The sequence below is a fragment of the Mumia sp. zg.B53 genome (assembly GCF_019550935.1).
Taxonomy (GTDB): Bacteria; Actinomycetota; Actinomycetes; order Propionibacteriales; family Nocardioidaceae; genus Mumia.
Window position 1 is genome coordinate 1,873,031 of record NZ_JAHWCK010000001.1, and the last position, 56,127, is coordinate 1,929,157.

The following is a 56,127-nucleotide window of genomic DNA, read 5'->3' on the forward strand; positions in this document are numbered from 1 at the left end:
CGCGCGATCACCGGGCTGAGCAGCTGGGACGCCGCGACGATCAGCGGCACGCCGACGAGGACCAGGAGCCCGAGCGCCACGTCCAGCCACAGGAGATAGATCGCCGACGCAGCGGTGGCGACGAGCGCCGACACCGCATACCCGAGCTGGCGTACGACGGTCGACACCGCCAACGCATCGCCGGTCGCGACGGACACCGTCTCGCCGGCCAGCAGGCCCGTGCGGGCGCCGTCGGGATCGAGGACGTGGTCGAAGATCTCCAGCCGCAGCGCGTGCTGCTCGCGCTGCACCGCTCCGAACCCGAGTCGCGCACCGAATCGGTACGACAGGCTCAGCACACCCATCAGCACGGTGAGCGCGATCGCTCCGACGACGAACGCGGTCAGGTCGCCCGGGGCGATCGCTCGATCGATGATGAGGCCGATCGCGACGGGGACCAGGGCCTCGCAGACCTGCCAGATGCTGAGCAGCGTGTAGGAGAGGACGAGGCGGCCACGGTGGCGCCGCAGCATCCGTCGGATCAGCCGAGCACCGGTCGGCGGCACCCCCGGGCTAGCCACGCCGGACCGGGACGACGGTAGGGAGGGCGTCGTACGGGTCGGAGAAGACGTGCGCCTCCAGGCCGAAGACCTTGGCGAGCAGCGCCGGGTCGACGACGTCGGACGGGGGACCCTGGGCGACGATGCGCCCATCGTCGACGACGACGAGGTGGTCGCTGTAGCGAGCCGCGAGGTTGAGGTCGTGCAGGACGACGACGATCGTTCGTCCGGTGTCTCGGCGCAGCCGCACCACGAGGTCGAGCACCTCCACGGCGTGCGCGAGGTCGAGGTGGGTGGTCGGTTCGTCCAGCAGGAGCACGTCGGTGTCCTGAGCCAGCGCCATCGCGATCCACGCGCGCTGGCGCTGGCCTCCCGACAGCTCGTCGAGCGGACGGTCGCCGAGGTCGTCGACGCCCGTGGCGGACATCGCCGCCGCCACGATGCTGTCGTCCTCGGCCGACCACTGCCTGTACCACGGCTGGTGCGGCTGTCGTCCTCGCGCGACCAGGTCGGCCACCGTCATGCCTTCGGGGGCGGTCGGGCTCTGGGGGAGCACCGCCAACCGACGCGCCAGGTGGCGAGGACGGATCGACGAGACCGGTGCGCCATCGAGCAGGACCCGGCCGCGCGTCGGGCGAAGCAGGCCGGCGAGGGTGCGCAGCAAGGTCGACTTGCCGCACCCGTTCGGCCCGATCACCGTCGTCACCTGCCCCGGGGGCACGTCGAAGGTGATCCCGTGGAGGACGTCACGGCTGCCGTACCCGGCGACCACGCCCTCGGCGCGCAGGGGGTTAGACACTGGATCTCCGTACGTAGCGGACGAGCAGGAACATGAGCGCCGGCGCCCCGATCACCGCGGTGAGGACGCCGACGGGAAGCTCGACGGGGAGGCGCTGGGCCGTCTGGTCGGCCACCAGGACGACGAGAGCGCCGACCATCCCGCTCGTCAACGGCGTCGGGCCTGCCGTCCCGAACACGCGCAGCGCCGCCTGGGGGGCGACGAACGCGACGAACCCGATCGGGCCGGCGACCGCGGTGGCCGCCGAGACCGCGACGACCGCCAACGCGATCGCGTACGCCTCGGACCGGGCGGTGCGGGTGCCGAGCGACGCAGCGACGTCGCGGCCGAGGCGCAGCGCGGACAGGTCCTGGGAGAGCACGGTGCTGCAGGCCGTCGCCACCGCGACCACGGTGAGCAGCATCCAGACGTCCTCGACCCGGACGCCTGCCAGCGACCCGGTGAGCCAGCGCGACGCGACGGCCGCGCTGTGCAGATCGGCACGCATCAACGCCCACGAGACGATCGCCAGCGCGATCGCGTTGACGCCGAGCCCGACGAGGATCAGCCGCATCCCGTCGAACCCGCCCCTCCAGGCGAGCGCCACGATGATCGCCGTGGTGAGCAGGCCGCCGACGACCGCGGCCGGCGCGACCAGCGTCGCGGAGGCGGTGCCCGTGACGCTCGTGACCAGCCAGGGTTGTGTGATCAGCAGGACGGCGGCCGCACTCGCCCCGGCCGTGACCCCGAGCAGGTCCGGCGTCGCGATCGGGTTGCGTGTGACCGACTGCGTGAGGGCACCGCTCAGGCCGAGCACGAAGCCCACCAGGATCGCGGTGACGGCGCGGACCAGCCGCCGGTCGACCACGACGAGGTGATCGACCGACGATCCGCGTCCCGTCAGCGCCGCCCAGACCCGGGACGCAGGCAGGTCGAGCGTGCCGGTGAGGACCGCCAGGACGGTGACCGCGAGAAGGGTGATGGTGACGATCGTGGTCCAGACGACGGCACGTCGGCGGACCAGGACGCCGAACGGCCCGATCCGGACACCCACACCCCGACGCGCGCTCACAGCGCTGTCCTGACGCGCGCTCACAGCGCGACCAACCTTCGACGCCGCGTGCACAGCGCTGTCCCGACGCGCGCTCACAGCGCGACCAACCTTCGACGCCGCGTGATCGCGATCAACAACGGCGCCCCCACGAGGACCACGACGACACCCGCCTGCAGCTCACCGGGCGGCGCCGCGACGCGACCCACGGTGTCGGCGGCGGTCAGCACGACGGCCCCGACCAGCCCCGCGTACGGGACGAGCCAGCGGTAGTCGTGGCCGCTGAGGAACCGCGCGGCGTGCGGCGCGACGAGCCCGACGAACGCGAGGGGACCGCACACCGCCGTCGCAGCCCCGGCCAGGAGGGTCACCGCCACGATGCCGACCACGCGGCTCCGCCGTACCCGCGTGCCGAGCGCCTGCGCGACGTCCTCGCCGAGCGTGAGGGCGTTGAGCGAGAAGGCGTTCGCCGTCGCCAGCACGAACCCGGCACAGACCACCACGAGCAGTGGACCGGCGAGCTCGAGGTCGCGGTTCGAGACGGCGCCCACCTCCCAGAAGCGCAGGACGTCGAGCGTCTGTCTGTCGAGCAGGATCAGCGCTGCAGTCAGCGCGCTCAGTAGTGCGGCCATCGTCGTCCCCAGCACCGCGAGCATCACCATCGCGCCCCTGCGGAGGCTGCCGAGCCCCAGCAGGAAGACGATCGTGGACACCGCGCCCGCGCCGATCAACGCCGCGACGGCCGTGGCCACCGAGGACTGGACGCCCAGCGCGAAGACGAGCACGGCCACACCGAACGTCGCGCCGGCGTTCACCCCGAAGAGCCCTGGCTCGGCGAGCGGGTTGCGGGTGTGGCCCTGCATCAGTGCGCCGGCCACGCCGAGGGCGGCTCCGGCCACCAGGGCGAGCAGGGTACGGGGCAGTCGCTGGGAGGTGATGACGGTGGCGTTGTCGGAGTCCACGCGGCCGAGGAGCGCCCCCAGGACCTCGCCGATCCCGATGCTGCGACTGCCGACCGCGAGGCTGAGGGCCGCCACCGCGACGGTCGCCGCGACCAGCGCCAGCATCACTGCCGTACGCCGTCCGACGTCCGACCCGGGAGTGAGCACGACCACATGCTTAGGTTAGCCTCACCAACACCTCGTCAGGAGGCGGGGCCGTGCTGGTCGACAGAAGGAGCAACATGCGCGTCAGGTCTTCCCTCAGGACAGCAGCCGCGATGGTGGCGGCTACCGCCCTGACCGTCTCGGGCTGTGGTGGCAGCGACGAGGAAGCCAGCGGGGACGAGGGCGAGACCCGGACGGTCGAGTCGACCTTCACCGGCAAGAAGGTCGAGATCCCGGTCGAGCCCAAGAGGGTCGTCGCGCTGTGGCGCACCGGCGCGATGCTCGCCGAGCTCGGCGTGAAGCCCGTCGGACAGCTCGAGGGCGAGCTGGTGGCCGAGGAGATCCCGGCCGAGCAGTTCGCCGAGGTCAAGGACACCCCGGCCGTCGGCAGCTTCGACGGGATCGACATCGAGAAGGTCATCGAAGCCGATCCCGACCTGATCATCGGCATGGACAACGGGGGACTCGGCGTCGACTACGGCGACCTCGAGGAGATCGCACCGACGGTGATCCTCGAGATCGCGGAGCCGACCGACGTCTGGGACAACTACCCCACCGTCGCCGACCTCGTCGGGAAGTCGTCCGACTACGACGCGCGTGAGAAGGAGCTCGACGCCACGCTCGCCGACGTGAAGACGCAGTACGGTGACGCGCTCGCCGACGCGAACGCGACGTCGCTCGGCTTCTCCGAGGGTGTCCTCTTCGTCGAGACCAGCAAGTCGCTGACGTACGAACGTCTCCAGGCCGCCGGGTTCGGCTACAACGCCGACTACACCGAGAACCCCGACCGCTACGTCACCGAGCTCGCGACCGAGAACCTGCCGAGTCTTGCCGAGTCCAAGGTCCTGCTCTACGACGCGAACCTCGACGGCTCGGTGAACCCGGAGAACCAGAAGCTGATCGCGATGCCCTCGTTCACCCGGTTGCCGGCTGCCCGCGCAGGGCACGCGTACCCGCTGACCTCGGGCACCATCTACACGTTCGAGGCGGCCCAGCGTCAGGCCGAGGACATCGAGAAGGCGGCTAAGGCCTATGCCGCGGCACGGTGACACCCCGACGCTCGCCGGCCCGACCCTGACGCTGCTGGACCACCCGATCGGGATCCAGGAGCTCGAGGTCCTTCGACGTGACCAGCTCACGCCACGGATGGTGCGCCTGGTTCTCGGCGGCGATCTCGCGCGGTGGGAGGCCCGGGCACCCGACGAGCACGTGAAGCTCGTGTTCCCCGACCCCGAGACCGGGATGACCCGTGCACCCGTGGCCGACGGCGACCACCTGCACTGGCCGAAGCCCTTCCCGCCGACGCGCGAGTACACCGTTCGCCGCTTCGATCGCGAGCGCGGCGAGGTCTGGATGGACTTCGTCGTCCACCCCGGCGGACTCGCCTCCGACTGGGCTGAGTCCGTCCAGCCCGGCGACCGGTTGTGGGTCGCCGGACCGCGAGCCGGCTACGTGGCGCCGCCCGCCTTCGCCTACCGAGTCGTGCTGGCCGACCACACGGCGCTGCCGGCCGCGGCCCGCATCGTGGAGGAGCTTCCGCACGGTGTCCGCGCACGGGTGGCGCTCCTCGTCCCCGACGCCGCCGAGGAGCAGGACCTCGTTGTCCGTGAGGGCGTCGAGGTCACCTGGCTGCACGAGGACGACCCGGAGGTGGCCGACCGGGGGTTCGAGCCGTTCCTCGCCGGGCTGGACCTTCCCGCCGACGAGCCCTGGACGTTGTGGGCCGGAGGCGAGGCCGGACTGCTCAAGCCGGTACGCCGCTGGGCGAAGGAGCACGGGTTGGTCAACGGCTCCACGGCCGACATCTCGGGCTACTGGAAGCGCGGTCGCTCCAACGCGGTCACGCCCCGCCGGAGGCTGGCGCACCGCGTGAAGCACGCCCTGCGAATCGACGACGACGCCTGAGACTGCGGGGCGTCAGGGCAGCCAGACGCCCCGCAGGCGGGAGATCTCGCGCATGCGTTGCTCCGCGATGCGGTCGGCCGCTGTGGACGGCGCGACGCTCTCGGCCTTCGCCCGGTGCAGGACGTCGAGCGTGGTCGCGTAGATCCGGGCCGCTCGTGCCCTGGCCCGGTCGAACGAGAAGCCCTCGAGCTCGTCGGCGACCTGGATCAGCCCGCCGGCGTTGACGAGGTAGTCCGGCGCGTACACGATGTCGCGCTGCGCGAGCAGCTCCTCGGTCCCGGCGTGGGCCAGCTGGTTGTTGGCGCCGCCGCAGACGAGCCGCGCACTGAGCGTCGCGACCGTCTCGTCGTCGAGGGCTCCTCCGAGCGCGCACGGGGCATAGACGTCGAGCGGCTCGCGGACCAGCGCTGCGGTGTCCGCCGCCACCCGCACGGACGGGTGCGCCGACCGTACGGCCTCGATGGCGGCCGGATCGACGTCGGTGACGACGACGTCTGCGCCGTCCTCGACGAGGTGAGCGACGAGGTGTCGGCCGACCTTGCCCACACCGGCGACGCCGACGCGGCGACCCGACAACGACGGCGTGTCCCACACGAACTCGGCACCCGCGCGCATGCCTTGGAAGACGCCGAAGGCGGTCAGCACGGACGAGTCGCCCGCTCCGCCGTGCTCGGTGGTCCGTCCGGTCACGTACGACGTCTCGCGGGCGATGACGTCCATGTCCTCGGGGTAGGTGCCCACGTCACAGGCCGTGTAGTAGCGGCCGTTGAGCGACTCGACGAACCGGCCGTACGCCCGGAGTCGCGCCTCGGACTTGTCACGGTGCGGGTCGCCGATGATCACGGCCTTGCCGCCGCCGAGATCGAGCCCGGCCAACGAGGCCTTGTACGCCATGGCCTTGGAGAGCGCGAGCACGTCGGCGAGCGCCGCCTGCTCATCGGCATACGGGTAGAAACGCGTGCCACCGAGTCCGGGTCCGAGCGCGGTCGAGGACAGCGCCACGATCGCGCGGAGCCCGCTCGCCTCGTCCTGGCAGAACACGACCTGCTCGTGGCCACCGCCGAAGGGGGACATCACCTGTGGACCGTCCACGCCAACCTCCTCGTGCTGTGCTCTCCACTCTAGGAGGGCGCGGAGTTGACGCCCGGGCGGGTGCGAAACGTCCCGATGTTGCCCGTTCGGTTACACCTCGGTACGGATTCGGCGACACCCCTCGGCATGGATGGGTGCATTTTGGCATCATTCAGCCATGGATTCGCACTCCCCCGATGCGGAACGCCTTCTCACGCCGTCCGAAGTTGCCGCGCTGTTCCGCGTGGTCCCGAAGACCGTGACCCGCTGGGCACAAGCAGGCAAGATCAGTTCAATCCGTACCCTAGGCGGACACCGCCGCTTCCGCGAGGCGGAGGTTCGGCGCCTCCTCGCCGAGGGGTTCGGTCCCGACGACGAGAGCCAAGCCAGCTAGCCGGGGCGGCCGGAGAGCCGCGCCACACCGTTGCGGCAGAGGGGTCGGGGGACCCGCTGCCGCAGGAGCGAGGAGAACCGACGTGTCTCAGCAACCCAGTTCCCGTGCACTGCTGCTCGCGAGCGGTATCGCCGGATTGGCCAGCGGAGGGCGATCGACGCTCGGCCCTGCCGTGACACGCCTGTCGAGCAAGCACTCGGCATGGTCACGCGGGTTGGTCCTGGCGGGCATCGCCAGCGAGCTGGTCGTCGACAAGCTGCCGCAGACACCGAGCAGGCTCCGGCTCGCTCCGTTGGCCGGCCGAGTCGCGGCGGGCGGACTCGCCGGATTCCAGATCGCACGCCTCGGCAAGGCTCCTGTAGTCGCGTCCACCGTGGCCGGCGCCGCGGCGGCGCTCGCCGGGTCGTACGCGGGCAACGCCTGGCGCCAGGCCTGGGCGCGGACCGGCAAGCCGGACCTGCCGGCGGCGCTCGCCGAGGACGCGGCGTCGATCGGGCTGGCGTACGCCGCGTCCCGCGTCGTCACTCCTTCCTGATCGCGAGGGCCGTCACAGGGCCGGGGATCAGGACGTCTCCTCGGCGGCAGTCGGCTCGGCGTCTCCCGCGAGCGGTGCCACGACGAGCGGGCATGCGGTGGTACGGATCAGCGCGCCCGTCACCGATCCGAGGGCGACCCCCCGAGGCAGAGGCCGGGTCCGGCGTCCGACGACGAGCACGTCGCTCTCGGCGCTCGCCCGTGCCAGTGCCGTCGCGGGCCGCTCGTACTCGACCACCACGTCGACCGTGACGTCGCCGTGGCGTTGGACCCAGGGCGCCACCGTCTCCTCCAGTCGGAGCCGTGCCGCCTCGCGCCACGACTGCTCGCTGGTCCGGGCGAAGATCACGTCGTCGTAGAACGTCGGCGCCCGCCAGGCATGCAGCACGGTGAGCCTCGCGCCGCGCACGTGCGCAAGATCGAACCCGAGGTCGAGGGCCTCCGCGGAGATGGCGGTCTCGTCGATCCCGACCACGATCCGGCCGCGCGCCTCGCCCGCGTGCCAGCCCGCCGGCACCATCGCGACGGGACATGCGGCTCGGGCAGCGACCCCGCTGATGATCGAGCCGGTGAAGACCCGGCCGAGCGCCGATATGTCACGTCGTCGGACGACGAGGAGCGAGGCATCCGACGACGCCCTCAGCAGCACGCCCACGGTCCCGCCCTCGGCGAGCAGGGTGAGGATCTCCACCCGGTCGCCGGCGATCTTGCTGAACCGGTCGAAGGTCTCGGCGAGAAGCTGGTTGGCGACCTCGCGCCGATCGTTCTCCGGGATCACCGGGCTGGCGGCGTGGTAGTCCGGGTTGTACGCGTGGACGAGGAGGATCGGCACGCCCCGTCGCTCGGCGGCGTCGACAGCGAAGCGGAGCACGTCGTCGTCCATGGTGCTCGCAGCGACGCCTACGACGACAGGCGCTGTGGTGGTGGTCATCGTCTCGTCCTCCCGAAGGTCGGCACCGGCGCGGATGTCACCGATGACGCCATCGTCCGCCCGGAAGGACTGCCCTGCCACCGCCACGAACGCTCAGCGCTCGCGCGCGGCCGCCTCCTGCAGGAACGGACGGGTCAACATCACGATCTCCTCGAGATGCGTCTCGAGCGCGAAGTGGCCGGCGTCGAGCAGATGGATCTCGGGATCTGGTCGATCCCGGGGCGGTCGAGACGAGCCTGGTCCTTCTCGCCCTCGTCGCGAACGGCGCGATGGTGATGGCACCCATCACGGGCTCCCCAGCCACGGCCGACGACGCGAAGGCCACTGCGCGGATCCTCGTCGAGGCAGCGGTGCGCGCACCCGGATAAACAGAGACCGCAGCTCGCTGGGCGAGATCTGCGGTCGTGGGTGGCCAGGGCCGGGGTCGAACCGGCGACCTTCCGCTTTTCAGGCGGACGCTCGTACCAACTGAGCTACCTGGCCGTCTGTCTCCTCGGGGCTCTCGCCTCAAGAAGCAGCCCGGGGTGACCCGGGCGCGCACCACTATACAAGGCGAGGCGCGGTCCGGATCACCCGGTCAGGTCACGCGACAGTGACCACGCTGGCCGCGTCGAGGCGGGGCAGGCGATCGCGGTAGGCGTCCTCGGCGGGATGACCGATGTTGACGATCACGAGCGACCTGAGACCGGTGCCGTCGAAGAACTCCTTGTCGACCCCCGCGGCGTCGAAGCCTGTCATCGGGCCGGCATAGAGGCCGGCGGCGCGCACGCCCACGATGAAGTAGCCGATCTGGAGGCCGGCGCTCAGCCTGGCCATCGACTCCCGCTGGTCGGCGACCGGCTCGAGCGCGTCGCGCATGCCGGGCGCGTGCGGGAAGATTTCGGGAAGGGTCTCGTGGAAGTCGACGTCGGCCGCGAGGATCGCGACCAGAGGCGCGGCGCCGGTCTTGGCTCGGTTGCCCTCCGACATGTGCGGCAGCAGGCGCTGGCGGGCCTCGCCGTCGGTCACCAGAGTGATCCGCAGCGGCTGGCAGTTCATCGCCGTCGGCCCGAACTTCACCAGGTCGTACACGGCGCGGATCTCGTCGACGGTGACGGGTTCGTCGGTGAAGGCGTTGGCAGTGCGGGCCTCGCGGAAGAGGAGGTCCTGCGCGGCTCGGGGCAGCGCGAGCTCGGGGAGGGTCACGGTCATGTGTCGTGAAACGAGTGGCATTTTCAGTTTCATCCTCAAACCAGTGTGGTTCGTGCCACCATCGGCTGAAGCGTGAGGAAGGTCAGATGCCACGACGTCGTACGGAGAGCGTGGGCGGGTCCGCAGGTCGGCCGCTCAGTGGTCAGGTGGCGGTCGTGACCGGCGGTTCGCGCGGTCTCGGGTTCGGGTTCGCCGACGCCCTCGGTCGGGCGGGTGCTCGCGTCGTCGTGGCGTCCCTGCCGGGCAGCGGTGTCCCCGAAGCCGTGAGCCGTCTGGCACAGAGCGGCGTCGAGGCCGTCGGCGTCGAGGCCGACGTCACCGATCTCGCCGCGGTCGAGGGCATCCGCGACCGAGCGCTGGAGTGGGGTGGCCTGGACGTCTGGGTCAACAACGCAGGTGTCTCAGGGATCTACGGTCCGACCCACCTGACGCCGGTCGACGTCTTCGACCGGATCGTCGACGTCAACATCCGTGCGGTCCACCACGGCACCCGGACGGCCGTGACCACGATGCTCGAACAGGGCCGCGGCCACGTGGTCAACGTGTGGGGCAAAGGCTCGACCAAGCCGGTGCCGTGGCAGAACGCCTACGCCACGTCGAAGGCGTGGAACCGTCAGTACACCCGGACGGTGCGCTCGGAGATCGTGGGCACCGGGGTGCGGGTGCACGGGTTCGACCCCGGTCTGGTGAGGACGGAGATGCTGAGCGAGGTGACCGTCACCCCGGGCATGGAGCAGCGAGTCGCCGCACTGCCCTGGGTCGTGGGCCTGTGGGGGCAGGTGCCGGAGCTGGCGGCGGCGCCGATCGTGCCGTTGGTGGTCGGGGACCGCGACGACCACGTCGACCTGACGGTCCCGACGATCCTCGGCCGAGGGCTGCGTTCTGTGCTGCGGGGCAACCTGCGCCGCAGCCGCCGCATGCCGATCACGGTCCGTACGCTCGCGGAATAACGACGAAGGGCCCGAACCTCACGGCTCGGACCCTTCCTGCTGGCGACCCTGACGAGACTCGAACTCGCGACCTCCGCCGTGACAGGGCGGCGCGCTAACCAACTGCGCTACAGGGCCATCTTCAGTTGTCACCGCTCAGCGGTGCGAGCACCACTTTAGCGGACGGTTCGGACGACTCCAAAACCGGGGTCGGACTCCCCGCACGCACCGCCTGAACTCCGAGCGATGGTGCCCCCAACGGGATTCGAACCCGTGCTACCGCCTTGAAAGGGCGACGTCCTAGGCCACTAGACGATGAGGGCGTACGCGCACGACGGCGCGGACGGTTCATCGTACGGGCAGCGTCCTCCGGCCGCCAAAGCCGGTGACGTCGACCTGGGGCCCTCAGGCAGACTGGACCCGTGATCGACATGTCGCCGGACCGCTTCGCCGAGCTCGTCGAGCGGGCGTTCGACGAGCTGCCACCGGACCTCACCGGGCTCCTCGAGAACGTCGTGCTCCTCATCGAGGACGACGCGCCCGACGACGACCCGACCCTGCTCGGCCTCTACGACGGCATCCCGGTCACCGAGCGGACCAGCGCATACGGCGGTGTCCTGCCCGACCGCATCACGATCTACCGGAACCCGACGCTCGCGATCTGCGACACCGAGCAGGACGTCGTCGAGGAGGTCGGCATCACGGTCGCGCACGAGATCGCGCACTACTTCGGGATCGACGACGACCGGCTGCACGAGCTGGGGTACGCGTGAGGATGTTCCGCCGCCGCGGCCGCCGTGGCGCGGCGGGACGGGACGTGCGTGTGATCCGCTGCGACGAGCGCTACACGTCGCGTCGCGACGGCATCACGACACGCCACAGCTTCTCGTACGGAGACCACTACGACGCCGACAACGTCGCGTTCGGACCGCTGCGTGCGGTGAACGAGGAGTGGCTCGAGCCCGGGGCCGGCTACGACAGCCACCGCCACAGCGACGTCGAGATCGTGACCTGGGTCCTGGCCGGCGCCCTCGCCCACGAGGACTCCACGGGTGCCCGCGGCGTGCTGCGACCGGGCGAGGTCCAGCACATCAGCGCTCGTGCCGGGGTCGAGCACACCGAGCGCAACCACTCGACGACCGAGCCGCTGCACTTCCTCCAGATGATGCTCGCCCCGTCCGACGCCGAGCTCGCCGACCCTCGTCCGGGACCGCCGGCGTACCGGCAGTGGGACCTCCAGGGGGCGCGAGGGTATCTCCTCGACGTGCTCTGGGTGCGTGACGGCGTGATGCTGCACGCGGCGCTGCTGGACGCCGGTGACGTCGTCGACCTGCCCGAGGACGGCCTCGTCCACCTGCACGTGACCCGTGGCCGGGTCGAGGTGGCCGGCGAGACGTTGGAGCACGGTGACGTGCTCCGGGCGACGGGCGAGGGGCCGCTGCGCGTGAAGGGGGTCACGCCGTCGGAGATACTGGCGTGGCACCTCCGTCCCAGCACCGACCCAGGAGCAGCGTGATGGCCACCGTCCTCGTACTCAACGGCCCCAACCTCGACCGGCTCGGGACGCGGGAGCCCGCCGTCTACGGCGACCGCACGTACGACGACCTCGTCGCGCTGTGCCACGCGGCGGGGGCCGAGCTCGACCTCACCGTCGACGTACGCCAGACCGCCAGCGAGGCCGAGATGATCGGGTGGTTGCACGACGCTGCCGACGCCGGCCACCCCGTCGTGATCAACGCCGGCGCCTGGACGCACACGTCGGTCGCGATCCGCGACGCGGCGGCGATGCTCACCGCCCCGATGGTCGAGGTGCACATCACGAACGTGCACGCCCGCGAGGAGTTCCGGCACCACTCGTACCTCTCCGCGGTCGCGAAGGGTGTCATCGTCGGGCTCGGGTTCGAGGGGTACGTCGCCGCGCTGCGGTTCCTCGCGTAGGCGCACTGCGCCGCCGGTGTCACCGGTCGGACGTTACCGACATTTACGTGGCGACCGTCCGTGGTCGTGCCTAGGGTGATCACCGTGAGCGATCTGGTCGGACAACATGCCCACGACGACGCGGTGCGCAGGCTCAGGGCCTCCTACGGCTCCATCCCCGACGGTTCGCCCGTCCGGCTGGCCAAGCGCACGACCAACCTCTTCCGACCTCGTGACGCCTCCGACGCACCCGGGCTCGACGTCAGCGGGCTCGGCGGGGTGATCAGCGTCGACATCGACGCCGCCACGGGAGTCGCAACCGCCGACGTACAGGGCATGTGCACCTACGAGGACCTCGTCGCGGTGACGCTCGCGCGCGGCTTCATGCCGTACGTCGTGCCGCAGCTGCGCACGATCACCCTCGGCGGTGCCGTCACCGGACTCGGGATCGAGGCGACGTCGTTCCGCCACGGACTCCCGCACGAGTCCGTGCTGGAGATGGACGTCTTCACCGGGGCGGGGGAGGTCGTCACGTGCAGCCGCGAGGAGCACAGCGACCTGTTCCTCGCCTTCCCCAACTCCTACGGCACGCTCGGCTACGCCACCCGCATCCGCATCCCGCTGGAGAAGGTCCCGGGCTGGGTCCGGCTCCGGCACCTCCGCTTCGACGACCCGACGTCGGCCGCGGCCGCGATCAGCCGCATCGTCGGCGAGCGCAGCCACGACGGCGTGCGTGTCGACGCGATAGACGGCACCGCGTTCAGCCCTGGCGAGATCTATCTGACGCTGGCCGAGATGACCGACGAGCCGCAGGCGGTCAGCGACTACACCGGGCAGCAGATCTACTACCGCTCGGTGCGTGAGCGCAGCAGCGACGCGCTCACGGCCCACGACTACCTGTGGCGGTGGGACACCGACTGGTTCTGGTGCAGCGGCGCGTTCGGTGCCCAGAACCCGACGCTGCGGCGCCTGTGGCCCCGCAATCGCCGGCGCAGCGACGTCTACCAGAAGATGGTCGGTCTCGACACGCGCTACGGCCTCGCGCACCGGCTCGACCGTCTCAAGCGCAACGGCGTCGAGAAGCGAGAGCGGGTCATCCAGGACATCGAGGTCCCCGTGGACCGGCTGGCGGAGTTCCTCGCGTGGTTCGACGCCGAGGTGGGGATGCGCCCGGTCTGGTTGTGCCCGCTGCGGCTCCGTGAGCCAGACGGCCCGGGCAGCGCGACCCGCTGGCCGCTCTATCCGCTCGAGCCCGGCACGACCTACGTCAACGTCGGGTTCTGGGGCACCGTCGCCGTGCCCGCGGACGCGCCGGCGGGCATGGTCAACCGTCGCGTCGAGGAGAAGGTCCACGCGCTCGGCGGTCACAAGTCGCTCTACTCGGAGGCGTTCTACGACGCCGAGACCTTCGCAGACCTCTACAACGTGCCCCATCTCACCGAGGTGAAGGCGGTGTACGACCCCAAGGACCGGTTGACCGGCCTGTACGAGAAAGCGGTGAAACGTCGATGACCACTCTTGCCAAGTCCTCGATCACACTGGGCGAGGCCGTGGAGCGCCTCGTGCCCGGCGAGCTCTCGTTCCGGTTCGAAGGCTACGACGACAGCAACGCGGGCCCGGCAGACGCGCCGATCACCGTCCGCATCGTCAACGAGCGGGGCCTGTCCTACATCATGAGCGCGCCCGGCGACCTCGGCTTCGCGCGCGCCTACGTCAGCGGTGACCTCGAGCTCGACGGTGTGCACCCGGGTGACCCGTACGACGCCCTGGTCCACCTGCAGAACAAGACGCGCCTGCGGGCACCGTCGGCCGCGGAGACGTTCCGCGTCGTCAAGGCGCTCGGCCTCTCGCACCTGGTCCCGCCGCCGGCGCCGCCCCAGGAGCACCTGCCCCGGTGGCGCCGAGCGGTCGAGGGCCTGCGGCACACCAAGAGCCGCGACGCGGCGGCGATCCACCACCACTACGACGTGTCCAACCGGTTCTACGAGCTGGTGCTCGGCCCGTCGATGACCTACACGTGCGCGGTGTTCCCCAAGCCCGACTCGACGCTCGAGGAGGCTCAGTTCGAGAAGTACGACCTGGTCTGCCGCAAGCTCGACCTCCGGCCGGGCCAGCGTCTGCTCGACATCGGCTGCGGGTGGGGCGGCATGGTGCGCCATGCGGCGAAGCACTACGGCGTGAAGGTCATCGGCGCGACCCTGTCGGAGCAGCAGGCGATCTGGGCGCAGCAGGCCATCGCCCGTGAAGGCCTCTCCGACCTCGCGGAGGTGCGGTTCTCCGACTATCGCGACGTGCCCGAGGGCGGCTTCGACGCGATCAGCTCGATCGGTCTCACCGAGCACATCGGCGTCCACAACTACGCCTCCTACTTCGGCTTCATCCGCGACCACCTCAAGGTCGGCGGGCGGATGCTCAACCACTGCATCACGCGACCGGACAACCGCACACGAGCGACGGCGGGGCAGTTCATCGACCGCTACGTCTTCCCCGACGGCGAGCTGACGGGGTCCGGCCGCATCATCACCGAGGTGCAAGATGCCGGGCTCGAGGTCCAGCACGAGGAGAACCTCCGGCTGCACTACGCGATGACCCTGCGCGAGTGGAACCACAACCTCCGCGACAACTGGGACGAGGCGGTCGCCGAGGTCGGTGTCGCGACCGCCAAGGTGTGGGGTCTCTACATGGCCGGATCCCGGCTCGGGTTCGACCGCAACTCGATCCAGCTGCACCACGTGCTCGCGACCAAGACCTCCCCGACCGGGCAGATCGACTTCCCGCTCCGGCCGACCTGGGGGAGCTGACCGGCACCCACGCCGTACGCAACGACATCGCGACCCCCGATGGTCGCGATGTCGATGCGTGTCAGCCGATCGGGTCATGCAGCGGGCACCACCTCCCGCGTCCGCTCAGGGCGGCGCAGCGAGCCCAGGCGCTTGTCCAGCAGCACGAGCGCCGCAGGGAGCAGGACCAGCCGGACGATCGTGGCGTCGACCAGGATCGCCACCGAGAGCCCGACGCCCATCTGCTTCATCTCCAGCATCGACAGCGTCGCGAACACCGCGAAGACCGACACCATCACGGCCGCCGCACTCGTGACGACGCTCGCGGTCTCGCGCACGCCGTACTCGACGGCGAGCCGTGTCGACAGTCCCCGCCGCATCCCTTCACGGACCCGGCTCATCACGAACACGTGGTAGTCCATCGAGAGTCCGATCAGGACCACGAAGCAGAAGAGCGGCACCCAGTCCACCACGAAGCCCGGTGACGTGAAGTCGAGCAGACCCTCGGCCCACGTGTTCTGGAAGACGAGCGTCATCACGCCGAAGGCAGCGCCCACCGACAACAGGTTGAGCCCCGTCGTGAGCAGTGCGACCGCCCCGCTGCGGAACACGACAGCCATCATCACCAGCGTCAGCAGGAGCACGAACCCGACCACGAGCGGCAAGGCGCCACGCTGGTTGTCCTGGCTGTCCATCGTGGCGGCCACGTCACCCCCGAGCGCCCACTCCACCCGGCCGAGGTCGTCGAAGGCTGCGGGACCGGCCGTGTCGCGGAGCTCAGAGACCGCGTCCTCGTTCGCCTGCTCTCCGTCGGCCCCGGCGGCGGTCAGTCGGAGGACCGAGGTCCGTCCGTCCGCGGACACCGCCACCGGCTCGGCGTCCGAGGCGAGCCCCTCCGCCTGGGCGCGAGTCGCGAGATCGTCGAGTGCCCGGCCGACCTCCGTGGCGTCCGCGTCGGAGCGCGCGACGATCTCGACGGAGGGGCGCTCCGCCGGGAAGTGCTCCTGCACCGTCTGGAACGTCGCCACGGCCGGCAGGTCCTGCGGCAGGGTGTCGATCGTCCCCTCGTGCAGCTTCATCCCCAGCGCCGGCGCGGACAGCGCGAGCAGCAGACCGACCGAGACCAGCAGGGAGGTCTTGGGGCGGGCGAGGACGGGACGGATGAGGCGCTTGCTGATCCCGCCTTCGCCGATACGGCGGTTCAGCCGCCACAGCAGGGGGATCCGTGGCCGGTCGACCCACCGGCCGAGCTTGGCCAGCAACGCCGGCAGGACCGTCACCGAGCCGACCATCGCGACAGCCACCACGAGGATGGCCCCGACCGCGAGTCCAGCGAAGACGGTGTCACGGGTCAGGAAGAGACCCGACATCGCGACGATCACCGCGACTCCGGCAACCACGACGGCACGACCCGAGGTCACAGCAGCGATCTCGATCGCGTCGATCGTGCCCGCACCCTTGCGACGCTCCTCACGCTCGCGCTTGAGGTAGAACAACGAGTAGTCCACGCCGACCGCCATCCCGATCATGAGGATCACGCTGGCGACGGTCCCCGAGTCGGGGATCAGGGCGGAGGCTACGGCGTACAGGCCCATCGCGGTCAGCACGCACGAGAACGCGAGTGCCACGGGGATCAGGGCAGCGGTCAGGGCGCCGAAGGCCACGATCATGATCAGCAGCGTGATCGGGAGGCTGCGTGCCTCGCCCGACCCGAGATCCTCGCCGACGCGCTCGTCGACCTGGGTGCCGATCGACTCCCCACCGGTCTGGGCGATGTCGAGCCCGGGGTTGGCTTCCGCGACCTCGGCGGTGGAGGCCTGCAACGACTCCACCGTCGCGTCGAGGTCGTCGACACCCTTCTCCAACGTCAGCGGCACGAGCATCGCGGAGCGGTCCTCGGACCACGTCGGTGGCCCGACGGCGTCGACGTGCGCGACGCCCTCGGCGCCGGCGCGCAGCGACTCGTACGCCTGATCGGCGGCCGTACGCTCCAGCGCCCCGCTCTCGGCGGTGACCAGGACGACCTCGCCCGGGGCGCTCTCCAGGTTCGCGTCGCGGATCATCTCCGCCGCGCGCCCCGACTCGCCGACGCCGTAGTCGTCGTCGGACATGCTCTGCGTCGGCACGACGGCCATCAGCGCCATCGCGCCGACGACCAGCGTCAACCAGAGGGTGAGCGCGCGCCACGGGTGGGTCGCGCTCCAACGGGCGACCCGCACGACCGGCGAGCGGCGTGTGGGGCTGCTTGCTCGCCTGTGCGGAAGAGGTGCGGTGGTCGTCATGATGGCCTCTCGGATCGTCCGGATCGTTCGTCGACGACGATTCCGCCTCGCGTGCTCCCGATCACGGGTGCGAGACCCCGGACCGTGGTGGTGCTAGGTCCACTGTCTGCGGCGCCCCTCTGACCGACAGTGGGAGCATGGCCACGACAGCGGACCCAGGAGTCACGATGAGCTTGCCCACGGGTGCCCCCGAGTCGTACGCCGGATCGCGGCGCACGTCACGGTTCGCGCTGACCGGGCTCGCCCTCGTCTACCTGGTGCTCGGGATCCCGACGCTGATCACGCTGATCGTGGTCACGGTCGCGATCCCGCTCGGCGTGTTGGGCATCGGGCTCGCGGCGCTCGCCGCGTTCGTACCGTTCCTGCGACAGCTCGCCAACGTGCACCGCTACTTCGCGACCCAGGTCCTCCGGACCTCGGTGCTCAGCCCGTACCACCAGCGCGAGTCGCACGGCGTCAACGTCGTCGTGAAGGACTGGGCGCGAGACCCCGCGCGCTGGCGTGACCTCGGCTGGTCGTACGCCTCGGTGACGGTGGGATGGGTCCTCTCGTGGGTCCCGGTGGTGCTGCTGCTGGGTGTGGTGTGGTTCCTGATCTTCCCCTTCATCTACGCGGTGACTCCCGCTGGCGTCTTCGACATGGACTGGCGTCTCGTGCAGGTCCACGACGTGGCGTCGTCCTTCGCGATGTGGGTGCCCGCTGCGCTGTGCGTCCTGGCCTGGTGGTTCGTCACGCCGCCGGTGAGCCGCCTGCGTGCGCGGATGGACCTCGCGCTTCTGTCGCCGACGCGCGCCGAGCTCGAGAAGAGGCTGGCCGAGGTGTCGGCGTCTCGTACGGAGACGATCGACCACTCCGCTGCCGAGCTGCGGCGCATCGAGCGCGACCTGCACGACGGTGCACAGGCGCGGCTGGTGTCGCTCGGGATGAGCCTGGGGCTGGCCGAGCAGCTGATGCGTACCGACCCGGAGGCGGCTTCCCGGCTGATCGAGGAGGCGCGGCTGACCACGACGTCGGCTCTCGGTGACCTGCGCTCGGTCGTCCGCGGGATCCACCCGCCGGTGCTGGCCGACCGCGGGCTCGTCGGAGCGGCGCAGGCGCTGATGCTCGATCTGGCGGTCCCGACGTCGTTCTCCGCGGTGGTGCCCGGAAGGGCGCCCGAGCCGGTGGAGTCGGCGATGTACTTCGCGATCGCCGAGGCGCTCGCGAACGTCGTCAAGCACTCCGGTGCCACCGCGGCTTCGGTGGACCTGGCGCACGACGGCGAGCGGCTGCGGACGGTCGTGGCCGACAACGGCCGAGGCGGTGCTGACCCGGCCGGCGGCACGGGGCTTGACGGAATCGCTCGCCGTTTGGCCGCCTTCGACGGCACCATGGTGGTCGAGAGCCCCGCCGGGGGACCCACCGTCGTCACCATGGAGCTGCCGTGCGCGTTGTCATCGCCGAAGACCTCGCCCTCCTCAGGGACGGCCTGACGCGCCTGCTCGAGGCCAACGACTTCACGGTCGTCGCCGCGGTCGACAACGCCCCGTCGCTGGCGAAGGCGCTGCGCGAGGTCGACGTGGACGTCGCGGTCGTGGACGTACGGATGCCTCCGACGTTCACCGACGAGGGGCTGCGGACGGCGATCGAGGCGCGTGCGGCGCGGCCGGGGCTGCCGGTGCTCGTGCTGTCGCAGTACGTCGAGCAGCTGTATGCGCGTGAGCTCCTGTCGTCGGGCGAGGGGGCCGTGGGCTATCTGCTGAAGGACCGGATCGCCGATGTCGAGAGGTTCGTCGACGCCGTCCGTCAGGTGGCCGGCGGCGGCACGGTGCTCGACCCGGAGGTCGTGTCGACCCTGCTGTCCAAGGCCGCCGCCAACCGGCCGGTGGACCGTCTGACCGACCGCGAGCGCGAGGTGCTGGGCCTGATGGCGGAGGGCCGCTCCAACGCGGCGATCGCGGCGCGCCTGTTCGTGACCGAGAAGGCGATCGCGAAGCACACCAACAGCATCTTCGCCAAGCTCGACCTCCCGGTCTCCGCCGACGACAACCGCCGCATCCTCGCCGTCCTCGCCTACCTGCAGGACTGACCGACCCCTCGGGCGGCCGCGGGTCACTCCCTCGCGCTCCCGGGTCACTCCCTGGCGCTCGCGGGTCACTGTCTGGCGCTCGCGGGTCACCATGGAGCCATGACTGGTGACACGCGAGCATGGTGGCTCGTCCCACTCCGTGTACGCGGGGCTGAGCGGCTGGAGGTCTGGTTCGAGGACCAGGCCAGTCGCGGTTGGGTCGCCGAGCACCTCGGATTCTTGAGCGCCGTACGCCTGGTGCTGCACCATCGCGTGGATCCGCCGCGCTACCGCTATGTCATCGACCCCCGTCGCTTCCCCGACGTGGTCGAAGACGACCTGCTCCGTGCGGCTGGCTGGGAGGAGGTCGGGACCCTGGGTGGCAAGGATGTCTGGCGTGCTCCGTACGAAGGTGCGCGGCCCGACCTGCTCGGACACTGACCCGCGGGCGCAAGACAGCGACCCGCGGGCGCAAGAGGTGACCCGCGGGCGCAAGAGGGTGACCCGCGGGCGCAAGAGGGTGACCCGCGAGCGCAAGAGAGTGACCCGTGGGCGGGTCAGGCGAGGTCGACGACCACGGGGGCGTGGTCGGACGCGCCCTTGCCCTTGCGCTCCTGCCGATCGATCGACGCGCCGGTGACCCGAGCCGCGAGCGCCGGGGAGCACAGGGCGAAGTCGATCCGCATGCCTTCGCGTCGGGGGAAGCGCAGCTGGGTGTAGTCCCAGTAGGTGTAGACGCCAGGGCCGGGCGTGTGCGGGCGGACGACGTCGGAGTAGCCCGCGTCCTCGATCGCGGCGAACGCCTCTCGCTCGAGCTTGGAGACGTGCGTGCTGCCCTCGAACTTGGCCATGTCCCACACGTCGTCGTCGTGGGGGGCGATGTTCCAGTCGCCGGTCAGGGCGATCTGAGCCTGCGGATCGTCCGCGAGCCAGCCGGCGGCGTCGTCGCGGAGCTGGCGGAGCCACTCGAGCTTGTAGACGTAGTGGGGATCATCGAGCTTGCGACCGTTGGGCACATAGAGCGACCACACGCGTACGCCGCCACAGACCGCGGAGATCGCGCGCGCCTCGGCGGCAGCGGGGTCACCCCACGTCGGCACGTCGGCGAAGCCGGTCTGCACGTCCTCGAGGCCGACGCGCGAGATGATCGCGACGCCGTTCCACTGCGACAGGCCGTGGTGCGCGACCTCGTAGCCGGCCGCCAGCAGCGGCAGCTCGGGGAACTGGTCGTCACGGCACTTGGTCTCCTGGATCGCCAGCACGTCCACGTCGCTGCGCTCGAGCCACGCAGTGACGCGGTCGATGCGCGAACGGATGGAGTTGACGTTCCACGTGGCGATCCGCATGAGGACGACCGTACCCGGCGGCGAGGACAGGCCGACGGCGGAGCCCCGCTCTGCATGCGTACGGATATGAGACCCTGTCGTTCGATTTGTCGTGGTCGGAACGTAGTATTTTGCGGAGGTACGGCACAGAGCGGGAGGATTTTCGGTGAGGGAACTGGCTGAGGGGTCGATGACCGCGCGGACCCTGAAGGTCCTCATCGTGGACGAACGCCCCCAGACCTCCACCGCCCACGAGGAGATGCTCCGCCGCGTGGTGCAGGAGCTCGAGCGGATCGACGTACGGACCGAGTTCGCGCCGAGCCCCGACGACGCCGTCCTCCGCATCGCCTCCGATGCCTCGCTCTGCGCGGTGATCGCCGACGCCGGCGGTGACTCCGACCAGCACGAGGCCCACGTCGACCCCGACCACCTGACCTCGTTCCTGGCCGGGGTCCGGGCACGCAACAGCGACCTTCCCGTGTTCGTGATGACAGGGACCCGCGGCGCCGACTCGCTCGACACCGCCGTCCTGCGCGAGGTCGACCAGCTGATCTATCTCCTCGACGACACCCCCTCGTGGATCGCCGGGCGCATCCGCAACGCCGCCGAGCGCTACCGGCAGGACGTCCTTCCTCCGATGTTCGGTGCGCTCGTCGCGTTCTCGCGCAAGCACGAGTACTCCTGGCACACCCCGGGGCACGAGGGCGGCGCCGCGTTCCTCCGCTCGCCCGCGGGCCGGGCGTTCTGGGAGTTCTTCGGCGAGCAGACGTTCCGTTCCGACCTCTCGGTGTCCGTCCACGAGCTGGGGTCGCTGCTCCACCACACCGGTCCGATCGGCGAGGCCGAGCGCCGGGCCGCCACGATCTTCGGCGCGGACATGACCTACTTCGTCACCAACGGCACCTCCACCTCCAACCGGGTCCTGCACCAGGCGTCGGTCGTGGCTGGCGACGTGATGGTCCTCGACCGCAACGCGCACAAGTCGATCGAGCAGGCCGCGACGCTCACCCACGGCGTGCCGGTCTATCTCACGACCACCCGCAACCACCTCGGCATCATCGGGCCCGTTCCGCCGAGCGAGCTCACCCGCGAGGCGGTCGCCGCCAAGCTGGCGGAGTCGCCCTTGGTCGCGGACGCGTCGGTGCGGCCGGCGATCGCGATGATCACCAACTCGACGTACGACGGCCTGCTCTACCACGTGCCGACCGTCGAGCAGACGCTCGGCGAGCACATCGACCGGCTCCACTTCGACGAGGCGTGGTACGGCTACGCGGCGTTCCACCCGATCTATGCCGAGCGCTTCGCGATGCACACCGGGGAGCGTGCCGCGGACGCGCCGACGACCTTCGCGACGCAGTCCACGCACAAGCTCCTGGCCGCACTGTCGCAGGCATCGTACCTGCACGTCCGCAACGGCCGCAACCCGGTGGACCACGACCTCTTCAACGAGGCCTACATGATGCACGCCTCCACGTCGCCGCTGTACGCGATCATCGCGTCGAACGACGTGTCCGCAGCGATGATGTCGGGTCGTGGCGGCCCGTTGCTGACCGGGATCTCGATCCAGGAGGCGGTCTCGTTCCGGCGTACGCTCGCGCGCGTCGCCGCCGAGACGCCGGAGGACGACTGGGCGCTGGTGCCGTGGCAGCCCGAGACGGTGACGTTGTCGGACGGGTCGAAGGTCCGCTTCGAGGACGCCGACGAGGAGTGGCTGTGCGGATCGGCGGAGCCGTGGCTGCTGCGTGCGGGCGAGGACTGGCACGGCTTCGACCTCCCCGACCGCTACGCGATGCTCGACCCGATCAAGGTCACCGTGGTGACGCCCGGTGTCCGACCCGACGGGACCATGGCGGACTTCGGGGTCCCGGCGCCGATCCTGGCGGCCTACCTCGAGCAGCAGGCGTCGATCGTGGTCGAGAAGACCCAGTCCTACTCGATCCTCCTGCTGTTCTCGATCGGAGTGACGCGCGGCAAGTGGGGCTCCCTCGTCACGACGCTGATGTCCTTCAAACGGGATCTCGACGCGAACCGGCCGCTGGAGCAGGTGCTGCCCGCGACGTACGCCCAGGACCCGCGCCGCTACGCCGGCATGGGATTGAGCGACCTGGCCAGGGAGCAGCACGCCACGATCGTCCAGACGGGGATGCTGTCGGTGCAGTCCGAGGCCTTCGGCACCCACCCGGATCCGGTGATGACGCCCGCGCAGGCGTACGCCCACGTGGTCCGCGGGACGGTGGACGCCGTCCCGCTCGACCAGCTGGCCGGACGGACGCTGGCCATCGGGCTCGTCCCGTACCCGCCCGGGATCCCGTTGGTGATGCCGGGTGAGTCTGCGGGCCACGACGACAGTCCGTTCCTCGCGTACCTGCGCGCGCTGGAGGAGTTCGACCGCCGCTTCCCCGGGTTCGAGCACGAGACGCACGGGATCGAGATCGTCGACGGACGGTACGTCGCTCGCTGCGTCCGCGCGTCCTGACCGTCGGCCGATGTCCCTGCCGCCCACTAGCGTGGGTGCATGACACTGAACCTGGCCATGATCACCGTCGACACGACCGATGCCCTCGCCCTCGGAGGCTGGTGGGCAGAGCAGCTCGGGGGAGAGATCGAAGCCGACAACGACGGCTCGTTCGTGGTCGTGGCGGCGCCCGGCAACCCCTCCCGGCTCGGCTTCCAGAAGGTCGAGCGCCCGACACCCGGCCAGAACAAGCTTCACCTCGACCTGGTCGCCGACGATGTCGACGCCGAGGTGGCGCGACTGGAGGCCGCCGGTGCGGAGAAGGTCGACACCCACACGATGGGTGACTTCGGCTGGGTGACGATGGCCGATCCGGACGGCAACTACTTCGACGTCGCGCGCTCGGAGGGCTGACGACTCGCCTCAGCCCTTGGCCGCGGGCTAGTCCTCGGAGAGGCGCTCGTCGACGAGCCGCTCGTCGGGCTCCTTGTCACCGGTGCGATACACGGCTCGGCCGAGCATGTGCGCGGCGACGGGGGCGGTGAGCAGCTGGAAGGCCGCGACGAGGACGAGCAGGCCGAGGTCGCTCCAGTGCTCCATCCGCAGCGCGATGCCGATCAGGATGAGGAGCAGGCCGAGCACCTGCGGCTTGGTGGCGGCGTGCATCCGGCTGAACAGGTTGTTGAAGCGGATGATGCCGATCGCGGCGATGAGTGCCATGAAGGCGCCGACGAGCAGGCAGAACGCCGAGGCAATGTCGCGGATCAGATCGAGGTTCATCGCGACACCGGCATCCCTCCGGCGAAACCGCCGCCGCTTCCGCCGCCGGTGCCGTCCGAACGCTCGGAGTCGTCAGATTCGTCGGGCTCGTCGCCGGTGGCGAATCGCGCGATGCTCACGGAGCCGACCATGCCGACGAGCGAGAGAACGACCAGGATCGGCAGCGTGTCGGTGTGACGGTTGTAGGCAGCCTCCACGCCGAGCCCTCCGACGAGGACGGCCACGAGCACGTCGAGCGCGACCGCACGGTTGGGCATCGACGGCCCGAGTGCGGCGCGGACGACGCAGAGCAGCGCGGCGAGCCCGAGCATGCCGCCGGCGATCCATGCGACCACGGTCATCCACGTCATGTCGGCTCAGCTCCGTTAGTCGTGGCACGGCGAATGTGGGCGGGCAGAGCCGGCGGCGGCTGCTCGATGCGGGCGATGTCCTCGGCGCTGCCCAGCGCCCGGACGACACGCTCCTCCTCGGCCCACACCCGCTGGCGTGCGGCCTCGACGTCGTCGAGGCTCAGGGTCTCGAGGACGTGGATCTGGATCGTCCAGTCCTCGCGGGCGATCTCGATGAGAAGGCTTCCGGGGACCAGCGACACGATCTCGGACGTGAGCATGAGCGCGAGCTCGCTGCGGGTACGCATCGGCACGACGAGGACGGAGTTGACCGGTTGGTGGCCGAACCGCAGCACGACCCCCGCGACCTGGATGCTCGACAGCACGAGATCTCGGAAGAACGCATAGATCAGCACGGCGAGGCGCCAGGGATGCACCCGGCCGGCGAAGTCGATGGGCGGCAGCGGGAACACCCGGATGATCGCCACGGAGATCGCGAGCCCGGCGAGGATGTTGCCGACGCTGAACTCGCCCCACAGCAGGACCCAGACGAGGGTCAACCACGAGATGACCGGCCACTCGAGCGCCATCCGGGCCTGCCGACGACGGGAGGTGTCAGGACTCACGGCGTCACCGCCGCCGCGTCGTCGGGGGTGCTGCCGTCGTCGAGGACCGTCTGGATGTATGGCGTCCGGTCCCGCAGCTCGGAGGCCGCGCGCTCGGTGATCCCGAAGAGTGGTCCGGCGACCAGCGTCAGCGCCGTCCCGAGCGCGACGAGCGTCAGGGTGGGCGCGACCATGGCGCGCGGGAGGGAGCGTACGGAGGTGACGGTGACGGTGTCACCCCACGGCTCGCCCGACTTCGTGCCCGTGCTGGGAACCCACTCGCCGACGTCGTCGGGCTCCTCGGCGCGGGGTCGCCAGAAGGCGCGGTTCCAGGTCTTGGCGATCGCGTACAGCGTGAGCAGGCTCGTCACGATGGACGCGGCGACCACCAGGTAGGCCAGCCAGCCGGCGCGGTCGACGCCTGCCTGCACGAGTGCGACCTTGCCGAGGAACCCGGAGAACGGCGGTATCCCCGAGAGGTTCATCGCGGGCAGGAAGAACATCAGCGCGAGCACCGGCGCCGCCTTGGCCAGCCCGCCGAGATGCTCGAGGGACGTCGAGCCTCCGCGGATCTCGATGAGACCGGTGACGAGGAAGAGCGTCGTCTGGATGGTGATGTGGTGGACGATGTAGAAGATCGCGCCGGCGAGCCCGAGGTCGGAGGCGATCGCGACTCCGAACACCATGTAGCCGATGTGGCTGACCAAGGTGAACGAGAGCATACGTTTGATGTCGGACTGGGCGATCGCGCCGAGGATGCCGATCAGCATCGTGAGCAGGGCCGCCCACAGCAGCAGGTCCGACAGCGGGCTGTCAGGGAAGAGCAGCGTCTGCACGCGCATGATCGCGTAGACGCCCACCTTGGTCAGCAGGCCGGCGAACACCGCCGTGACGGGAGCGGGAGCGGTCGGGTAGGAGTCGGGAAGCCACGCCGACAGTGGGAAGACCGCCGCCTTGATCGCGAACGCCGTGAGCAGCATCAGCTGCAGCACGATCCGCACGCCCTCCGGGACCTGCTGGAGCTTGACGGCGAGGTCGGCCATGTTGACGGTGCCCGTCGCCGCGTAGACCCCGGCGATGGCGATGAGGAAGAGCATCGACGACAGCACGGACACGACGACGTACGTGGTCCCGGCGCGCACTCGTGGACCCGTGCCCCCGAGCGTGATGAGCACGTAGCTGGCCGCCAGCAGCACCTCGAAGCCGACGTAGAGGTTGAAGAGGTCGCCGGAGAGGAACGCGTTGGAGACGCCTGCGACGAGGACCAGGTAGGTGGGGTAGAAGACGGAGAGCGGAGTCTCGCGCCCGAACTCGATGATGCCCTGACCGACGGAGTACGCGAGGACCGACAGCGTCACGATCGCCGAGACGAGCAGGAGCAGCGCCGACAACCGGTCCGCGACGAGGACGATGCCCATCCGTGCCGGCCAGCCCCCGACGTACACGACCTGCGGCCCGTCACGGTCGGCCGCCCACAGCAGCGTCGCGGCGATCACGACGATCGCCGAGAGGACGACGAAGCTGATCACCCGCTGCGCGCGGGCGTTCTGGCCGAGGGCGAGGCAGAGGCCGGCACCGAAGAGCGCCAGCACGACGGGCAGCGGGATGAGGAAGGACATCGCGGAGTCGGCGGTCATCGCTGCGCCCCCTCGGTGTCGGCGCCTTCCTCGTCCGGGTCGCCGGTGCCTTCCTCGTACGACTGCGACGCCTCGTCGAGGTCGGCCAACCGCATGATGAGACGGTCCTCCACGTCGTCCTGCACCTCGTCGTGGCCCTCGAGCTGCCACGACCTGTAGGCCATCGCGAGCAGGAATGCCGCCACTCCGAGCGTGATCACGATCGCCGTCAGCACCATGGCCTGCGGGAGCGGGTCGCTCATCGGAGAGGGGTCGCTCTCGTCGACGATCGGGGCCCGCCCGGGCGCCCCGGAGGCGACGATGAAGATCAGGTTGACGGCGTTGCCGACGAGCAGCGTGCCGACGACGATCCGGGTGAGGCTCCGCTCGAGGAGCAGGGTGACACCGCACGCGAAGGTCACTCCGATGACCACGATGAGGACGATGTTGACGGTCATCGGACACCCCCCGTCATCGGAGCGGTCTCGTTGTCGGCGTACGAACCGGGCAGCTCGGGGAGGTCGTCCTCCGCGTCCGCGTCGACGCCGCCGCCGAGGCTGCGCAGGACGTCGAGCATCAGACCGAACACGACGAGGTAGACGCCGATGTCGAAGAAGAGGGACGTCACCAGCTTGATGTCGCCGATCGCGAAGACGTGGAACTTGACGATCGCGCTCTGGAGCACCTGGCCACCGAAGAGGAGGGGAGCGAGCGCGGCGGCGGTCGCGGTCGAGAGTCCGAGCCCGAGGACGCGTCCGGCGTCGACGGGCGCCGCCTCGTCGAGCTCGAAGCGGCCGCCGGCGAGGTAGCGGACCATCAGCGCCAGCCCGGCCATGAGTCCACCGGCGAACCCACCACCAGGGCCGTTGTGGCCGGCGAACACGAGCCAGATCGAGAACAGGATGATCGTGTGGAACACCAGCCGGGTGACGATCTCGAAGATGACCGAGCGGCGCTCGTCCGACAGGGTCTTGCCGGCGCGCAGCCACCGTCCGGTGGACTCGTCCGACGGCAGCGGGTTGGCGGGGCTCTGTGCGCCACCGCGACCGGTGATGAGGAAGATCAGCGACGCTACGCCGGTCGCGGCGACCACGAGGACCGACAGCTCGCCCATCGTGTCCCAGGCGCGGATGTCGACGAGGGTGACGTTGACGATGTTCTTGCCGCCTCCGTAGGTCACCGCCTCCTCCGGGAACGTCACCGAGACCGGTTCGCCGACCCGCACTCCCGCCGCCGCGAGCGCGATCGCGGAGGCGAAGATCCCGGAGAGAGCGCCGATGCTGACACGCAGCCAGCGCGCGCGCGTGAAGGGACGGTCGGAGAAGTACGGCGCCATCCGCCGCAGCACCAGGACGAACACCACGAGCGTGACCGTCTCGACGAGCACCTGCGTCAGAGCGAGGTCCGGGGCGCCGTGCAGAAGGAAGAGCATCGCCGTGCAGTAGCCGGAGACCCCGGCGAGGAGGACCGCCTTGAGCCGACGGCGAGACCGGACCGTGAGCACCGCTGCCGTGGCCATCAGGACCGCGGCGACCGCCTGGGCCGCGGAGTCGAACCAGACGAGATCGTCGGTCCAGGTGCGGTTGAGGAGGAGCTGGCTGCCAGGCACGAGAAGCACGATCACCAGGATGGAGCCCAGGTAGAACGGCAGCGAGCCTCGCTGCGTACGGCCCGTGACCTCGACCGCCAGCCGGTCGGTGCCGCGCATGACGGCCTCGTACGCGCGTTCGGCCGACGGCATCCAGGCCGCGCGGGGGACGACGCTGGTGCGCTGCTGCCACACGAAGAGCGCGATACCTCCGAGCACGGCGACTGCCGAGAGCCCGAGCGCGGGGTTGAGGCCGTGCCACAGTGCGAGCTCGGCGTGGTGCTCGCCGGCGGGAAAGAGGTGGTCGTAGCCCGACCAGAGCTCGGTGAGGCGGTGTCCGAAGAACGCGAGGACGACGGAGGCGACGGCCAGCAGGGCGGTCGGCGCCGCGAAGCCCACTGGGACGCGTACGAGGTCGGCCGGCCGGTCCACGCCCGGCTTGTCGCCGAAGACGCCCCAGACGAACCGCAGGGAGTAGGCCATCGTCAGGAGGGAGCCGCCGATGAGTCCGGCGAGCACGACCGAGCCGGCGAACGGCCCGATGCCGGTGCCGTCCCCGGTCGCGACCACGTCGACGAACGCCGCGTAGATCGACTCCTTGGCGACGAAGCCGAGCATGGGCGGAATGCCCGCCATCGATGCCGCAGCGATCACGGTGAAGCCGAAGAGCCACGGCATCGCCGAGCGCAGCTGAGAGAGCTTGCGCAGGTCGCGGGTGTGCGCGGAGTGGTCGACGATGCCGACGACCATGAACAACGCTGCCTTGAAGAGGGCGTGGGCGACGACCATCGCGATTCCGGCGAGCGCCGCGGCGCGGGTGCCGAGTCCGACGACGGCGACCAGGAAGCCCAGCTGACTGACGGTGCCGTAGGCGAGGAGCAGCTTGACGTCGTGCTGCCCGAGCGCCCGGACACCGCCGACGATCATCGTCAGCACGCCGAGGGCGAGAAGGGTCGGCCGCCACAACGACGTGTCGGCGAAGGTCGGTGCCATCACGGCCACCAGGAAGACGCCGGCCTTGACCATCGCGGCCGCGTGCAGATAGGCGCTCACCGGGGTGGGGGCCGCCATCGCGCCGGGGAGCCAGAAGTGGAACGGGATGAGCGCGGACTTGCTGAGGGCGCCGGCGAGAACCAGCCCGATTGCGGTCGTCGTGGCTGCTCCCGAGGGAGCGAGGGTCATGATCTCGTCGATGCGGTAGGAGTCGGCGCTCTGGCCGAGCATGATGAAGCCGACGAGCATCGCCAGGCCGCCGAAGGTCGTGACCAGCAACGCGGTCATCGCGGCACGCCGGTTGGCCACGCGCTCGGGGTTGTGCCCGATGAGGATGTAGGAGAAGACGGTCGTGAGCTCCCAGAACACGTAGAGGAGCAGGACGTCCCGGGAGAGCACCAGGCCGAGCATCGAGCCGGCGAAGGCGGTGAACGCGCCGGAGAACCGCCACAGCGCCGGGTCGTACGCCTTGAAGTACCACGTGCAGTAGACGAGGACGAGCGCGCCGATGCCGGTGACCAGCAGGGCGAGGGTCCAGCTGAGGGTGTCGAGGCGCAGGGCGATCTCGAGCCCCATCGTCGGAACCCACTCGTAGGTCTCGGTGAGCGTCGTCGGGTCGGGTCCGGTGACCTCGGGGGCCTGGAAGAGGAGCCAGACGAACGTCCCCCCGGGCGCGAGGGCGAGAACCGGGAAGGCGTAGCGGTCCATCCTCTGGACGAGGGCAGGCGCCAACGCCGCGGCGACCAGGTGGACCAGGAGAACGACGAGCATCAGGACGAGATCAGCTCGCCGCGTTCTTCTTGACGACGCGGTTGTAGACCATGAGCGTCAGGACGGCGCCGATGATCGACCCGATCCACCCGGCGGGGCCGAAGCCCTTGTCGCGGTCCCAGAGAGGGATGAGCCCGAGGATGACGCCGAACACGACGGAACCGACCACGCCGAGCAGGAGCGTCTGGAGGAGAGACATGGAGTCTTTGCCGGGGACGATGGCCCGGGCCAGGAAGCCTGCGACCAGGCCGATCACCAAGAACCCGATGATGCTCACGATGAATCCCATCCGACCCGCCTCCTTTCGCCTCGGGGCCAATTCTAAGGGTCGGTCCCAGGTCCCGGCTCGGCGCGCCGCTCACAGAGATCTCACAGCGGCTCACCAGGCACGCCCAAGAGAGTCGGGTCACACTCGGGAGGGATGACCCCAGACGAGACCCCGGCGCGGCTCCTCGTCGTCGATGACGACGAGAGCATCCTGGACCTGCTCGCCTCCAGCCTGCGGTTCGCCGGCTTCACGGTGGACACCGCGACCGACGGCCAGAAGGCGCTCGAGATGGTGGCCGCCGACCCGACGATCGACCTCGTGGTGCTCGACGTGATGATGCCGCACGTCGACGGTTTCGAGGTCATCAGGCGGCTGCGGGCCGACCGGCGCGACGTCCCGGTGATCTTCCTCACCGCACGGGACACGCCCGCTGACCGCGTCAACGGCCTGACCGCAGGCGGCGACGACTACCTCGCCAAGCCGTTCAGCCTCGACGAGCTCGTGGCGCGGGTCCGCGCGGTGCTGCGCCGTACGCGCCGTCGGCAGACGCCGGACTCCCTGCTCCGGATGGCCGACCTCGAGATGGACACCGACAGCCACGAGGTCCGCAAGGGTGGGGAGCTCGTCGAGCTGTCCCCGACCGAGTTCAAGCTGCTGCGCTACCTGCTCATGAACCCGGGGCGTGTGCTCAGCAAGCAGCAGATCCTCGACCACGTCTGGAACTACGACTTCGGTGGTGACGGCAACGTGGTCGAGACCTACATCTCGTACCTGCGACGCAAGCTCGACACCACCGAGCCCCATCTGATCCACACGGTCCGCGGGGTGGGGTACGTCCTGCGGCGCCCGAGATGACGGCCGTCTCGGCCCGCGAGCGCGGCGCGCGCAACCCGTTCCGCTGGCGCGACCAGCCTCTGCGCGTCCAGCTCGTCGCCGTGGTGGTCGTGATGGTGCTGCTGGCACTGGCGCTCAGCGCGCTCGCGACGAACCTGGTGCTCGAGCGCTCCCTCACCGACCGCGTCGACCAACAGCTGACGAGCGAGGCGCGGCGGATGAGCGATGTCCGCGACCCCGGCGGACGGCCACCTCAGGGCGGCGTCGAACGGAACCTCCCGTCGCAGTTCTTCGTGGCTCGGTGGGACGCCGACGGAACGGTGACGGTCCTGGCCGACCCGCGTCTCGACACCGACGACTATCCGGACCTCGCCGATCCCGGTGACGTGACGACCGGTGAGCCCACGACGGTCGGGTCGCGGGGGAGCAAGGACCGGTGGCGGGTGCTGTACGAGGACACCGACGACGGCGGCTACGTGGCCGTGGCGATGGGGCTGGACGAGGTCACGGCGACGTTGAGGGAGCTGCGCTGGATCGAGGCCGCGATCGCAGGGGTCGTGCTCCTCGCGCTCGCCGTCGTCAGCTCGTGGGTCGTACGCCGCAGCCTGAGGCCGCTCGCCGAGGTCGAGGCGACCGCGCAGGCCATCGCCGCGGGAGACCTGGCCGCCCGGGTCGACACGGGACTCGACCCACGCACCGAGGTGGGCGCTCTTTCGGCGTCGCTGGACACCATGCTGGGCCACATCGAGGCAGCCGTACGCAGCCGCGAGGAGGAGGCACGGCGGGCCGAGGAGTCCGAGCGACGCATGCGACGCTTCGTCGCCGACGCGAGCCACGAGCTGCGGACGCCGCTCACCTCGATCCGCGGGTTCGCCGAGCTGTACGGCCAGGGCGCGGCGGCCGACCAGGCCACGACCGACCGCTTCATGAGCCGGATCCGTCAGGAGGCGGACCGGATGGGCGTGCTCGTCGAGGACCTGCTGCTGCTGGCGAGGCTCGACCAGGAACGGCCGTTGCGGCACGACCCGGTCGACCTGCGCGAGCTGGTGCGCGACGCGGCCGTCGACGCCCGGGCCGTGCAGCCCGACCGGGCCGTCGCCGGTCCCGCTCCCGGCCCGCCGGTGGTGGTCGAGGGCGACGAGGCCAGGCTCCGTCAGGTCGTCGGCAACCTCGTCAGCAACGTGCTCGTCCACACGCCTCCCGAGGCCGGCCTCCGCCTGGGCGCGGCGGTGGACGGTGACGACGGCGTCGTCACGGTGTCCGACGACGGGCCCGGACTGACCGCCGACCAGGCGGCGCACGTCTTCGACCGCTTCTACCGTGCCGACGAGACGCGCAGTCGCGCAGCCGGCGGCTCAGGGCTCGGCCTCGCCATCGTCTCCGCCCTGGTCGCGGGGCACGGCGGAACGGTCAGCCTCGACACCGCGCCGGGCGAGGGCGCGACGTTCACCGTCCGCATCCCGCTCGCTGGCTGAGCGCTCGTCCGCTCAGCGTTCGTCTCACAGGAACCTCCCAGGCTGGTCGCAGCCGATCGTGAGGTCGCGGCGCGATCGTCGAAGACATGAACGAGACCTCTCCCGTGATCGACATCGTCGTCCCGGTGCTGAACGAGGCCCACGTCCTCGAGCGGAGCGTCCGCAGGCTGCGCAACTACCTCGACGCGGAGGTGCCGTACGCCAGCCGGGTCGTGATCGCCGACAACGGCAGCACCGACGGTACGGCGGAGGTTGCCGAGCGCCTCGCGGCGACGGTCCACGACGTCGAACTCGTCCGGATCCCCGAGCGGGGTCGTGGACGGGCACTGGCCACGGTCTGGTCGCAGAGCCGCGCGACGGTGGTCGCGTACATGGACGTGGACCTGTCCACCGATCTCGGTGCGCTCATGCCGCTGGTCGCGCCGCTGCTGTCCGGCCACTCCGACGTGGCCATCGGGACGAGGCTCAGGCGCGGCGCGAGGGTCGTCCGCGGAGTCAAGCGCGAGGTGCTCTCGCGCGGCTACAACGTGATCCTCCGGACGGTTCTGGGCGCCCGTTTCAGCGACGCGCAGTGCGGCTTCAAGGCCGTGCGCACCGACGTGGCGCAGGCGCTGCTCCCGTACGTCGAGGACACCGGCTGGTTCTTCGACACCGAGCTGCTGGTCCTCGCCGAGCGCGCCGGTCTCCGGATCGCCGAGGTGCCGGTCGACTGGGTCGACGACTCCGACAGCAGGGTCGCGATCGGTTCCACCGTCCGCGACGACCTCCTCGGCGTCGGACGCATGGTCCGCGGCCTGACGACCGGTGCGCTCGATCTCGAACCGGTCCGCCGCCGCTTCGCCCGTCCGCCTGTCGGCACGCCGGTCGGGATCCGCATGATCCGGTTCGGCATCGTGGGCGTGATCAGCACGATCGCCTACGCGGTCCTCTTCCTGCTGGCACGCGAGATCACCACCGCGCAGGTCGCGAACCTCGTCGCCCTCGTCACCACGGCGATCGGCAACACGGCGCTCAACCGTCGCTTCACGTACGAGGTGGTCGGCGCGGTGGGGCTCGCTCGCCACCACCTCCAAGGTCTGGTCGCCTTCGCGTGCGGATGGGCGCTCACGGCGTCGGCCCTCGCGCTGACCGCAGGGCTGGCACACACCCCGCTGATGGAGGTCTGCGTGCTCACGCTCGCGAACGTCTGCGCGACCGTGCTGCGCTTCGTCCTCCTGGACCGCTGGGTCTTCGGCACCGGTCGCCGGGCCGAGGCGACGCACCCGTCCGACCTTCACCCCGACACGGCTCCCACCCCGGTGCGTCCGGGGAGCGCCGTCCTCACGAACGAGAGGAGCGTCGCATGAGCACGGTCGTCCGACGGGGCCGCTGGTGGACCCGCGACCGAGCGCTGCTGGTCCTGCTGCTCGTCGCGACCGCGGTGGCGTACTGCTGGAACCTCTCGGTCAACGGCTACGCCAACGAGTACTACTCGATGGCGGTGCAGGCGGCCTCCGAGAGCTGGAAGGCGTGGTTCTTCGGCGCGCTCGACGCCGCCGGTGGCATCACCGTCGACAAGACGCCGGCCTCGCTGTGGTTGATGGGGCTCTCGGTGCGCCTCCTCGGGTTCAGCTCGTTCAGCATGCTGCTCCCGCAGGCGCTGCTGGGCGTTGCGAGCGTCGCCGTCCTGTACGCGTCGGTGAAGCGCTGGTTCGGTGCCTCGGCGGCCCTGCTCGCCGGTGCCGTGCTGGCGACGACGCCGGTGGCGGCGCTGATGTTCCGGTTCAACAACCCCGACGCCCTGCTCGTCTTCCTGATGGTCGCCGCCGCCTGGGCGGTGACGCGGGCGATCGACGCCGACAAGGCGCTGCGCTGGCTGGTGCTCGCCGGTCTGCTGATCGGCTTCGCCTTCTTGACCAAGATGCTGCAGGCGTTCCTCGTCCTGCCGGGGCTCGCGCTCGCGTACGGCGTCGCGGGGTCGGCGCAGCTGCGCACCCGGCTGCTCCACCTCGTCGCCGCAGCAGGCTCGGTCGTCGTGGGTGCCGGGTGGTGGGTGCTCGCCGTCGAGCTCTGGCCCGCGGCCGCACGCCCGTACATCGGCGGGTCGACCACCAACAGCATCCTCGAGCTGACGCTGGGCTACAACGGCCTCGGCCGGCTCAACGGTGACGAAGCCGGCTCGGTCGGCTCCATGTGGGGCACGCCTGGCCTCGGGCGGCTGTTCAGCCCCGAGATGCAGACCCAGGCGAGCTGGCTGCTTCCGGCTGCGCTCGTGGCGCTGGTCGTCCTGCTGGCGGTGTCGTGGCGGGCGGCCCGGACCGATCGGACCCGCGCCTTCGCCACCGTGTGGGGCGGCTGGCTCCTCGTCACGGGGCTGACGTTCAGCCTCATGCAGGGCATCATCCACAGCTACTACACCGTGGCGCTCGCGCCGGCCGTCGCCGCGCTGGTCGGTGCCGGGACCGTCCTGCTGTGGCGGCGCCGTACCGAGCTGCTGCCGCGCACGGTTCTCGCCGGGGCTGTCCTCCTCACCGGTCTCTGGCAGTGGCGTCTGCTCGTCGACACCCCGACGTTCCTGCCGTGGCTGCGGTGGGTCGTCGTCGGAGCCGCGGTGCTCGGCGCGACGCTGCTCCTCGTCGGGTACGAGCTGACACTCACCCGGGACGCCACGCGGCGGCTCGCCCTCACCACGGCGGTCCTCGTCGCGGTGGCCTCTCTCGCGGCACCCGCCGCGTCGGCTGCCGCCACCATCGGCAGCGCGCACACCGGCTCGATCGTGGCAGCGGGGCCGTCGACCGTCGGCGGGCCTGGTGGCGGGCCTGGTGGTGTGCCGGGCGGTGCACCACCGGGCGGTGCACCACCGGGCGGTGCACCCGGTGCACCCGGTGGACCCGGCGGGGGCGGCGCGAGCTTCCTGGGTGGCGGGGGCACCTCAGGTGTCAGCGACGAGCTGGTCGAGCTCCTGCAGGACGGCGACTACCGGTGGGCCGCCGCGGCGCAGACCGCCAACGGCGCCGCGCCGCTCCAGCTCGCCTCCGGCGAACCGGTGCTCGCGATCGGCGGGTTCAACGGGACCGACAGCTTCCCGACGCTCGCCCAGTTCCAGGAGTGGGTCGCCGACGGACAGATCCACTACTACGTCGCAGGCACCGGCCACGGCGGTGGCGCGAACACGGAGATCGAGACGTGGGTGAGCGAGAACTTCGCCGCCCAGAACGTGGACGGGACGACCGTCTACGACCTCACCACCGGCCAGGACTGAACGAGTCGGTCCAGGCCTCATAGAGAACGAAGGAGAGAAGAACGATGAACGACGACACGCGTCGACTCGGCCCCGAGGAGCCCCAGGAGGGATCCACGGCCGCCGCGACCCCGACCTCGAAGCCCGCCGGGTGGAAGAAGCTGGACAACCGCACGCGCATCGGTGCGGTGATCGCCGCGGTTGCGCTGTGCGGCTTCGGATTCCTCGGCGGGATGGCCATCGGGAGCGCGTCCGCCGACGACGGTGGCCAGGCCGACCCGGGCGTCGCCAACGGCTACGGGATGCACCAGGACCGTGGTGACTTCCGCGGTGACGGCGGCCCCCAGGGCCACGGTCAGGACGGCACCGCTCCTGACGGCACCGCTCCTGACGGAGCCCGTCCTGACGGCACCGCTCCTGACGGCACCGCTCCTGACGGCACTCGCCCTGATGGAGAGGACGGCCCGGGGAAGGGAGGCTGCCTCGACGGGGACCGCGACAGCGGCGGCTCCCGTGGTGATCGGGGCGCGCCCCGCGGCACTGCTCCGGAGGGTGGCCCGACCGCTCCTGGTGGCGACGACGCCACTCCGGGGCCGGCCGACTCAGGCGCCTGACGGCTGGCGTTCAGCGGCGGCCCGCCCTGCGGCGGTGCCGCCGCTTCGCCGTGCGGACGGCCGCCCCGGTGTGGTGGCGGCCTCAGCCTGCCGACAGGCCGACCGCACGAACCGACCGACCTCGCGGGTGGCGTCGCGGGCCTCAGGCACCAGCCCCACGGCGACCTGGAAGACGTGGACCTGCTCCTCCCACAGCTGCAGCTCCACCTCCACGTCGGAGTCGGCGAGCCGGATCGCCATCAGCTGGGCGTCGGGGAGCACGAGCTCGTCCGACCCGACCTGGATGAGAGTGCGCGGGAGTCCACGCAGGTCGGCGTCGACCAAGGAGGATGCCGGCTTCAGCAGGTCCGACACCAGCGCGTTCTCGACCATGTCGACCAGCCGGAGGAACCCCCGCCACGTCGACTGCGAGAACAGCGCGCACGACGGGCGGCCGGGCTGGTCGAGCGTGCGTTCGGGGTCGAGATCGGTCACGGGTGACATCGCGACCAGGCCGGCGGGGGACTCCAGGCCCGATTCGAGGATGGCCAGCGCCACGGCGAAGGCGAGGTATCCGCCGGCCGAGTCCCCGGCGATCACGATCCGCTCGGGCGCGTAGCCCTGGTCGAGCAGCCAGGTGTAGCCGGCGAGCCCGTCCTCCACGGCGTGGCTGACTGGGTGCTTCGGCATCATCCGGTAGCCCACGTTGAGCACGGCGCCGCCGCTCGTGGCGGCGAGGCGGGCCGCCAGTCCGCGGTGGGTGTTGAGTCCGCCCACCAGGAAGGCGCCGCCGTGGAGGTAGAGGATCGCGTGCTCGTCGTCCTCGGCGCCGTCCGCCCGGATCAGCTCCGCGTCGCACCGCGGCAGCCGTACGTCCTCCACCGTCGTGTGCCGCGGGCTCGGCAGGAGCGCTGCGGCTCTCTCGAGAAGGCCCGTCGGCCACGGCGCACCCGGCGCGTGGGCCCACACCGAGAGCGCCGGCTTGACGGTGACCCGCAGGGCACTCGAGAGCAAGAGTGCGCGCTTGCTGCGGCGCGGCTTCTCGACCACCGTGAGGCCGTCCCGTCCCAGCGGGACCACCTGGCCGGCCGGGACGGTGTCGTGCGCGCTCATCGTGTCCTTCCCGGTGACGCACCTCGCCCGAGGATGTGCCGTACGTCACACGTGTGACGTCATGTTACTCGCGGGTTGGTTCGAGCGTCCGGCCGACCGGGTCGATCGGTGCCATCCTGGAGACGTGGCGACCTCGCGAGACGGAGAGACCTCGGCGACTCAGGCATCGGCCGACCGCCGAGGCACGGGCGCCGACGGCTGGAAGTCGTACGGCCAGCAGACCCTGCGCAACGTCCTCCTGGTGCTCGCGGTCGCGGTCCTGGCGGTCGCGGTCGGCTACGGTCTCGCCGCCTTCGTGCCGCGGTGGTGGGCGCAGTGGATCGGACGGCGGGTCGACGGCAGCCTTACCGCCGGCACGGTCTGGGGCCTCTTCCTCGGGATCGTGTTCACGTTGGTGCCCCTGCTCGTCGCCTGGCAGGCGATCACGCGGAGGTGGATCAAGGGCTACTGGAAGGCCGTCGTGATCGCGGTCGCCCTCGTGCTCGCGCTTCCCAACCTCATGACGCTCTCGATCGTGCTGGGCACCAGCAGCGGCGCCCACGCCGGCGAACGCATCCTGGACGTGGACGGTCCCGGGTTCCGCGCGGCGTCGTTGTGGGGTGCCATCATCGCCGCACTCGTGTTCGTCGGCCTGGCCTGGTTGACGCGCGAGAACCGAACGCGTGGCCGGCGCGTCCGCGACCTCAAGTCCGAGATCGACCACCGTGACGCGGCCGAGCGTGCCCGCGACGAGCGGACCTGATCCGGAGCGTCAGGCCCGCACGCGCGCCACGATCTCGTCGGCGACCAGCTCGGGCTGCTCCTCGGGCAGCCAGTGCGAGGCGCCCGCGACCGGGACGAAGCGGTACTCCGCGTGGATGTGCTCCCCGCACCGCCGGGCCCCTGCCGCTCCGAGGGCCCAGTCGTCGTCGCCCCACACGTAGGTGGTGGGCACCGTGACCGGAGGCGTCGCGCCGAGATCGCGCCCCATCGCGCGGTACCACGAGAGCGCGGCCGTGAGGGCCGCCGGCTCGCTCAGCACGCCGACGTACGTCGCGATGTGCTCCTCCGGCATGGCGTCGCCGAACATCGCACGCAACCGTCGCCCGTCGTCTTCCAGCAGCAGGTCCTCGGCCTTGCCGGGCTGCCGGAAGAGCCCGATGTAGGACGCGCGCTCCCGCTGGTCGTCGTCGTTCACCAGCGCCCACCCGTAGGCGGCGAGGTGAGGGACCGACAGGGCGACGAGGCTCCGCACCCGCTCCGGATGGTGCGCGGTGAGCGACCACGCCACCGCTGCTCCCCAGTCGTGGCCGACCACGTGCGCGGAGTCGTACCCAAGCTCGCCCATCAGGCCGATGACGTCGTCGACGAGGTGAGGGACGGCGTACGCCGCGACCTCTGAGGGCCTCGCGCCAGGGGAGTATCCCCGCTGGTCGGGGGCGATCAGGCGCAGGCCGGCCCGGGCGAGCCGTGGAGCGACCGAGCGCCACGAGTCGGCCGTCTGCGGGAAGCCGTGGAGCAGCACCACCGGCACACCGTCCTCGGGGCCCGTCAACGCGACGTCGAAGGTCAGTCCGCCGACCTCGACCGGACGCCGCTCTGCCCACAGGTCGCTCATGTCTCGCACACTACCGACGCGGCGCCGGTGGTGGAAGGTGACGGCTACGCCTCCGCGCCGCTGCTGGACGCCATGTCGATGCGCACGACTCCGGCCTGACCGACCCCTTCCGTCGCGTCGGTGGTCGGCGTACGGCCCGGCCTCTGGACGCGCCCGCGGATGTAGACTGAGGCAACTCCCAGGAGGTGGCCTGATGACCAACGGACCGCTCACGACGCTCGGCGCCGAAGAGACGCGGGAGCTGCTCGGGACGGCACGGGTTGGCCACATCGCGTACCACTCGCGTGGCAGCCTCGACATGACTCCCGTGAACTACCGGCTGCTCGGCGACACCATCTTCATCCGCACGGGCGAGGAGGGCACGCTGGCCGAGGGAGGGGTCGGGTCGCAGGGAGTCGCGTTCCTCGTGACGTACCTCGACCGCCTGTCGCAGACGGGCTGGAGCGTGAAGGTGCGGGGGCCGCTGTGGCGCGTCGACGAGGCCTCGATGCCGCCGGAGATGGAGCTGGACCCGTGGGTCGGCATCCACCAGTCGGTGCTGTTAGGGCTGGCGATCGAGGAGATGACGGGTCGTCGCGTGGGTTGAGCGTCGGGCGAGCCGCCTCGAACATGAGGTGCTCCTCAGGTTCCTGAGGCGGTGTGCGAATCTTGATCTGTGGCATCCACACCGAGCGTCTCCTACTCGATCACCGTCCGTCTCGAGGTCCCGGCCGGGGGATCCGCGGTCAGTGACCTCACCACCGTCGTCGAGAAGGCGGGCGGCGTCGTCACAGCACTGGACGTCACGGGCTCCCATACCGAGGTCCTCCGCATCGATCTCACGATCGCGACGTCGGACACCGACCATGCCGACCGGGTCGTCGCCGCCCTCGAGTCGATCGGTGACGCCGATGTCAAGAAGGTCTCCGACCGCACGTTCCTGATGCACCTCGGCGGAGTCATCGAGGTCGCCACGAAGCACCCGCTGCGGACCCGCGACGACCTCTCGATGATCTACACGCCCGGCGTCGCGCGGATCAGCGAGGCGATCGCCCGCGACAAGGAGGACGCACGGCGGCTCACGGTCAAGCGCAACGCGGTCGCGGTCGTGACCGACGGGTCCGCGGTGCTCGGCCTCGGCAACATCGGCCCGTACGCCGCGCTGCCGGTGATGGAGGGCAAGGCGGCGCTCTTCAAGACGTTCGCCGACATCGACGCCTGGCCGTTGTGCCTCGACACCCACGACGTGGACTCCATCGTCGAGACTGTCGCCGCGATCGCCCCCGGGTTCGCGGGAATCAATCTCGAGGACATCGCCGCGCCGAAGTGCTTCGAGATCGAGAACCGTCTGCGGGCGCGGCTCGACATCCCCGTCTTCCACGACGACCAGCACGGGACGGCGATCGTCGTGCTGGCGGCGCTGCGCAACGCGCTGCGCGTGGTCGACAAGGACCTCTCGCAGGTCCGCATCGTCATGTCGGGGGCGGGTGCCGCAGGGACGGCGATCCTCAAGCTCGTCCTGGAGGCCGGTGCCGAGGACGTGGTGGTGTGCGACATCGACGGCGTCGTGCACCGCGGGCGCCCCGGGCTCGTGGGACAGCTGGGCTGGATCAGCTCTCACACGAACCCTCGCGGGGTGACGGGCTCCCTCTGCGACGTCGTCGGCGGCGCCGACGTCTTCATCGGTGTCTCGGCGGCCGACGTCCTCTCCGTGCACGACGTCGAGTCGATGGCCGACGGCGCGATCGTGTTCGCGCTGGCCAACCCGAGGCCGGAGATCGACCCGGCCCTCGCGCGGGCGCACGCGACGGTCGTCGCCACCGGTCGGTCCGACTACCCCAACCAGATCAACAACGTGCTGGCGTTCCCCGGGGTGTTCCGCGGGCTCCTCGACGCGCAGAGCCATGGCATCGGCACCGACGTGCTGCTCGCGGCCTCGCAGGCGATCGCCGCGACCGTCTCCGACGACGAGCTCAACGCCAACTACATCATCCCGAGCGTGTTCCATCCCGAGGTCCACACCCGGGTCGCCGAGGCTGTGCGCGTGGCGGCTGTGCAGACCGCGGACTGAGCGGTTCCGCGCCGACCTCAGCGCAGACCGAGCCCCGGCTCGTGTGGGAGCGCCGGCCACGCCTTGCCGTCGGCGATCGCGGCGTCGATGCGCGCGGCCACGTCGGCGGGCCACGGCGCGGTACGGCGCTGCGCGAGGTCGACATGTCCCTCGACGAACTCGAAGGTGTTGGCCAGCGCGCCCGTGCCGGCGTTGAAGAGCGCCTGGACTCCATGCACGGTCTTGGCTGCGCGTGCGAGGAACAGGACGTACACCGCGACGTCCTGACCCACGAGCACCTCGTCCAGGTAGCGGACGCGGTGGTCGATGCTGAACACGCTCATGCCGCGCGCGGCCCGATAGCCGTCGTCGACACCGAGCGCCGCGAACGTGCGATCGGCAGCCCGTACGTGCAGGTCGAAGTAGTGGCGGATGTTGACGTGCCCGTTCTCGTCCTCGAACTCCGGCGGGACGGTGAGGGCGAGGGCGGGCTCGATACCGGCCATGTCCTCGACGCGCACTGAGGGGCTCATGCGCGGCGGGGGAACTGGGTGAAGTCGGGCGTGCGCTTCTCCTTGTACGCCTCGCGGCCCTCCTTGGCCTCGTCGTTGCCGTAGAAGAGCAGGTTGGTGTCGTGGGCGAGCTGCTGGATGCCGGCGTAGCCGTCCTCGGCCGCGTGGAAGCTGGCCTTCATCAGCCGCAGCGCGTACGGCGAGAGTGCGAGCATCTCGCGGCACCAGCGGACGGTCTCGGCCTCGAGGTCGGCGAGCGGCACGACCGTGTTGATCATGCCCATCTCAAGGGCCTGCTGGGCGTCGTACTGGCGGCACAGGAACCAGATCTCCTTGGCCTTCTTCATGCCGACCAGCTGCGAGAGCGAGCTCGCGCCGAAGCCGCCGTCGAACGAGCCGACCTTCGGGCCGACCTGGCCGAAGCGGGCGTTGTCGGCGGCGATGGTGAGGTCGGCGACGACGTGGAGCACGTGTCCGCCACCGATGGCCCACCCGGCCACCATCGCGACGATCGGCTTGGGGCACCGGCGCATCTGCACGTGCAGGTCGGTGACGTGGAAGCGGCCGGTCGCGCCGGCGTCGGACTTGTAGCCGGAGTCGCCGCGGACGCGCTGGTCACCTCCGGAGCAGAACGCCTTGTCGCCCGCGCCGGTGAGGATGATGACGCCGACCGACTCGTCCTCGCGGGCCACCGTCAGGGCGTCCGAGATCTCGATGATCGTCTGCGGCCGGAAGGCGTTGTGGACCTCGGGCCGGTTGATCGTGATCTTGGCGATGCCGTCGTCGGTGGTCTCGTACCGGATGTCGGTGTAGTCGCCGGCTGTGTTCCAGACGGTGGGGGTCGAGTCAGTCATGGCTCCATTCTCACCGACGCCCGACCGGCCTGGTCTCCGCCCGCGACAAGGAGCCGGGGACGCGATCCTTGACATTAGTTCACGACTCATACTAAACAGGGTGACGTGGCTCACAGCACCGTCGTCGGCGTCGACTCCTCGACCCAGTCCACCAAGGCCGTCCTCGTCGACGCCCACGACGGCGCGGTCCTCGCGGAACGTTCCGTGCCGCACCCGGCCGGGACCGCCGTCGACCCGCGCCGCTGGCTTGAGGCGTGCGACGACGCGGTCGGGGACTGGCTCGGGACGGCTGCCGCGGTGGCGGTCGCCGGCCAGCAGCACGGCATGGTCGCGCTCGACGCCGAGGGTGCACCCGTCCATGACGCCCTCCTGTGGAACGACACCCGGTCCGCCGAGGCTGCGACGGAGCTCGTGGCGGAGATGGGCGGCGCGCAGGCGTGCGCGGACGCCGTCGGCAGCGTGCTCGTCGCGTCGTTCACCGCCACCAAGCTGCGCTGGCTCCGTGACGAGCGGCCGGACGACGCTGCGCGGGTCGAGTCGGTGCTGCTGCCGCACGACTACGTCTCCTGGCACCTCACCAGGCGGCGTACGGAACCTTTCACCGACCGCGGAGACGCCTCGGGCACGGGCTACTTCGACGCGCGGACGAGCAGGTGGCGTCATGACCTCGCGGCGGCGGCGCTCGGGCACGACGTGGCCCTGCCGACAGTCGTCCCCGACGGAACGGCGGCGTACGAGGACGGGACCGTGGTGGCCGGGGGGACGGGCGACAACATGGGTGCCGCGCTCGGTCTCGGTCTCCTGCCCGGAGACGTCGTCGTCTCGATCGGCACGTCCGGCGTGGCGTCGGCGGTCACCGAGACTCCGGTCGGTGACGGCACCGGCGCGGTGACCGGGTTCGCGGACGCGACGGGCCGCTACCTCCCGATGGCGACCACGATGAACGCGGCCGGGATCCTCGACCTTCAGACGCGGCTCCTTGCCGTCGACCACGCCGAGCTCGCCCGGCTCGCGCTCGCTGCGCCGTCCGGCGCGCACGGCGTCACGCTCTCGCCGTACTACGGCGGAGAACGCACGCCCGACCGCCCGCGCGCGACAGGGCTCTGGGCCGGGCTGCGCCCGGACACGACCCGCGAGGACCTGGCACGCGCGGCGGTCGAGGCGCTGCTGTGCTCGCTCGCCGACGCCGTCGACCTCCTCTGCGCCCGCGTGGGTGGCGGTGACGGTCGGCTCCTGCTCGTCGGAGGCGCGGCGCGCAACCCCGCGGTCCAGGCGCTCGCCCCCGCGATCCTCGGCAGGCCGGTGCACGTCCTCGCTCCCGCGGAGTACGTCGCCCTCGGAGCCGCACGACAGGCGGCCTGGGCCCTCAGCGGTGCCGCGCAGCCGCCGGACTGGAAGCCCGGGACGACCGCCGTGCTCGAAGCAGACCCGACCCCCCATGTCCGCGAGACGTATGCCCTCCTGCGCGACCGAACGGCCGCGTGGACCTGACCGATCCCGACCGACCCGAGAGGCCATCATGACGATCCCGACACCCACCCCAGCGGACAAGTTCTCCTTCGGCCTGTGGACCGTCGCCTATCCGGGCCGCGACCCGTTCGGCGATCCCACCCGAGCCGAGATGGACCCGGTGCACGCCCTCGAGAAGCTGGCCGGACTCGGTGCGTACGGCGTGAACTTCCACGATGACGACCTGATCCCGTTCGGGTCCGACGACGACACCCGGTCACGCATCGTCGAGCGCTGGAAGAAGGGCCTGGCCGACACAGGGCTGGCGGTCACCACCGCCACCACCAACCTCTTCTCCCACCCGGTCTTCAAGGACGGCGCCTTCACCTCCAACGACCGCGACGTCCGTCGCTTCGCGATCCGCAAGGTGATGCGCAACATCGATCTCGCGGCCGAGCTCGGAGCCGAGGTCTACGTCTGCTGGGGCGGCCGCGAGGGTGCCGAGTCGGGCGCCTCCAAGGACGTCGCCGCAGCGCTCGATCGTTATCGCGAGGCGTTCAACCTGCTCGGCGAGTTCGTGCACGACCGCGGGTACGACCTGCGCTTCGCGATCGAGCCCAAGCCGAACGAGCCGCGCGGCGACATCCTCCTCCCGACCATCGGGCACGCGCTCGCGTTCATCGAGACGCTCGACCGGTCCGAGAACGTCGGTGTGAACCCGGAGGTGGGCCACGAGGAGATGGCGGGCATGAATGCCGCCCACGGCTACGCCCAGGCGATGTGGCACGGCAAGCTCTTTCACATCGACCTCAACGGTCAGCACGGGCCCCGCTACGACCAGGACCTGCGTTTCGGCGCGGGGAACGCCCGCGGGGCGTTCTGGGTCGTCGACGCGCTGGAGACCGGCGGATACGACGGGCCGGTGCACTTCGACTTCAAGACGCCACGGACCGAGGACGAGGACGGAGTCTGGGTCGCCGCGGCCGCATGCATGACGAACTACCTCGTGCTGCGTGACAAGGTCCGCGCCTTCCGCGCCGACCCCGACGTGCAGGAGGCCCTGGCGGCCGCGCGGCTGCCCGAGCTGGCGGTCCCGACCTTGGAGGAGGGCGAGGGCTGGCGCGAGCTCGAGCAGGCCGAGCTGGCCGACCCGGACGCGCTCGCCGTGCGTGGAGCAGCGTTCGAGCACCTCGACCAGCTCGCCCTCGAGCACCTCTACGGGATCCGAGGGTGACCCTCGTCGCGACCGAGGATCTGCGGAGGCAGAACACCGCGGCCGTGCTCCGCTCGCTGCGGCACGCCGGTGCCGCGACGCGGACCGAGCTGGCGCGCAGGACCGGGCTGGCCAAGGCGACGGTCGGGGCGATCGTGGGCGGGCTCGTCGACGGCGGCTACGTCAGCGAGTCCGAGGCCGTCTCGGTCTCCCGAGGGAGACCCGGTCGACCGGTCGCGCTGACCGGTTCCGCGATCGTCGGGCTCGGCCTCGAGGCGAACGTCGACTACGTGTCCGCCGTCGCCATCGACCTCGGCGGCGCCGTCCGTCTCGAGCGCACCGTCCCCGTCGGCACGAGCGACCCCTACGACGTCGTTGTCGCGCTCGCCCGCGAGGCGGCGTCGGAGCTCGGCGGCTCTGGGGCTCGGGTCGTCGGCGCGACGGTCGCCGTGCCCGGCCTGGTCGACCGGCGCGCCGGCGTCGTCGCGATGGCGCCGAACCTCGGGTGGCGCGGCCGCTCGGTCGCGGCCGACATGGCGGCGGTGACCGGGCTTCCCGTGGTGGTCGAGAACGACGCGAACTGTGCGGCCCTCGCCGAGGCGCGACGCGGGGCGACGGTCGGGCTGGGGCAGTCGGTGTACGTCACCGGCACCGTCGGCATCGGCGCGGGCGTGATCAGGGACGGTGCGATCGTACGGGGGACGTCGGGGTTCGCGGGCGAGGTCGGCCACATCCCGCTCGGCGACCCGACGGCACGCTGTGGCTGTGGCCGTCGGGGGTGCTGGGAGGCCTCGGTCGGGCTGCGCGCCGTGCTGTCGGCCACCGGCCTCGCCTTCGAGGGGACACCGCTCCAGGTGGCGGAGCTGATCTCGCGGCGTGCCGAGTCGGACGTGGGGACGGCCGCGGCGCTCGAAGGCGTGGGTGCGGTCCTCGGCAGGGGCGTGGCCGCCGTGGCGAACATCCTCGACCCCGATGCTGTGGTGCTCGGTGGTTACTTCGTCCCGCTCGCGCCGTACCTGCTCCCTGCTGCGGTGCGCGAGGTCGAGGAGCGCGTGACGGCAGCGCCGCATGCGTCTCTCGACCTTCTGCTGAGCGCGTTGGGGCTGCGTGCCGCCGCGACCGGTGCCGCGGAGGATGCGCTCACCGGTGTCTTCAGCGGCGCGACCGCGCTCTGACCCCAGCACCCGCGGGCGGGTGCCGGGTCAGGCGCTGGCTCGGCTGCGCTGCTCGACCAGCCCGTCGACCGACTGCGGTGACAGCACGTCCTCGAGCACCATCGCGGCTGCGCCCAGCACGGCCTCCCGCCCGTGCAGCGACGAGCTGACGATGCGCAGCTGGTGCGTGGCCAGCGGCAGGGAGCGCTGGTAGACGACCTCGCGGATCCCGGCGAGGAGATACTCCCCGGTCGCCGACAGGGAACCGCCCACCACGACCACGGCGGGATTGAGCAGGCTCACGCACGTGGCGAGGACGCTGCCGATCGCGCGCCCGGCCTCGCGGACGGCCCGCACCGCCTCCATCTCGCCGCGCTCGACGGCCGCGACCACGTCACGTGGGGTCTCGACCCCGATGTCGAGCTCGGCGAGCTGCTTGGCGATCGCAGGGCCGGCGGCGACTGCCTCGAGACATCCGAGGTTGCCGCAGCGGCAGCTGACGTCCTCACCCCTGCCGCTGACCTGGACGTGCCCCAGGTCGCCCGCGGTGCCCAGGGCGCCGCGGACGAGTCGACGGTTGGAGATGATGCCCGATCCGATGCCGGTGGCGACCTTGACGTAGAGGAGGTCGTCGGTCTCCGGCCAGTGAGCGGTGTGCTCGCCGAGCGCCATCACGTTGACGTCGTTGTCCACCCGGACACGGACGGGGAAGGCCGCGGCCAGGTAGCCGGGGATGTCGAAGCCGTGCCAGCCCGGCATGATCGGCGGGTTCGCGGGTCGGCCGGTCGAGTGCTCGACGGGGCCGGGGACGCCGACCCCGATGCCCGCGAGGGCGGACGACCTCATGCCGAGCGTCGAGAGCAGCTCGTTCGCGAGCTCGACGACCCTGTCGAGCACGACCGTGGGGCCTTCGGTGATGTCGCTGGTGACGGTGGCCTCACCCAGCACCGTGCCCGCGAGGTCCGACAGCGCGACCGTCGCGTGGCTGGCGCCGAGATCGACCGCCAGCACGGCGTACGAGTCGGTGTTCATGGCGAAGCGCGCCGGCGGACGCCCTCCGGTGGAGGCTGCCTCCCCGACGGGCATCAGGAGCCCAGCCGCGAGGAGGAGGTCGAGCCGCGCCGAGACGGTGGAGCGCGCCAACGAGGTGGCCTCCGCGATCTCGGCCTTCGTCCGTGCCTGCCCGTCGCGCATGAGCTGGAAGACCGCGCTGGCGGCAGACGCCGAGCCCGTCTGAGGCGCGAACGAATCCATGGGCCGTAGTCTCCCACGCCGACTTATGTAGTCAAGCCCGACAGAAGCCTGTCGGCAAAACCCTGACTTTTGGTTGACGGCCGTCATTAGGTGTGACTAGCATCACGCGCATGTCGCAGCCCCTGCTCCAGCTGACCGGGATCGTCAAGGAGTTCCCTGGCGTTCGCGCGTTGGACGGCGTCGACCTGGTGGTGCGTGCGGGAGAGGTCCACTGCCTCCTCGGGCAGAACGGCGCGGGCAAGTCCACGCTGATCAAGGTCCTGGCGGGTGCTTACACGCCCGACGAGGGCGAGATCGTGATGGACGGGGACGCCGTCACCTTCGGGGACCCGCAAGCCGCGCTCGCGGCTGGCATCGCGACGATCTATCAGGAGCTCGACCTCGTCGACGGCCTGAGCGTGGCCGACAACATCTTCCTCGGCCACGAGAAGACACGTCTCGGCTTCTCCCGCGTCGGTGACTCGCACCGGGCCGCACGCGACCTGCTGACCTCGCTCGGTCACCCCGAGATCCGGCCGTCCCGCGAGACAGGCAGCCTGTCGGCAGCAGGCAAGCAGATCGTGTCGATGGCACGCGCGCTCTCACGTCAGGCGCGGGTGATCGTCATGGACGAGCCGTCCGCTGTCCTCGACCCCGACGAGGTCGACGGGCTGTTCCGGGTCATCGAGGAGCTCCGTGCGTCCGGCCAGGCCATCATCTACATCTCCCACCGCCTCGAGGAGATCCGCCGCATCGGCGACCGGCTCACCGTGCTGAAGGACGGACGTACGGTCGCCTCCGACCTGCCGGCAGGCGAGACCCCGACCGCCGAGCTGATCACCCTGATGACCGGCCGCGACGTCTCGGCCGAGTTCCCCCGCCGTACGACGCCGTTGCCCGACGCCGACCCGCTGCTCGTCGTCGAAGGGCTCGGTCGCGAGGGTGAGTTCGAGGACGTCTCGTTCGAGGTCCGGCCCGGCGAGATCCTCGGCTTCGCCGGGCTCGTCGGTGCGGGGCGCAGCGAGATCGTCGAGACCGTGTACGGCGCACGGCGAGCTCAGCGTGGCTCGGTCACCGTCGACGGACGCCGCCTGCGTCCCGGGTCGGTCGATGTCGCGGTCGGTGCGGGCCTCGGGCTCTGTCCCGAGGAGCGCAAGTCGCAGGGGCTGGTGCTCGACGAGGCGGTCTACCGCAACATCTCCCTCGGCACCCTCCCGCGCTTCTCCCGGCTGGGGGTCACGCGTGAGTCCGCAGAGCGTACGGCGGCGCACGCTGCCGCGCGTTCGGTCGACCTGCGCCCCGATGACCCGGACCGCGTCACCAGGACGCTCTCGGGCGGCAACCAGCAGAAGGTCGTCCTCGCCCGGTGGCTGCTGCGATCGTGCCGCGTCCTCCTGCTGGACGAGCCGACCAGGGGTGTGGACGTCGGCGCACGCAGCGAGATCTACGGCTTGATCCGCCGGCTCGCCGACGACGGGGTCGCCGTGATCGTCGTCTCCAGCGACATCGACGAGGTCCTCGGGCTCTCGGACAGAGTCATGGTCGTGGCCGACGGCCGCATCGTGCACGCCGGTCCGGCGGACGATCTCGACGCCCACGCCGTGCTCGACCGCATCCTCTCCGGCAACGAACCGACCGGCAACGAACCGACCGGCAACGAACCGACCGGCAACGAATCGAAAGGTGACGCCGCGTGAGTACCTCATCGGTGACCGGGAGCACGCAGGAAACCGCGGCTGCTCCCGAGACGCGGACACGGTCCCTCGGGATCGCCCGCAACCTCGGCCTCGTGGTCGCCCTGGTCGCGCTCTGCGTCGTCGGCCTCGTCACGGCGGGCGACCGCTTCGCGAGCACCAACAACATCATCACCGTCCTCAGCCTCGCCTCCGCGATCGGCGTGGTCGCGATCGGGATGACCTTCGTCATCACCGGCGGAGGCATCGACCTCTCCGTGGGTGCGATCGTCGCCCTGGCCTCGGTGTGGGCGTCGACCACCGGCACCCAGGCGATGGCCGAGGACGTCGGCTGGATCGTCATCGTCACGACGGCGGTCGGCGTGGGCATCGCGTGCGGCGTCATCAACGGAGTGCTCATCGCCTACGGCAAGATCGTGCCATTCATCGCCACCCTCGCGATGCTGGCGAGCGCTCGAGGGCTCGCCGAGATCATCGCCGACCGCAAGACCCAGATCGTCCGCGACGAGGCGTTCCGCGACGCGCTCGGAGCCCGGCCGCTGGGTGTGCCGGTGATCGTCTACGTCTTCGCGGTGATCGTGGTGCTCGGCTGGTTCCTCCTCAACCGCACGACGTTCGGGCGCCGCACGTTCGCCGTGGGCGGCAACGTCGAGGCCGCACGCCTGGCCGGTATCAAGGTCCAGAGGCACACCGTCTATCTCTACGCCCTGCTCGGCGCCACCTGTGGCGTGTCCGCCGTGATGCTCATGTCACGGACGCAGACCGGGTCCTCCACCCACGGACTCATGTGGGAGCTCGACGCCATCGCGGCGGTCGTCATCGGAGGGACGCTCCTCAGCGGCGGCCGCGGCACGGTGGTCGGCACGCTGCTCGGCGTCCTCATCTTCACCACGCTCACCAACGTCTTCACGCTCAACAACCTGTCGACGTCCGTCCAGGCCGTCGCCAAGGGCGTGATCATCGTCGTCGCTGTGCTGCTCCAGCAGCGGCTGGCGAACCGCAGCACCTAACCCCACCGAGGAGACGGCATGTCCACCACCACCCCGCGCCGACGGCTGCTGGCGATCGCCGGCGTGTTCGCCGCAACGTCGCTGACCTTGACCGCTTGCACCAACAGCTCCGGCGACGACGACACCGAGAGCGTCGCCAACGCCGGAGCCGGCGACAACGCCGAGACCGGCGACACCGTGCGCATCGGTTTCTCGGCCCCCGCGGCCGACCACGGTTGGATGGGGGCGATCACCTCCGCAGCCGTGAAGCAGGCGGAGGCGTTCGACGACGTCGAGCTGATCAACGCCGAGGGCACCAACGACGTCAACCTGCAGATCTCCCAGGTCGAGACCTTCATCAACGACAAGGTCGACGCGATCGTCCTCCTTCCGTTCGACGGTGCGGCGATGACCGACGTTGCCACGCGGGCGATGGAGGCGGGGATCCCGGTGGTCAACGTCGACCGCGAGTTCGACTCGCCGAACGCAGCGCGTTCGACCGTTCTCGGCGACAACTACGGCATGGGGGTCTCGGCTGGTCGCTACATCTGCGAGGAGGCCGGCGGCAAGAAGGACGCGGTGGTCGCAGAGATCGCCGGCATCGACTCCCTGCCGTTGACCCAGGACCGTTCGCGCGGGTTCGCTGACGCGTTGAAGGACTGCGGTCTGAAGGTCTCCAATCGGGTCGCGGCGGAGTTCACCGTCGAGTCCGGTGAGCGCGCCGCCGCGAACCTGCTCCAGGCCGCACCCAAGATCGACTTCCTGTGGAACCACGACGACGACCAGGGCGTCGGCGTGCTGGCGGCGATCGACAACGCCGGGCGGGACGAGTTCGTCATGGTCGGCGGGGCCGGCTCGGCGAACGTGATGCGGTCGATCGAGGCTGACGATACGGTCCTCAAGGCGACCGTCATCTATCCGTCGACCCAGGGTGCCGACGGCATCAAGCTGGCACGACTCATCGCGCAGGGCCGCTCGATGTCGGACCTCGCCGAGGTGGAGGTGCCGCGCGTCATCCAGCTGGCGGCCCCGATCGTGACGAAGGACAACGTCGACGACTACATGGACTCGGCGTTCGAGTCCTGACCGACGGTGGTGCGCCCTGCGCCCTCGCCAGGGCGCACCACAGCTCCTCGCACCACCCCTCGGACGAAGGAACCCCATGACAGAAACGCCCCGTGAGCTTCGCGTCGGCCAGGTCGGCTACGCCTTCATGGGCGCCGCGCACTCGCAGGCCTGGCGCACCGCTCCGGCCTTCTTCGACCTCCCGCTCACGCCGCGTCTGCGCGCCCTGTGCGGGCGTGACGCGGCAGCCGCCCGGGCGGTCGCCGACCGCTTCGGATGGGAGTCGGTCGAGACCGACTGGCACGCGCTGGTCGAGCGCGACGACATCGACGTCGTCGACATCTGCACACCCGGCAGCACGCACGCCGAGATTGCCGTCGCGGCGCTCCGCGCCGGCAAGCACGTGCTGTGCGAGAAGCCGCTGGCCAACACCGTCGACGAGGCCGAGCTGATGGCGGGCGTCGCCGCGGAGGCCGCGCAGAACGGGGTGTTCGCGATGGTCGGCTTCACCTATCGCCGTACGCCGGCGTTGTCGCTCGCCCGGCGGCTCGTCGAGGAGGGGCGCCTGGGCACCATCCGCCACATCCGCGCGCAGTACCTCCAGGACTGGCTGGTCGACCCCGACAGCCCGCTCACCTGGCGGCTCGACAAGTCGCTCGCCGGCTCGGGCGCGCTCGGCGACATCGGTGCGCACATCGTCGACGCGGCCCAGTTCGTGACCGGGGCACGGATCAGCGCCGTCAGCGGGGTCCTTCAGACCTTCGTGGACACGCGTCCGGTCGCGGGTGACCACGGCACGCTGGGAGGCACCGGGAGCGCCGCGGCCGAACGCGGCCCCGTCACCGTCGACGACGCGACCGCGTTCACCGCCCGCTTCGACAACGGTGCGCTCGGCGTCTTCGAGGCGACCCGCTTCGCCACCGGCCGCAAGAACGCCTTCCGGATCGAGGTCAGCGGGTCCGGTGGAGCGCTCGCGTTCGACTTCGAGGAGATGAACGTCCTCCACCTGTACGACGCCTCCGACTCCGCCGAGACAGCCGGCTTCCGGAGGATCGTCGTCACCGAACCCACCCACCCGTACGTCGCCGCCTGGTGGCCGGCAGGTCACGGGCTCGGCTACGAGCACGGCTTCACCCATCAGGTCGTCGACCTCGTCAAGGCCATCGCCGCCGGTGAGCAGCCGCGGCCCTCGTTCGCCGACGGGCTCGCGGTGCAGCGTGTGCTGGCTGCCGTGGAGGCCAGCTCCGAGGACGACTCTCGTCAGCAGAAGGTTCCGCACGAAGGAGAGGCACCATGACGCGACCGATCACGCTCTTCACCGGCCAGTGGGCCGACCTGCCGTTCGAGGAGGTCGCCAGGCTGGCGTCGGGGTGGGGCTACGACGGCCTCGAGATCGCCTGCTGGGGCGATCACTTCGACCCGTGGGCGGCGGTGGAGGAGGACGGCTACGTCCAGGCCAAGCTCGACCTCCTCGACAAGTACGGGCTGAAGGTCTACGCGATCTCCAACCACCTCAAGGGCCAGGCGGTCTGCGACGACCCGATCGACCAGAGGCACCGGGACATGCTGCCCGACCGGATCTGGGGCGACGGCGATGCCGAAGGGGTCCGTCAGCGTGCGGCCGAGGAGATGAAGAACACCGCTCGCGCTGCGCGGATGCTCGGTGTCGACACGGTCGTCGGGTTCACCGGGTCGTCGATCTGGAAGTACGTCGCGATGTTCCCGCCTGCCTCGGCGGCGCTCGTCGACGCCGGGTACGACGACTTCGCGAACCGGTGGACCCCGATACTCGACGTGTTCGACGCCGAGGGTGTCCGCTTCGCCCACGAGGTGCACCCGAGCGAGATCGCGTACGACTACTGGACCACCGTCCGCACGCTCGAGGCGATCGGACACCGCGAGGCGTTCGGACTCAACTGGGACCCGTCGCACTTCGTCTGGCAGGACCTCGACCCGCTCGGGTTCCTGTGGGACTTCAAGGACCGGATCTATCACGTCGACTGCAAGGACGCGAAGAAGCAGGTCGGCAACGGACGCAACGGCCGTCTCGGATCGCACCTCCCGTGGGCCGATCCGCGGCGCGGCTGGGACTTCGTGTCGACCGGTCGCGGCGACGTCCCGTGGGAGGCGTGCTTCCGGATGCTCAACACGATCGGCTACGACGGCCCGGTCTCGATCGAGTGGGAGGACGCGGGCATGGATCGGCTCCTCGGGGCTCCGGAGGCCCTCGCGTTCGTCAAGCGCAACCTCTTCGACGCCCCCGAGGCCGCGTTCGACGCCGCGTTCAGCACTCGGGACTGAACGCGGTGTCGTCCGCACGTCGGCGCCGGGTCAGCGCCGTACGGTGATCCGTACCGGCTTCGAGCGGCTGGCCCGCGTCGTCGACGAGCCCTTGTAGGTGACGGTGATGCGGTGCTTGCCGGCCCTCTTCAGCCGAGGAAGGCGGACGACGCGCCGGCCGCTCGCACCGATCCTGACGACCTTGAGCCTGCGCTTCCCGTCTCGTACGACGAGTCGGCCGCCCAGCCTGCGGCCGTCAGCAGCCACCACGCGGACCCGAATCCGGGCGCGCTTGGTGCGAGAGATGCGGTGCTTGCCGATCACCCGCGCCTGCGTGCGGGTGGTGACCTTCGCCGGCGGCCGGACGACGGGCGGCCGCGGCGGAGCGGTCGAGGGAGCCAGCGCCGCGACGAAGGCCCGGGCGATCACCTGGTGACCGGTGTCGTTGGCGTGGATGTCGGTGTACGGGGTGCACATCCAGGTCCACTGGCAGACACGGGCGACGTTGAGTGGCACGTCTCCGAAGGGCGGCGGCAACGTGATCGTCCTGCCCTCGGCGGAGGAGAACGCCCCCGCGACGTCGGCGGTCACGAACCCGTGGGCGGCGTTGGCGCCGCTGATCGCCGCGTTGAGCTGGCTCGCGACGGACACGGAGATCGTCGCGAGGGGCTTGTTGCCGTTGACGTAGGCCGCGAGGAACGGGTTGTAGTAGGTCATGCCGACGTAGCGCGGCGTGCTGCCCCCGGCCTCGCGGAGCGCGGCATCGATGAGCGCGACGTTCGTCCCGACCCGCGTGATCCCCGTGGTGAGGCACTCGAGGGCGCCGGCGTCGATCGCGCCGCTGGAGGGCACGCACGGATGGATGTCGTTGGCTCCGATCCCGAGCGACACGTACGTCACCTTCCCGCGGTGCGCGGCGAGGAAGCTCGTCGCCGCCTCGAGCTGGCTGGTGGCGTCGTACCCGGAGTAGTCGCAGGGTGTGCTGCGCAGGTCTGGGAGGCCGTCGACGAACGACTTCGTCGTCTCGCCGCTGCATCCGAGTCTGATGTGCACGAGACCGGGCTCGCGAGCTACGAGGACCTCGTAGAGGCGGCTCGTGTACGCGACCGCCGGCTCGTCCGTCCCGGTGTCGGGCTGGTATCCGGTGGCCAGCGAGTCACCGAGCGAGACGTAGTAGGTGGGGGCAGGGTCAGCGGCGTCGGCCGGCGACCCGACCGCAGCGAGGCCGGCGACGGAGAGGGCCGCGACGAGCGGTACGACGACGGCTCTGCGGAGCATGGACATGACGTGGTCTCCCTCTGCCGGACAACGGAGGCAGCCTAGGCGCTCAGGGGCCTCGCCGCCGCTCGCGCAGGCGTTGCCCTCGGTCTAGGTTTGCTGACAGACCGGGACCATCGAGGGGGCCTCGTGGACGTCGACAGCCCGCTGCGCGCACTGGTGATCGAGGACGAGCCCGATGCGGCCGAGTTTGCTCGCATCGCCCTTCAGCGGTTCGCCGGCATGGAGGTGGTGGTCGCGGGCGACGCGGACGAGGCGCTCGCCGCGCTCCAGGTGGGATCGTTCGACGTGGTGGTGAGCGACATCGAGCTCCCCGGTCGCTCGGGTCTCGACATCCTGCCCATGGTGCGTGAGCTCGCCCCTGGCGTCCCCGTCATCATCCTCACCGCGCACGGCGTCGTCTCCTACGCCGTCGAGGCGCTGCGCAACGACGCGGACGAGTTCCTGGTCAAGCCGATCGCGCCCGCGGACCTCGCCTCACGAGCCCAGGAGCTCGCCTCCGAGAGCAGAGAGGCCCGGACTCGGTCACACATCACCGTGCTCGCCGTCGGCGCCCATCCCGACGACGTCGAGATCGGGGTCGGGGCCACGCTCGCCGCACACGCGGCCGCCGGGGACCAGGTCGTCATCCTCACGTTGTCTCGCGGTGGGGTGGGAGGGGACGCCGCCGTCCGTCGCAGGGAGGCCGCCGACGCCGCCGCCGTGATCGGTGCGCGCCTCGTCCACCTCCCGTTCGCGGACACCCGCATCGAGCCGGCCAGCGGGGTGACCGCCGCGATCGAGGAGGTCGTGGCGGACGTGGAGCCGCAGCGTGTCTACACCCACGGCCCCCACGACCGGCATCTCGACCACCGCGCGGTGTTCCAGGCCGTCGAGGTGGCGGCGCGGTCGGTGCCCGGCCTCTGGTGCTTCGAGAGCCCGTCGAGCACCGTCGACTTCAGACCGAATCGCTTCATCGACGTCGAGGGCTTCGTCGAGACCAAGCTGCGCATGCTGGCGGCGTACGCGTCGCAGAGCCACCGCGACTACATGGCGCCGGACCTCGTGCGTGCGACCGCTCGTTACTGGTCGCGCTTCAGCCCTGCCCGTGAGGTGGAGCCGCTGGAGACCGTGCGTGCCGCCGAGTTCGTCACCTCCGAACACGGTCAGGAGCACGGGTGAGCCCGTCCGCGAGCAGCCGGAAGTGGTTCGGGCGCCTCGGGCTCGAGCCGGTGACGGTCGCATCCCGCGAGCTGCCGTTCACCCTGCTCTACCTTGCCGTGCTGCTGGACGCCGCGCTGCAGCGTCGCCCGTTCGACGCCCCCCTCCTCGTCGTCATCTCGGCGACGCTGGTCCTGTCGACGCAGCTCGTCGCGGGTTA

The 56,127-nt window shown here is 70.7% G+C and carries 55 protein-coding genes and 3 tRNA genes (2 of these 58 only partly in view); 33 read left to right on the forward strand and 25 right to left on the reverse strand.

The window, feature by feature from the left end:
• The 4 genes from KV102_RS09060 to KV102_RS09075 form a co-directional block, all read right to left on the reverse strand.
• On the reverse strand, positions 1-560 hold the 5' end (the start) of the coding sequence (locus KV102_RS09060; protein WP_220345984.1) for an ABC transporter ATP-binding protein. The gene continues 1,138 nt to the left of window position 1, outside the view; 560 of the gene's 1,698 nt are visible here — the first part of the coding sequence; the start codon lies at positions 558-560; its stop codon lies beyond the left edge, outside the window.
• Positions 553-1,338, reverse strand: coding sequence for an ABC transporter ATP-binding protein (locus KV102_RS09065; RefSeq protein WP_220345985.1), 786 nt, complete (start codon positions 1,336-1,338; stop codon positions 553-555). Before KV102_RS09065 ends, KV102_RS09060 begins: the two co-directional genes overlap by 8 nt.
• Positions 1,331-2,389, reverse strand: coding sequence for an iron chelate uptake ABC transporter family permease subunit (locus tag KV102_RS09070; RefSeq protein ID WP_220345986.1), 1,059 nt, complete (start codon positions 2,387-2,389; stop codon positions 1,331-1,333). Before KV102_RS09070 ends, KV102_RS09065 begins: the two co-directional genes overlap by 8 nt.
• A 74-nt stretch (positions 2,390-2,463) precedes the next feature.
• Positions 2,464-3,477 carry an iron ABC transporter permease gene (locus KV102_RS09075; protein ID WP_308290279.1) on the reverse strand — a complete coding sequence of 338 codons (1,014 nt, stop codon included), beginning with the start codon at positions 3,475-3,477 and terminating at the stop codon, positions 2,464-2,466.
• A 74-nt stretch (positions 3,478-3,551) separates the two neighbouring features.
• Between KV102_RS09075 and KV102_RS09080 the strand changes: the two genes are divergently transcribed.
• Positions 3,552-4,523 (forward strand): ABC transporter substrate-binding protein, encoded by a 972-nt coding sequence (locus KV102_RS09080; RefSeq protein ID WP_220345987.1) that lies wholly within the window; start codon positions 3,552-3,554, stop codon positions 4,521-4,523.
• The gene (locus KV102_RS09085; protein WP_220343272.1) at positions 4,507-5,379 is read left to right on the forward strand and encodes a siderophore-interacting protein; all 873 of its coding nucleotides are present in this window, start codon (positions 4,507-4,509) and stop codon (positions 5,377-5,379) included. Before KV102_RS09080 ends, KV102_RS09085 begins: the two co-directional genes overlap by 17 nt.
• A gap of 12 nt (positions 5,380-5,391) precedes the next feature.
• On the opposite strand, the gene KV102_RS09090 is transcribed toward KV102_RS09085, so the two are convergent.
• On the reverse strand, positions 5,392-6,471 hold the full coding sequence (locus KV102_RS09090; RefSeq protein WP_308289449.1) for a Glu/Leu/Phe/Val dehydrogenase dimerization domain-containing protein: 1,080 nt from the start codon (positions 6,469-6,471) through the stop codon (positions 5,392-5,394).
• A gap of 157 nt (positions 6,472-6,628) precedes the next feature.
• Here KV102_RS09090 and KV102_RS09095 point away from each other — a divergent pair, with 157 nt between their 5' ends.
• Both KV102_RS09095 and KV102_RS09100 read left to right on the forward strand, forming a co-directional pair.
• Complete coding sequence (locus KV102_RS09095) at positions 6,629-6,844, forward strand: BldC family transcriptional regulator (protein ID WP_220343273.1); 216 nt, start codon at positions 6,629-6,631, stop codon at positions 6,842-6,844.
• An 82-nt stretch (positions 6,845-6,926) separates the two neighbouring features.
• Positions 6,927-7,379, forward strand: a complete 453-nt coding sequence (locus KV102_RS09100) for a hypothetical protein (protein WP_220345988.1) — start codon at positions 6,927-6,929, stop codon at positions 7,377-7,379.
• 27 nt (positions 7,380-7,406) lie between these two features.
• Here the strand turns inward: KV102_RS09100 and KV102_RS09105 are convergent, their stop codons facing one another.
• From KV102_RS09105 to KV102_RS09115, 3 genes are all read right to left on the reverse strand, one after another.
• Positions 7,407-8,309 (reverse strand): universal stress protein, encoded by a 903-nt coding sequence (locus KV102_RS09105; protein ID WP_220345989.1) that lies wholly within the window; start codon positions 8,307-8,309, stop codon positions 7,407-7,409.
• 409 nt (positions 8,310-8,718) lie between these two features.
• Positions 8,719-8,792 (reverse strand) — tRNA-Phe (locus KV102_RS09110).
• Between the two features lie 99 nt (positions 8,793-8,891).
• A complete protein-coding gene (locus tag KV102_RS09115; protein WP_220345990.1) occupies positions 8,892-9,500 on the reverse strand; it encodes a malonic semialdehyde reductase in 609 nt (202 codons plus the stop codon).
• Between the two features lie 86 nt (positions 9,501-9,586).
• Between KV102_RS09115 and KV102_RS09120 the strand changes: the two genes are divergently transcribed.
• Positions 9,587-10,450: an SDR family NAD(P)-dependent oxidoreductase gene (locus KV102_RS09120; RefSeq protein ID WP_220345991.1), complete on the forward strand. Its 864-nt coding sequence runs from the start codon at positions 9,587-9,589 to the stop codon at positions 10,448-10,450.
• Between the two features lie 40 nt (positions 10,451-10,490).
• Here KV102_RS09120 and KV102_RS09125 read toward each other — a convergent pair.
• Positions 10,491-10,567: transfer RNA gene (locus KV102_RS09125), tRNA-Asp, on the reverse strand.
• Positions 10,568-10,676: 109 nt separating this feature from the next.
• Positions 10,677-10,752, reverse strand: a tRNA-Glu gene (locus tag KV102_RS09130).
• A 108-nt stretch (positions 10,753-10,860) separates the two neighbouring features.
• Between KV102_RS09130 and KV102_RS09135 the strand changes: the two genes are divergently transcribed.
• From KV102_RS09135 to KV102_RS09155, 5 genes are all read left to right on the forward strand, one after another.
• Positions 10,861-11,202: a metallopeptidase family protein gene (locus tag KV102_RS09135; RefSeq protein WP_255559746.1), complete on the forward strand. Its 342-nt coding sequence runs from the start codon at positions 10,861-10,863 to the stop codon at positions 11,200-11,202.
• 2 nt (positions 11,203-11,204) lie between these two features.
• Positions 11,205-11,945, forward strand: coding sequence for a pirin family protein (locus tag KV102_RS09140; protein WP_220345992.1), 741 nt, complete (start codon positions 11,205-11,207; stop codon positions 11,943-11,945).
• Positions 11,942-12,367 (forward strand): type II 3-dehydroquinate dehydratase, encoded by a 426-nt coding sequence (gene aroQ / locus KV102_RS09145; protein ID WP_220345993.1) that lies wholly within the window; start codon positions 11,942-11,944, stop codon positions 12,365-12,367. The genes KV102_RS09140 and aroQ overlap by 4 nt, the downstream gene beginning before the upstream one ends.
• Before the next feature lie 84 nt (positions 12,368-12,451).
• Positions 12,452-13,858, forward strand: a complete 1,407-nt coding sequence (locus KV102_RS09150) for an FAD-binding oxidoreductase (protein ID WP_308290280.1) — start codon at positions 12,452-12,454, stop codon at positions 13,856-13,858.
• Complete coding sequence (locus KV102_RS09155; protein ID WP_220343281.1) at positions 13,855-15,147, forward strand: cyclopropane-fatty-acyl-phospholipid synthase family protein; 1,293 nt, start codon at positions 13,855-13,857, stop codon at positions 15,145-15,147. Before KV102_RS09150 ends, KV102_RS09155 begins: the two co-directional genes overlap by 4 nt.
• Positions 15,148-15,221: 74 nt before the next feature.
• On the opposite strand, the gene KV102_RS09160 is transcribed toward KV102_RS09155, so the two are convergent.
• Positions 15,222-17,408 carry an MMPL family transporter gene (locus KV102_RS09160; protein WP_220343282.1) on the reverse strand — a complete coding sequence of 729 codons (2,187 nt, stop codon included), beginning with the start codon at positions 17,406-17,408 and terminating at the stop codon, positions 15,222-15,224.
• Between the two features lie 167 nt (positions 17,409-17,575).
• On the opposite strand from KV102_RS09160, the gene KV102_RS09165 reads away from it, so the two are divergent.
• From KV102_RS09165 to KV102_RS09175, 3 genes are all read left to right on the forward strand, one after another.
• Complete coding sequence (locus tag KV102_RS09165) at positions 17,576-18,880, forward strand: sensor histidine kinase (RefSeq protein ID WP_220343283.1); 1,305 nt, start codon at positions 17,576-17,578, stop codon at positions 18,878-18,880.
• A complete protein-coding gene (locus KV102_RS09170; RefSeq protein WP_220345994.1) occupies positions 18,832-19,476 on the forward strand; it encodes a response regulator transcription factor in 645 nt (214 codons plus the stop codon). The genes KV102_RS09165 and KV102_RS09170 overlap by 49 nt, the downstream gene beginning before the upstream one ends.
• Positions 19,477-19,575: 99 nt before the next feature.
• Positions 19,576-19,896: a DUF2812 domain-containing protein gene (locus tag KV102_RS09175; RefSeq protein ID WP_220345995.1), complete on the forward strand. Its 321-nt coding sequence runs from the start codon at positions 19,576-19,578 to the stop codon at positions 19,894-19,896.
• Between the two features lie 116 nt (positions 19,897-20,012).
• On the opposite strand, the gene KV102_RS09180 is transcribed toward KV102_RS09175, so the two are convergent.
• The gene (locus KV102_RS09180; RefSeq protein ID WP_220345996.1) at positions 20,013-20,801 is read right to left on the reverse strand and encodes an exodeoxyribonuclease III; all 789 of its coding nucleotides are present in this window, start codon (positions 20,799-20,801) and stop codon (positions 20,013-20,015) included.
• Positions 20,802-20,946: 145 nt separating this feature from the next.
• On the opposite strand from KV102_RS09180, the gene KV102_RS09185 reads away from it, so the two are divergent.
• Both KV102_RS09185 and KV102_RS09190 read left to right on the forward strand, forming a co-directional pair.
• On the forward strand, positions 20,947-23,256 hold the full coding sequence (locus KV102_RS09185; RefSeq protein ID WP_220343287.1) for an Orn/Lys/Arg decarboxylase N-terminal domain-containing protein: 2,310 nt from the start codon (positions 20,947-20,949) through the stop codon (positions 23,254-23,256).
• A gap of 39 nt (positions 23,257-23,295) precedes the next feature.
• Complete coding sequence (locus KV102_RS09190) at positions 23,296-23,649, forward strand: VOC family protein (RefSeq protein WP_220343288.1); 354 nt, start codon at positions 23,296-23,298, stop codon at positions 23,647-23,649.
• Between the two features lie 27 nt (positions 23,650-23,676).
• Here KV102_RS09190 and mnhG read toward each other — a convergent pair whose 3' ends face one another.
• The 7 genes from mnhG to KV102_RS09225 are packed head-to-tail and all read right to left on the reverse strand — an operon-like array spanning position 23,677 to position 30,206.
• The gene (mnhG, locus tag KV102_RS09195; protein WP_220343289.1) at positions 23,677-24,015 is read right to left on the reverse strand and encodes a monovalent cation/H(+) antiporter subunit G; all 339 of its coding nucleotides are present in this window, start codon (positions 24,013-24,015) and stop codon (positions 23,677-23,679) included.
• Positions 24,012-24,365 carry a monovalent cation/H+ antiporter complex subunit F gene (locus KV102_RS09200; protein ID WP_220345997.1) on the reverse strand — a complete coding sequence of 118 codons (354 nt, stop codon included), beginning with the start codon at positions 24,363-24,365 and terminating at the stop codon, positions 24,012-24,014. Before KV102_RS09200 ends, mnhG begins: the two co-directional genes overlap by 4 nt.
• On the reverse strand, positions 24,362-24,970 hold the full coding sequence (locus KV102_RS09205; protein WP_220345998.1) for a Na+/H+ antiporter subunit E: 609 nt from the start codon (positions 24,968-24,970) through the stop codon (positions 24,362-24,364). The genes KV102_RS09200 and KV102_RS09205 overlap by 4 nt, the downstream gene beginning before the upstream one ends.
• Positions 24,967-26,586 carry a Na+/H+ antiporter subunit D gene (locus KV102_RS09210; protein ID WP_255560593.1) on the reverse strand — a complete coding sequence of 540 codons (1,620 nt, stop codon included), beginning with the start codon at positions 26,584-26,586 and terminating at the stop codon, positions 24,967-24,969. The genes KV102_RS09205 and KV102_RS09210 overlap by 4 nt, the downstream gene beginning before the upstream one ends.
• On the reverse strand, positions 26,583-27,023 hold the full coding sequence (locus tag KV102_RS09215) for a Na(+)/H(+) antiporter subunit C (protein ID WP_220343292.1): 441 nt from the start codon (positions 27,021-27,023) through the stop codon (positions 26,583-26,585). The genes KV102_RS09210 and KV102_RS09215 overlap by 4 nt, the downstream gene beginning before the upstream one ends.
• On the reverse strand, positions 27,020-29,917 hold the full coding sequence (locus KV102_RS09220) for a Na+/H+ antiporter subunit A (RefSeq protein ID WP_220345999.1): 2,898 nt from the start codon (positions 29,915-29,917) through the stop codon (positions 27,020-27,022). The genes KV102_RS09215 and KV102_RS09220 overlap by 4 nt, the downstream gene beginning before the upstream one ends.
• Positions 29,918-29,927: 10 nt before the next feature.
• Positions 29,928-30,206, reverse strand: coding sequence for a GlsB/YeaQ/YmgE family stress response membrane protein (locus KV102_RS09225; protein WP_220343294.1), 279 nt, complete (start codon positions 30,204-30,206; stop codon positions 29,928-29,930).
• Positions 30,207-30,338: 132 nt separating this feature from the next.
• Between KV102_RS09225 and KV102_RS09230 the strand changes: the two genes are divergently transcribed.
• The 5 genes from KV102_RS09230 to KV102_RS09250 all read left to right on the forward strand — a co-directional run bounded on the left by KV102_RS09230 (position 30,339) and on the right by KV102_RS09250 (position 36,328).
• Positions 30,339-31,040, forward strand: a complete 702-nt coding sequence (locus KV102_RS09230; protein WP_220343295.1) for a response regulator transcription factor — start codon at positions 30,339-30,341, stop codon at positions 31,038-31,040.
• Entirely contained in the window at positions 31,037-32,494 is a 1,458-nt protein-coding gene (locus KV102_RS09235; protein ID WP_220346000.1) for a HAMP domain-containing sensor histidine kinase, read from the forward strand. The genes KV102_RS09230 and KV102_RS09235 overlap by 4 nt, the downstream gene beginning before the upstream one ends.
• Positions 32,495-32,580: 86 nt before the next feature.
• Entirely contained in the window at positions 32,581-33,840 is a 1,260-nt protein-coding gene (locus KV102_RS09240; protein ID WP_220346001.1) for a bifunctional glycosyltransferase family 2/GtrA family protein, read from the forward strand.
• A complete protein-coding gene (locus tag KV102_RS19400) occupies positions 33,837-35,735 on the forward strand; it encodes a glycosyltransferase family 39 protein (RefSeq protein ID WP_220346002.1) in 1,899 nt (632 codons plus the stop codon). The genes KV102_RS09240 and KV102_RS19400 overlap by 4 nt, the downstream gene beginning before the upstream one ends.
• Positions 35,736-35,779: 44 nt before the next feature.
• Positions 35,780-36,328 (forward strand): hypothetical protein, encoded by a 549-nt coding sequence (locus KV102_RS09250; protein WP_220346003.1) that lies wholly within the window; start codon positions 35,780-35,782, stop codon positions 36,326-36,328.
• Here KV102_RS09250 and KV102_RS09255 read toward each other — a convergent pair.
• Positions 36,317-37,420: an alpha/beta hydrolase gene (locus KV102_RS09255; RefSeq protein ID WP_220346004.1), complete on the reverse strand. Its 1,104-nt coding sequence runs from the start codon at positions 37,418-37,420 to the stop codon at positions 36,317-36,319. The genes KV102_RS09250 and KV102_RS09255 overlap by 12 nt on opposite strands.
• Positions 37,421-37,544: 124 nt before the next feature.
• Here KV102_RS09255 and KV102_RS09260 point away from each other — a divergent pair, with 124 nt between their 5' ends.
• Positions 37,545-38,162 carry a hypothetical protein gene (locus KV102_RS09260; RefSeq protein ID WP_220343301.1) on the forward strand — a complete coding sequence of 206 codons (618 nt, stop codon included), beginning with the start codon at positions 37,545-37,547 and terminating at the stop codon, positions 38,160-38,162.
• A gap of 9 nt (positions 38,163-38,171) precedes the next feature.
• On the opposite strand, the gene KV102_RS09265 is transcribed toward KV102_RS09260, so the two are convergent.
• Positions 38,172-39,017, reverse strand: coding sequence for an alpha/beta fold hydrolase (locus KV102_RS09265; protein ID WP_220343302.1), 846 nt, complete (start codon positions 39,015-39,017; stop codon positions 38,172-38,174).
• 193 nt (positions 39,018-39,210) lie between these two features.
• On the opposite strand from KV102_RS09265, the gene KV102_RS09270 reads away from it, so the two are divergent.
• Positions 39,211-39,603 carry a pyridoxamine 5'-phosphate oxidase family protein gene (locus KV102_RS09270; RefSeq protein WP_220343303.1) on the forward strand — a complete coding sequence of 131 codons (393 nt, stop codon included), beginning with the start codon at positions 39,211-39,213 and terminating at the stop codon, positions 39,601-39,603.
• Between the two features lie 69 nt (positions 39,604-39,672).
• Positions 39,673-41,067 carry an NAD-dependent malic enzyme gene (locus KV102_RS09275; protein WP_220346005.1) on the forward strand — a complete coding sequence of 465 codons (1,395 nt, stop codon included), beginning with the start codon at positions 39,673-39,675 and terminating at the stop codon, positions 41,065-41,067.
• 17 nt (positions 41,068-41,084) lie between these two features.
• Here KV102_RS09275 and KV102_RS09280 read toward each other — a convergent pair whose 3' ends face one another.
• Both KV102_RS09280 and menB read right to left on the reverse strand, forming a co-directional pair.
• Positions 41,085-41,579, reverse strand: a complete 495-nt coding sequence (locus tag KV102_RS09280; protein ID WP_220343305.1) for a thioesterase family protein — start codon at positions 41,577-41,579, stop codon at positions 41,085-41,087.
• Positions 41,576-42,412 (reverse strand): 1,4-dihydroxy-2-naphthoyl-CoA synthase, encoded by an 837-nt coding sequence (menB, locus tag KV102_RS09285; protein ID WP_220346006.1) that lies wholly within the window; start codon positions 42,410-42,412, stop codon positions 41,576-41,578. The genes KV102_RS09280 and menB overlap by 4 nt, the downstream gene beginning before the upstream one ends.
• 105 nt (positions 42,413-42,517) lie before the next feature.
• On the opposite strand from menB, the gene xylB reads away from it, so the two are divergent.
• Genes xylB through KV102_RS09300 form a run of 3 tightly spaced genes read left to right on the forward strand, consistent with a single transcriptional unit; the run spans position 42,518 to position 46,249 of the window.
• Complete coding sequence (gene xylB / locus KV102_RS09290) at positions 42,518-43,903, forward strand: xylulokinase (RefSeq protein WP_220346007.1); 1,386 nt, start codon at positions 42,518-42,520, stop codon at positions 43,901-43,903.
• 28 nt (positions 43,904-43,931) lie between these two features.
• Positions 43,932-45,095 (forward strand): xylose isomerase, encoded by a 1,164-nt coding sequence (gene xylA / locus KV102_RS09295; protein WP_220343308.1) that lies wholly within the window; start codon positions 43,932-43,934, stop codon positions 45,093-45,095.
• Entirely contained in the window at positions 45,092-46,249 is a 1,158-nt protein-coding gene (locus KV102_RS09300) for an ROK family transcriptional regulator (protein ID WP_220346008.1), read from the forward strand. The genes xylA and KV102_RS09300 overlap by 4 nt, the downstream gene beginning before the upstream one ends.
• 27 nt (positions 46,250-46,276) lie before the next feature.
• Here KV102_RS09300 and KV102_RS09305 read toward each other — a convergent pair whose 3' ends face one another.
• Positions 46,277-47,482: an ROK family protein gene (locus tag KV102_RS09305; protein WP_220346009.1), complete on the reverse strand. Its 1,206-nt coding sequence runs from the start codon at positions 47,480-47,482 to the stop codon at positions 46,277-46,279.
• Positions 47,483-47,592: 110 nt separating this feature from the next.
• Between KV102_RS09305 and KV102_RS09310 the strand changes: the two genes are divergently transcribed.
• The 5 genes from KV102_RS09310 (at position 47,593) to KV102_RS09330 (ending at position 53,510) form a co-directional block, all read left to right on the forward strand.
• The gene (locus KV102_RS09310) at positions 47,593-49,158 is read left to right on the forward strand and encodes a sugar ABC transporter ATP-binding protein (protein WP_220346010.1); all 1,566 of its coding nucleotides are present in this window, start codon (positions 47,593-47,595) and stop codon (positions 49,156-49,158) included.
• Complete coding sequence (locus KV102_RS09315) at positions 49,155-50,165, forward strand: ABC transporter permease (protein ID WP_220346011.1); 1,011 nt, start codon at positions 49,155-49,157, stop codon at positions 50,163-50,165. The genes KV102_RS09310 and KV102_RS09315 overlap by 4 nt, the downstream gene beginning before the upstream one ends.
• An 18-nt stretch (positions 50,166-50,183) precedes the next feature.
• Positions 50,184-51,230, forward strand: coding sequence for a substrate-binding domain-containing protein (locus tag KV102_RS09320; RefSeq protein ID WP_220346012.1), 1,047 nt, complete (start codon positions 50,184-50,186; stop codon positions 51,228-51,230).
• Between the two features lie 76 nt (positions 51,231-51,306).
• Entirely contained in the window at positions 51,307-52,506 is a 1,200-nt protein-coding gene (locus KV102_RS09325; RefSeq protein WP_220346013.1) for a Gfo/Idh/MocA family protein, read from the forward strand.
• Positions 52,503-53,510: a sugar phosphate isomerase/epimerase gene (locus KV102_RS09330; protein ID WP_220343315.1), complete on the forward strand. Its 1,008-nt coding sequence runs from the start codon at positions 52,503-52,505 to the stop codon at positions 53,508-53,510. Before KV102_RS09325 ends, KV102_RS09330 begins: the two co-directional genes overlap by 4 nt.
• A gap of 30 nt (positions 53,511-53,540) precedes the next feature.
• On the opposite strand, the gene KV102_RS09335 is transcribed toward KV102_RS09330, so the two are convergent.
• Positions 53,541-54,773 carry an SGNH/GDSL hydrolase family protein gene (locus tag KV102_RS09335; RefSeq protein ID WP_220346014.1) on the reverse strand — a complete coding sequence of 411 codons (1,233 nt, stop codon included), beginning with the start codon at positions 54,771-54,773 and terminating at the stop codon, positions 53,541-53,543.
• 123 nt (positions 54,774-54,896) lie between these two features.
• On the opposite strand from KV102_RS09335, the gene KV102_RS09340 reads away from it, so the two are divergent.
• Positions 54,897-55,928 carry a PIG-L family deacetylase gene (locus KV102_RS09340; RefSeq protein WP_308290282.1) on the forward strand — a complete coding sequence of 344 codons (1,032 nt, stop codon included), beginning with the start codon at positions 54,897-54,899 and terminating at the stop codon, positions 55,926-55,928.
• Positions 55,925-56,127: the 5' end (the start) of a cell wall metabolism sensor histidine kinase WalK gene (locus KV102_RS09345; protein ID WP_220346015.1), read on the forward strand. It continues 1,585 nt past the right edge of the window; only the first 203 of its 1,788 coding nucleotides appear in the window; its start codon is at positions 55,925-55,927; its stop codon lies beyond the right edge, outside the window. Before KV102_RS09340 ends, KV102_RS09345 begins: the two co-directional genes overlap by 4 nt.

Excerpts from the sequence above, each read along its gene's own strand:
- KV102_RS09330 (WP_220343315.1), top strand. The coding sequence starts at position 52,503 with ATGACGCGACCGATCACGCTCTTCACCGGCCAGTGGGCCGACCTGCCG.
- KV102_RS09155 (WP_220343281.1), top strand. The coding sequence starts at position 13,855 with ATGACCACTCTTGCCAAGTCCTCGATCACACTGGGCGAGGCCGTGGAG.
- KV102_RS09225 (WP_220343294.1), bottom strand. The coding sequence starts at position 30,206 with ATGGGATTCATCGTGAGCATCATCGGGTTCTTGGTGATCGGCCTGGTC.
- KV102_RS09265 (WP_220343302.1), bottom strand. The coding sequence starts at position 39,017 with ATGAGCGACCTGTGGGCAGAGCGGCGTCCGGTCGAGGTCGGCGGACTG.
- KV102_RS09180 (WP_220345996.1), bottom strand. The coding sequence starts at position 20,801 with ATGCGGATCGCCACGTGGAACGTCAACTCCATCCGTTCGCGCATCGAC.
- KV102_RS09080 (WP_220345987.1), top strand. The coding sequence starts at position 3,552 with ATGCGCGTCAGGTCTTCCCTCAGGACAGCAGCCGCGATGGTGGCGGCT.
- KV102_RS09240 (WP_220346001.1), top strand. The coding sequence starts at position 32,581 with ATGAACGAGACCTCTCCCGTGATCGACATCGTCGTCCCGGTGCTGAAC.
- KV102_RS09200 (WP_220345997.1), bottom strand. The coding sequence starts at position 24,365 with ATGACGTGGATGACCGTGGTCGCATGGATCGCCGGCGGCATGCTCGGG.
- KV102_RS09095 (WP_220343273.1), top strand. The coding sequence starts at position 6,629 with ATGGATTCGCACTCCCCCGATGCGGAACGCCTTCTCACGCCGTCCGAA.
- KV102_RS09235 (WP_220346000.1), top strand. The coding sequence starts at position 31,037 with ATGACGGCCGTCTCGGCCCGCGAGCGCGGCGCGCGCAACCCGTTCCGC.
- KV102_RS09210 (WP_255560593.1), bottom strand. The coding sequence starts at position 26,586 with ATGACCGCCGACTCCGCGATGTCCTTCCTCATCCCGCTGCCCGTCGTG.
- KV102_RS09230 (WP_220343295.1), top strand. The coding sequence starts at position 30,339 with ATGACCCCAGACGAGACCCCGGCGCGGCTCCTCGTCGTCGATGACGAC.
- KV102_RS09255 (WP_220346004.1), bottom strand. The coding sequence starts at position 37,420 with ATGAGCGCGCACGACACCGTCCCGGCCGGCCAGGTGGTCCCGCTGGGA.
- KV102_RS09320 (WP_220346012.1), top strand. The coding sequence starts at position 50,184 with ATGTCCACCACCACCCCGCGCCGACGGCTGCTGGCGATCGCCGGCGTG.
- KV102_RS09120 (WP_220345991.1), top strand. The coding sequence starts at position 9,587 with ATGCCACGACGTCGTACGGAGAGCGTGGGCGGGTCCGCAGGTCGGCCG.
- KV102_RS09085 (WP_220343272.1), top strand. The coding sequence starts at position 4,507 with ATGCCGCGGCACGGTGACACCCCGACGCTCGCCGGCCCGACCCTGACG.
- xylA (WP_220343308.1), top strand. The coding sequence starts at position 43,932 with ATGACGATCCCGACACCCACCCCAGCGGACAAGTTCTCCTTCGGCCTG.
- menB (WP_220346006.1), bottom strand. The coding sequence starts at position 42,412 with ATGACTGACTCGACCCCCACCGTCTGGAACACAGCCGGCGACTACACC.
- KV102_RS09270 (WP_220343303.1), top strand. The coding sequence starts at position 39,211 with ATGACCAACGGACCGCTCACGACGCTCGGCGCCGAAGAGACGCGGGAG.
- KV102_RS09215 (WP_220343292.1), bottom strand. The coding sequence starts at position 27,023 with ATGACCGTCAACATCGTCCTCATCGTGGTCATCGGAGTGACCTTCGCG.
- KV102_RS09160 (WP_220343282.1), bottom strand. The coding sequence starts at position 17,408 with ATGACGACCACCGCACCTCTTCCGCACAGGCGAGCAAGCAGCCCCACA.
- mnhG (WP_220343289.1), bottom strand. The coding sequence starts at position 24,015 with ATGAACCTCGATCTGATCCGCGACATTGCCTCGGCGTTCTGCCTGCTC.
- KV102_RS09190 (WP_220343288.1), top strand. The coding sequence starts at position 23,296 with ATGACACTGAACCTGGCCATGATCACCGTCGACACGACCGATGCCCTC.
- KV102_RS09310 (WP_220346010.1), top strand. The coding sequence starts at position 47,593 with ATGTCGCAGCCCCTGCTCCAGCTGACCGGGATCGTCAAGGAGTTCCCT.
- KV102_RS09140 (WP_220345992.1), top strand. The coding sequence starts at position 11,205 with ATGTTCCGCCGCCGCGGCCGCCGTGGCGCGGCGGGACGGGACGTGCGT.
- KV102_RS09165 (WP_220343283.1), top strand. The coding sequence starts at position 17,576 with ATGAGCTTGCCCACGGGTGCCCCCGAGTCGTACGCCGGATCGCGGCGC.
- KV102_RS09135 (WP_255559746.1), top strand. The coding sequence starts at position 10,861 with ATGTCGCCGGACCGCTTCGCCGAGCTCGTCGAGCGGGCGTTCGACGAG.
- KV102_RS09220 (WP_220345999.1), bottom strand. The coding sequence starts at position 29,917 with ATGCTCGTCGTTCTCCTGGTCCACCTGGTCGCCGCGGCGTTGGCGCCT.
- KV102_RS09105 (WP_220345989.1), bottom strand. The coding sequence starts at position 8,309 with ATGACCACCACCACAGCGCCTGTCGTCGTAGGCGTCGCTGCGAGCACC.
- KV102_RS09335 (WP_220346014.1), bottom strand. The coding sequence starts at position 54,773 with ATGTCCATGCTCCGCAGAGCCGTCGTCGTACCGCTCGTCGCGGCCCTC.
- KV102_RS19400 (WP_220346002.1), top strand. The coding sequence starts at position 33,837 with ATGAGCACGGTCGTCCGACGGGGCCGCTGGTGGACCCGCGACCGAGCG.
- KV102_RS09250 (WP_220346003.1), top strand. The coding sequence starts at position 35,780 with ATGAACGACGACACGCGTCGACTCGGCCCCGAGGAGCCCCAGGAGGGA.
- KV102_RS09325 (WP_220346013.1), top strand. The coding sequence starts at position 51,307 with ATGACAGAAACGCCCCGTGAGCTTCGCGTCGGCCAGGTCGGCTACGCC.
- KV102_RS09305 (WP_220346009.1), bottom strand. The coding sequence starts at position 47,482 with ATGGATTCGTTCGCGCCTCAGACGGGCTCGGCGTCTGCCGCCAGCGCG.
- KV102_RS09115 (WP_220345990.1), bottom strand. The coding sequence starts at position 9,500 with ATGACCGTGACCCTCCCCGAGCTCGCGCTGCCCCGAGCCGCGCAGGAC.
- KV102_RS09280 (WP_220343305.1), bottom strand. The coding sequence starts at position 41,579 with ATGAGCCCCTCAGTGCGCGTCGAGGACATGGCCGGTATCGAGCCCGCC.
- KV102_RS09175 (WP_220345995.1), top strand. The coding sequence starts at position 19,576 with ATGACTGGTGACACGCGAGCATGGTGGCTCGTCCCACTCCGTGTACGC.